The organism is Rhodococcus aetherivorans (genome assembly GCF_011058165.1).
Taxonomy (GTDB): Bacteria; Actinomycetota; Actinomycetes; order Mycobacteriales; family Mycobacteriaceae; genus Rhodococcus; species Rhodococcus aetherivorans.
This window is the reverse complement of sequence record NZ_JAALEG010000058.1, coordinates 1-41142: the sequence shown is the minus strand read 5'-3', so window position 1 is coordinate 41142 and position 41142 is coordinate 1. Positions and strand designations below refer to the sequence as shown.

The 41142-nt window shown below is 69.4% G+C and carries 51 protein-coding genes; 39 read left to right on the top strand and 12 right to left on the bottom strand.

The genetic code is table 11. The annotated features are described in order from the left end of the window. The coding region (locus G6039_RS20505) for a non-ribosomal peptide synthetase family protein (protein ID WP_164528101.1) at positions 1-4552 on the top strand (4552 nt) is incomplete at its 5' end. A gap of 103 nt (positions 4553-4655) precedes the next feature. On the opposite strand, the gene G6039_RS20500 is transcribed toward G6039_RS20505, so the two are convergent. After that, positions 4656-5741: an alpha/beta hydrolase gene (locus G6039_RS20500; protein ID WP_080688654.1), complete on the bottom strand. Its 1086-nt coding sequence runs from the start codon at positions 5739-5741 to the stop codon at positions 4656-4658. A 309-nt stretch (positions 5742-6050) separates the two neighbouring features. On the opposite strand from G6039_RS20500, the gene G6039_RS20495 reads away from it, so the two are divergent. Both G6039_RS20495 and G6039_RS20490 read left to right on the top strand, forming a co-directional pair. Further along, complete coding sequence (locus tag G6039_RS20495) at positions 6051-6290, top strand: hypothetical protein (protein WP_029544924.1); 240 nt, start codon at positions 6051-6053, stop codon at positions 6288-6290. A 130-nt stretch (positions 6291-6420) separates the two neighbouring features. After that, positions 6421-7485, top strand: coding sequence for an alpha/beta hydrolase (locus G6039_RS20490; RefSeq protein ID WP_037201032.1), 1065 nt, complete (start codon positions 6421-6423; stop codon positions 7483-7485). A gap of 99 nt (positions 7486-7584) precedes the next feature. On the opposite strand, the gene G6039_RS20485 is transcribed toward G6039_RS20490, so the two are convergent. From G6039_RS20485 to G6039_RS20465, 5 genes are all read right to left on the bottom strand, one after another. Continuing rightward, the gene (locus G6039_RS20485; protein WP_029544920.1) at positions 7585-8361 is read right to left on the bottom strand and encodes an SDR family NAD(P)-dependent oxidoreductase; all 777 of its coding nucleotides are present in this window, start codon (positions 8359-8361) and stop codon (positions 7585-7587) included. 24 nt (positions 8362-8385) lie between these two features. Then, positions 8386-9198: an ABC transporter permease gene (locus tag G6039_RS20480; protein WP_152103936.1), complete on the bottom strand. Its 813-nt coding sequence runs from the start codon at positions 9196-9198 to the stop codon at positions 8386-8388. 50 nt (positions 9199-9248) lie between these two features. Beyond that, positions 9249-10103, bottom strand: a complete 855-nt coding sequence (locus G6039_RS20475) for an ABC transporter permease (protein WP_029544916.1) — start codon at positions 10101-10103, stop codon at positions 9249-9251. Beyond that, positions 10100-11110 (bottom strand): daunorubicin resistance protein DrrA family ABC transporter ATP-binding protein, encoded by a 1011-nt coding sequence (locus tag G6039_RS20470; protein ID WP_029544914.1) that lies wholly within the window; start codon positions 11108-11110, stop codon positions 10100-10102. The genes G6039_RS20475 and G6039_RS20470 overlap by 4 nt, the downstream gene beginning before the upstream one ends. 229 nt (positions 11111-11339) lie before the next feature. Next, a complete protein-coding gene (locus G6039_RS20465; RefSeq protein WP_029544912.1) occupies positions 11340-12035 on the bottom strand; it encodes a GntR family transcriptional regulator in 696 nt (231 codons plus the stop codon). Between the two features lie 541 nt (positions 12036-12576). Here G6039_RS20465 and rpsJ point away from each other — a divergent pair. The 24 genes from rpsJ to map all read left to right on the top strand — a co-directional run bounded on the left by rpsJ (position 12577) and on the right by map (position 25323). Continuing rightward, positions 12577-12882 (top strand): 30S ribosomal protein S10, encoded by a 306-nt coding sequence (gene rpsJ, locus G6039_RS20460; RefSeq protein WP_003938093.1) that lies wholly within the window; start codon positions 12577-12579, stop codon positions 12880-12882. 45 nt (positions 12883-12927) lie between these two features. Then, positions 12928-13581: a 50S ribosomal protein L3 gene (gene rplC, locus G6039_RS20455; RefSeq protein ID WP_006947147.1), complete on the top strand. Its 654-nt coding sequence runs from the start codon at positions 12928-12930 to the stop codon at positions 13579-13581. Further along, a complete protein-coding gene (gene rplD, locus G6039_RS20450; protein WP_006947148.1) occupies positions 13578-14261 on the top strand; it encodes a 50S ribosomal protein L4 in 684 nt (227 codons plus the stop codon). The genes rplC and rplD overlap by 4 nt, the downstream gene beginning before the upstream one ends. Continuing rightward, positions 14258-14563 (top strand): 50S ribosomal protein L23, encoded by a 306-nt coding sequence (gene rplW / locus G6039_RS20445; RefSeq protein WP_003938090.1) that lies wholly within the window; start codon positions 14258-14260, stop codon positions 14561-14563. The genes rplD and rplW overlap by 4 nt, the downstream gene beginning before the upstream one ends. A 37-nt stretch (positions 14564-14600) precedes the next feature. After that, positions 14601-15434 (top strand): 50S ribosomal protein L2, encoded by an 834-nt coding sequence (rplB, locus tag G6039_RS20440; RefSeq protein WP_003938089.1) that lies wholly within the window; start codon positions 14601-14603, stop codon positions 15432-15434. 19 nt (positions 15435-15453) lie between these two features. Continuing rightward, positions 15454-15735: a 30S ribosomal protein S19 gene (rpsS, locus tag G6039_RS20435; protein WP_003938088.1), complete on the top strand. Its 282-nt coding sequence runs from the start codon at positions 15454-15456 to the stop codon at positions 15733-15735. Then, positions 15732-16157, top strand: a complete 426-nt coding sequence (gene rplV, locus G6039_RS20430; protein WP_037201025.1) for a 50S ribosomal protein L22 — start codon at positions 15732-15734, stop codon at positions 16155-16157. The genes rpsS and rplV overlap by 4 nt, the downstream gene beginning before the upstream one ends. Next, complete coding sequence (gene rpsC / locus G6039_RS20425) at positions 16157-16954, top strand: 30S ribosomal protein S3 (protein WP_003938086.1); 798 nt, start codon at positions 16157-16159, stop codon at positions 16952-16954. Before rplV ends, rpsC begins: the two co-directional genes overlap by 1 nt. Positions 16955-16957: 3 nt before the next feature. Continuing rightward, the gene (gene rplP, locus G6039_RS20420) at positions 16958-17374 is read left to right on the top strand and encodes a 50S ribosomal protein L16 (RefSeq protein ID WP_006947154.1); all 417 of its coding nucleotides are present in this window, start codon (positions 16958-16960) and stop codon (positions 17372-17374) included. Continuing rightward, positions 17374-17610, top strand: coding sequence for a 50S ribosomal protein L29 (gene rpmC / locus G6039_RS20415; RefSeq protein ID WP_003938084.1), 237 nt, complete (start codon positions 17374-17376; stop codon positions 17608-17610). The genes rplP and rpmC overlap by 1 nt, the downstream gene beginning before the upstream one ends. Further along, positions 17607-17891, top strand: a complete 285-nt coding sequence (gene rpsQ, locus G6039_RS20410; protein ID WP_026137932.1) for a 30S ribosomal protein S17 — start codon at positions 17607-17609, stop codon at positions 17889-17891. The genes rpmC and rpsQ overlap by 4 nt, the downstream gene beginning before the upstream one ends. A 206-nt stretch (positions 17892-18097) precedes the next feature. Beyond that, on the top strand, positions 18098-18466 hold the full coding sequence (rplN, locus tag G6039_RS20405; protein WP_006947156.1) for a 50S ribosomal protein L14: 369 nt from the start codon (positions 18098-18100) through the stop codon (positions 18464-18466). After that, a complete protein-coding gene (rplX, locus tag G6039_RS20400; RefSeq protein WP_006947157.1) occupies positions 18466-18783 on the top strand; it encodes a 50S ribosomal protein L24 in 318 nt (105 codons plus the stop codon). The genes rplN and rplX overlap by 1 nt, the downstream gene beginning before the upstream one ends. Position 18784: 1 nt before the next feature. Beyond that, positions 18785-19351, top strand: a complete 567-nt coding sequence (gene rplE / locus G6039_RS20395; RefSeq protein WP_006947158.1) for a 50S ribosomal protein L5 — start codon at positions 18785-18787, stop codon at positions 19349-19351. A 4-nt stretch (positions 19352-19355) separates the two neighbouring features. Next, positions 19356-19541 carry a type Z 30S ribosomal protein S14 gene (locus G6039_RS20390; RefSeq protein WP_006947159.1) on the top strand — a complete coding sequence of 62 codons (186 nt, stop codon included), beginning with the start codon at positions 19356-19358 and terminating at the stop codon, positions 19539-19541. 178 nt (positions 19542-19719) lie between these two features. Further along, positions 19720-20118, top strand: coding sequence for a 30S ribosomal protein S8 (rpsH, locus tag G6039_RS20385; RefSeq protein ID WP_017681442.1), 399 nt, complete (start codon positions 19720-19722; stop codon positions 20116-20118). A 14-nt stretch (positions 20119-20132) separates the two neighbouring features. Then, positions 20133-20672, top strand: coding sequence for a 50S ribosomal protein L6 (gene rplF / locus G6039_RS20380; protein ID WP_006947161.1), 540 nt, complete (start codon positions 20133-20135; stop codon positions 20670-20672). A 2-nt stretch (positions 20673-20674) separates the two neighbouring features. Then, a complete protein-coding gene (gene rplR, locus G6039_RS20375; RefSeq protein WP_029544906.1) occupies positions 20675-21082 on the top strand; it encodes a 50S ribosomal protein L18 in 408 nt (135 codons plus the stop codon). A gap of 31 nt (positions 21083-21113) precedes the next feature. Then, positions 21114-21764 (top strand): 30S ribosomal protein S5, encoded by a 651-nt coding sequence (rpsE, locus tag G6039_RS20370; RefSeq protein WP_006947163.1) that lies wholly within the window; start codon positions 21114-21116, stop codon positions 21762-21764. Continuing rightward, complete coding sequence (gene rpmD, locus G6039_RS20365) at positions 21764-21964, top strand: 50S ribosomal protein L30 (RefSeq protein ID WP_006947165.1); 201 nt, start codon at positions 21764-21766, stop codon at positions 21962-21964. The genes rpsE and rpmD overlap by 1 nt, the downstream gene beginning before the upstream one ends. Beyond that, the gene (gene rplO / locus G6039_RS20360; RefSeq protein WP_006947166.1) at positions 21961-22404 is read left to right on the top strand and encodes a 50S ribosomal protein L15; all 444 of its coding nucleotides are present in this window, start codon (positions 21961-21963) and stop codon (positions 22402-22404) included. The genes rpmD and rplO overlap by 4 nt, the downstream gene beginning before the upstream one ends. A gap of 247 nt (positions 22405-22651) precedes the next feature. Continuing rightward, positions 22652-23965 carry a preprotein translocase subunit SecY gene (gene secY, locus G6039_RS20355; protein ID WP_006947167.1) on the top strand — a complete coding sequence of 438 codons (1314 nt, stop codon included), beginning with the start codon at positions 22652-22654 and terminating at the stop codon, positions 23963-23965. Further along, on the top strand, positions 23962-24507 hold the full coding sequence (locus G6039_RS20350; RefSeq protein WP_006947168.1) for an adenylate kinase: 546 nt from the start codon (positions 23962-23964) through the stop codon (positions 24505-24507). Before secY ends, G6039_RS20350 begins: the two co-directional genes overlap by 4 nt. Positions 24508-24525: 18 nt before the next feature. Next, a complete protein-coding gene (map, locus tag G6039_RS20345) occupies positions 24526-25323 on the top strand; it encodes a type I methionyl aminopeptidase (RefSeq protein ID WP_006947169.1) in 798 nt (265 codons plus the stop codon). Positions 25324-25407: 84 nt separating this feature from the next. Here the strand turns inward: map and dtd are convergent, their stop codons facing one another. Continuing rightward, positions 25408-25845: a D-aminoacyl-tRNA deacylase gene (dtd, locus tag G6039_RS20340; protein ID WP_164528100.1), complete on the bottom strand. Its 438-nt coding sequence runs from the start codon at positions 25843-25845 to the stop codon at positions 25408-25410. A gap of 172 nt (positions 25846-26017) precedes the next feature. Here dtd and infA point away from each other — a divergent pair, with 172 nt between their 5' ends. The 9 genes from infA (at position 26018) to G6039_RS20295 (ending at position 31914) form a co-directional block, all read left to right on the top strand. Then, complete coding sequence (gene infA / locus G6039_RS20335; RefSeq protein WP_003886926.1) at positions 26018-26239, top strand: translation initiation factor IF-1; 222 nt, start codon at positions 26018-26020, stop codon at positions 26237-26239. Between the two features lie 91 nt (positions 26240-26330). Then, positions 26331-26444: a 50S ribosomal protein L36 gene (rpmJ, locus tag G6039_RS20330; protein ID WP_003938068.1), complete on the top strand. Its 114-nt coding sequence runs from the start codon at positions 26331-26333 to the stop codon at positions 26442-26444. A gap of 244 nt (positions 26445-26688) precedes the next feature. Next, on the top strand, positions 26689-27057 hold the full coding sequence (gene rpsM, locus G6039_RS20325; protein ID WP_003938067.1) for a 30S ribosomal protein S13: 369 nt from the start codon (positions 26689-26691) through the stop codon (positions 27055-27057). Continuing rightward, entirely contained in the window at positions 27057-27470 is a 414-nt protein-coding gene (gene rpsK, locus G6039_RS20320; RefSeq protein ID WP_003938066.1) for a 30S ribosomal protein S11, read from the top strand. Before rpsM ends, rpsK begins: the two co-directional genes overlap by 1 nt. A gap of 21 nt (positions 27471-27491) precedes the next feature. After that, on the top strand, positions 27492-28097 hold the full coding sequence (gene rpsD / locus G6039_RS20315) for a 30S ribosomal protein S4 (RefSeq protein WP_006947173.1): 606 nt from the start codon (positions 27492-27494) through the stop codon (positions 28095-28097). Between the two features lie 102 nt (positions 28098-28199). Next, positions 28200-29261 (top strand): DNA-directed RNA polymerase subunit alpha, encoded by a 1062-nt coding sequence (locus G6039_RS20310; protein ID WP_006947180.1) that lies wholly within the window; start codon positions 28200-28202, stop codon positions 29259-29261. A gap of 31 nt (positions 29262-29292) precedes the next feature. Further along, positions 29293-29865 carry a 50S ribosomal protein L17 gene (rplQ, locus tag G6039_RS20305; protein WP_029544902.1) on the top strand — a complete coding sequence of 191 codons (573 nt, stop codon included), beginning with the start codon at positions 29293-29295 and terminating at the stop codon, positions 29863-29865. A gap of 5 nt (positions 29866-29870) precedes the next feature. Continuing rightward, complete coding sequence (truA, locus tag G6039_RS20300) at positions 29871-30818, top strand: tRNA pseudouridine(38-40) synthase TruA (RefSeq protein WP_029544901.1); 948 nt, start codon at positions 29871-29873, stop codon at positions 30816-30818. 91 nt (positions 30819-30909) lie between these two features. Beyond that, positions 30910-31914 carry an alpha/beta hydrolase gene (locus G6039_RS20295; RefSeq protein ID WP_006947192.1) on the top strand — a complete coding sequence of 335 codons (1005 nt, stop codon included), beginning with the start codon at positions 30910-30912 and terminating at the stop codon, positions 31912-31914. A gap of 274 nt (positions 31915-32188) precedes the next feature. Here the strand turns inward: G6039_RS20295 and G6039_RS20290 are convergent, their stop codons facing one another. Together G6039_RS20290 and G6039_RS20285 are read right to left on the bottom strand one after the other, a co-directional pair. Next, positions 32189-32356: a hypothetical protein gene (locus tag G6039_RS20290; RefSeq protein WP_155948273.1), complete on the bottom strand. Its 168-nt coding sequence runs from the start codon at positions 32354-32356 to the stop codon at positions 32189-32191. Positions 32357-32523: 167 nt separating this feature from the next. Further along, complete coding sequence (locus G6039_RS20285; protein WP_006947196.1) at positions 32524-33666, bottom strand: acyl-CoA dehydrogenase family protein; 1143 nt, start codon at positions 33664-33666, stop codon at positions 32524-32526. 57 nt (positions 33667-33723) lie between these two features. On the opposite strand from G6039_RS20285, the gene G6039_RS20280 reads away from it, so the two are divergent. Then, complete coding sequence (locus G6039_RS20280; protein ID WP_006947198.1) at positions 33724-34305, top strand: TetR/AcrR family transcriptional regulator; 582 nt, start codon at positions 33724-33726, stop codon at positions 34303-34305. Positions 34306-34323: 18 nt separating this feature from the next. Beyond that, complete coding sequence (locus G6039_RS20275) at positions 34324-34890, top strand: NADPH-dependent FMN reductase (protein WP_029544898.1); 567 nt, start codon at positions 34324-34326, stop codon at positions 34888-34890. Between the two features lie 10 nt (positions 34891-34900). Here G6039_RS20275 and eccE read toward each other — a convergent pair whose 3' ends face one another. Then, positions 34901-36517: a type VII secretion protein EccE gene (gene eccE, locus G6039_RS20270; RefSeq protein ID WP_235194126.1), complete on the bottom strand. Its 1617-nt coding sequence runs from the start codon at positions 36515-36517 to the stop codon at positions 34901-34903. A 105-nt stretch (positions 36518-36622) separates the two neighbouring features. Between eccE and eccB the strand changes: the two genes are divergently transcribed. After that, positions 36623-38077: a type VII secretion protein EccB gene (gene eccB / locus G6039_RS20265; RefSeq protein ID WP_029544894.1), complete on the top strand. Its 1455-nt coding sequence runs from the start codon at positions 36623-36625 to the stop codon at positions 38075-38077. Here the strand turns inward: eccB and mycP are convergent. Further along, complete coding sequence (mycP, locus tag G6039_RS20260) at positions 38044-39432, bottom strand: type VII secretion-associated serine protease mycosin (protein WP_029544892.1); 1389 nt, start codon at positions 39430-39432, stop codon at positions 38044-38046. The two genes, eccB and mycP, sit on opposite strands and share 34 nt — an antisense overlap. Before the next feature lies 1 nt (position 39433). Then, entirely contained in the window at positions 39434-40918 is a 1485-nt protein-coding gene (gene eccD, locus G6039_RS20255) for a type VII secretion integral membrane protein EccD (RefSeq protein WP_029544890.1), read from the bottom strand. Positions 40919-41142 lie beyond the last annotated feature (224 nt).

Below are 41142 nucleotides of genomic sequence, written 5' to 3'. Positions count from 1 at the left end.
GGTGGTGGCGCGGATCGGGGCGGCGCTCGAGGCGTCGGTGCCGGTGCGTACGGTGTTCGAGGCGTCGACGGTGGCGGGGTTGGCGGCGCGGCTCGAGTCGCATGCCGGGTCGGGGGCGCGGGCGGCGTTGGTGGCGCGGGAGCGGCCGGAGCGGGTGCCGTTGTCGTTGGCGCAGTCGCGGATGTGGTTCCTCAACCGGTTCGACCCTGCGTCTGCGGCATACAACATCCCGATGGCGATCCGCCTCACCGGCGAACTCGACGTGACCGCGTTGGGTGACGCGCTCGATGACGTCGTCGCCCGGCACGAGGTGCTGCGCACCGTCTACCCCGAGCTCGACGGGGTCGGCGTGCAGAAGATCTGCACCCCGGAGCAGGGTCGCCTCGACCTCACGTACGACACGGTCACTGAGGACGAGATACACAACCGCGTCGCGGAATTGGTCTCCACCGGGTTCGACGTCACGGACCGCGTGCCCGTCCGCGCGGCGCTGCTGCGGCTCACCGACACCGAGCACGTGCTCGTGGTCGTGGTGCACCACATCGCCGCGGACGGGTTCTCGATGGGTCCGCTGACCCGCGACGTGATGGTGGCGTATGCGGCGCGCAGCCGCGGCGAGGCGCCGGCGTGGGCGCCGCTGCCGGTGCAGTACGCCGACTACACCCTGTGGCAGCGTGAGGTGCTCGGCGACGAGACCGACCCCGACTCGCTGCTCGCGCAGCAGTTGCGGTACTGGAAGTCGCAGCTGGCGGGCGTCCCCGAGGAACTGGATCTGCCGACCGACCGGCCACGGCCGCCGGTCGCGTCGAACCGGGGCGCGACGTTCCGGACCGAGCTGCCGTCCGCGACGCAGGAAGCGATCGCGGAACTCGCCGCCCGCCGGCAGGTCACGCCGTTCATGGTGGTGCACGCCGCGCTGGCGGTCCTACTGGGCAAGCTCTCCGGCAGCGACGACATCGTGATCGGGACGCCCGTCGCCGGACGCGGCGAGGCCGAACTCGACGACCTGGTCGGCATGTTCGTCAACACCCTGGTGCTGCGCACGCCGGTCGTCGCCGACGAGTCGTTCACCGAGCTGCTGTCCCGGGTCAGAGAGGCGGACCTCGCCGCGTTCGGCCATGCCGAGGTGCCGTTCGAGCGGCTCGTTGAGGAACTCGACATCGAGCGGTCCACGGCCCGGAACCCGCTGTTCCAGGTGGCCCTGGTGTTCCAGAACACCCCCCGGACGAGCTTCGAACTCGGCGACCTGCGCGTCGCCGGGCTCGACCCCGAAGACTCGGTCTCTCGCTTCGACCTGCAGTTCACGGTGGTCGAAAAGGTCGGTCCGCAGGGCGGTGCGGCAGGCCTCGACGTCGCGCTGACCTACGCGACCGACCTGTTCGACGAGAGCACCGTGGCCTCCTTCGCGCAGCGGTTGGTCCGCGTGGTCGACTCGGTGACCGCCGAGCCGAGCGTCGCGATCGGCGACGTCGACGTCCTCGGTGCGGACGAGCGCGCCGCGCTCCTCGCGGTTCCCGTCCTTGGTACGACCGCCCCACGCGGACCGGCGTGGACCTCGACCCTGCCCAACCTGCTCGCCGAGGCCGTCGCCAAGAACCCGAACGGCGTGGCCGTGCGGTGCGAGGGGCGGGAGTTGACCTACTGCGAACTGGACGAACGGTCCTCGCGGCTCGCTCGGGTCCTGCTCGACCGCGGGGTCGGCGCCTCGGATCTCGTCGCGATCGCGATTCCCCGCTCGATCGAGTCCGTGCTCGCCGTGTGGGCTGTGACGAAGACCGGCGCTGGCTACGTGCCCGTCGATGTGAACTACCCGGCCGATCGCGTGACCCACATGATCACCGACTCGGGTGCGGTGCTCGGTCTCACCCTGGCCGCGCACGTGCAGTCGTTGCCGGCCGCGGTCGACTGGTGGGTGCTCGACGAAGCGGACGTAGAGGCGCGCTGCGCCGAGGTGTCTGGCGCCCCGGTGACGTATGCGGACCTGCCCGCACCGATTCGGTCCGCGCAAGTCGCCTACGTGATCTACACATCGGGGTCCACGGGCCTGCCGAAGGGTGTTGCCGTCACGCACGCCGGCCTGCACAACTTCTGCGTCGAGCAGTACGAGCGGTACAGCCCGACGCTGCTGTCTCGGGTGCTGCACGTCGCCTCGCCCAGCTTCGACGCCTCGGTGCTCGAACTGCTGCTGGCGATCGCGGCGGGCTCGACGATGGTGATCGCACCGGCCTCGGTCTTCGGTGGGGCCGAGCTCGCGGAGCTGATATGCCGGGAGTCGGTCACGCACGCATTCATCACCCCGACTGTGCTCGCGTCGATGGACCCGGCGAATCTCGGGTCGCTGCAGCATCTCGTGGCGGGTGGCGAGGCCGTGCCGTCGGAGATCGTGGAACGGTGGGCGCCGGGCCGATCCCTCTACAACGGGTACGGTCCGACCGAGACCACGATCATGACGAACATCTCCGATTCCATGGCCGTGGGTGATCCGGTGACGATCGGTGCCCCCATCCGAGGCGTGCGGGAACTGGTGCTTGACAACCGATTGCGGCCCGTTCCCGTCGGCGTCGCCGGCGAACTGTACATCTCCGGCGTGCAGCTGGCGCGTGGTTATCATGAGCGGCGCGCCTTGACGTCGGCGCGGTTCGTCGCCAATCCGTACGGGGTGCCGGGAGAGCGGATGTACCGCACCGGCGACGTAGTGGCGTGGACCGCGGCCGGAGAAATCTCCTACGTGGGACGCAGCGACTTCCAGGTCAAGGTGCGCGGGCTGCGGATCGAACTCGGCGAGATCGACGCCGCGACGGCCGAGCATCCGTCGGTGGCTTTCGCAACCACGACGGCTCATCGGCGGGACGGCGCGGCCGGTGCGCAGCTGGTCGCCTACGTGCTGCCTGCCGAGGGCGCGGAGGTCGATGCGGCGGAGCTGAAGGAGTTCGTGGCGCGCGTCCTGCCGTCGCACATGGTGCCGTCGGCCTTCGTTGTGCTCGACGAGATCCCGTTGACCCCGGTGGGCAAGCTGGACCGGCGGGCGCTTCCGGAACCGGTGTTCGAGGCTCGACGGTTCCGCGTGCCGACGACCCCGATCGAACTCGCCGTCGCGGGCGTGTTCGCCGAGGTGCTAGGAGCCGAGCGAGTCGGACTCGACGACGACTTCTTCGAGCTCGGCGGTCATTCCCTGCTCGTGGTGAAGGTGGTCAACCGGCTGCGCGAACTCGTCGGTGTCGACGTGGGCGTGCAGGAGTTGTTCGACCACTCCCGGGTGGAGGATCTGGCTCGCCACCTCGACCCGGCCCGGCAGGATGTCGCGGTGGCCGGCTTCGCCGAGCACGCGCAGCTGCCCGCCGACATCACCGCAGACGGAGCGGGACCGGTGCGCACGAAGCCGGAGCGGATCCTGCTGACCGGTGCGACGGGATTCCTCGGCTCGTTCCTCGTACGAGAACTGCTCGATCGGACCGACGCGCAGATCTGGTGCCTCGTCCGGGCGGACTCCGCCGCGCACGGTCTCGAGCGGATCGAGTCCGCCATGCAGCGGTTCGGTTCGTCGCGTGACGGCGACGGCGACCGGATCGTGGCCGTCCCCGGGGATCTCGCGGAGGACCGGCTCGGACTTACAGCGGAGCAGTTCTCCGACCTCGCCGAACGCATCGATGTGATCGTGCACAACGGTGCACGCGTCAACCACATCGAAACGTACGGTCGGCTGCACCGTCCGAACGTGCTGGCGACCGAGGAACTGTTGCGGCTCGCCGCGACGGACCACCTCAAGCCGCTGCACTTCGTCTCCACCGGCTCCGTGGTTACCGACGAGGCCGCGATCGCGGCGGGCATACCGCGTGTCGCCACCGAGGACGAGTGCCTCGAGCCCGAACGGGTGGGTGGTTCGGGGTACGTGCAGTCCAAATGGGTCGGTGAGGCGATCGTGCGGATCGCCAGCAGCCGCGGCATCCCCGTCTCCGTCTACCGTCCGGGTCTCATCACCGGCGACGTGGTCACGGGCGCATGCGGCACCGACGACGCGTTCTGGAACATGGTGCGCGCGATCGTCGCGCTGAGAATGATCCCGGACGCCGCCGACGGCACCGTGTCGATGGTTCCCGTCAACTATGTCGCCCGGGCGCTGGTGCGGATCGCTCTCGATCCCGGCACGTGGGGCGGCACCTTCCATCTGGTGTCGCCGTACCGGACGGCCATGGCCGAGCTCGCGGAGCAGTTGCGGAGCCACGGATTCGAGCTGCGGCCGGTGACGGTGATGGAGTTCGGAACGGCCCTGTTCGCGACGGCGGAGTCGCTGTCGGCCTGCGGTGACGACAGCCTGATGCGGGCGATGCTGGTGTCCGGTCAGTTCGCGACGGGCCTGGCCGAAACCGAGACCTTCGCCGATGGTCGTGCGCGCGCGGTGCTCGACGGCACGGGCATCGACTGCCCGCGGGTAGACGCCGAGATTTTGCGGCGATACGTCGACTACTACAGCCGCATCGGTTTCTTCCGCGCCATCGACGACGCCGTCGTGGTCGACGACGTGCCCGCCGATGCGAGGACCGACCCGAGGTAGGGCAGCGGCGATCGGTGCACGCGCAGCAGCCGGCCGGCGGGTGACGATCCCGGCCGGCCGGCCGCTGCGCGGTAGGGGTGCCCTGTGCGGGTTTGGAAGTCGCTCAGCCCTGCAGCGCGCGGTCCAGAACCGGCCACGAATTCACGAGGTCCTCCTGCCAGTAGCCCCACGAATGCGTGCCCGTCTGGCGGAAGTTGACCGTCGCCGGGATCTGCAGCTCGCCCAGCCGGCGTGCCAGATTGTGGGTGCAGCCGTTGACGGCTGCTTCGATGACGCCGCCTACGACGATCTGATTGGCGAGCACGCCCGGGTCGCCGCCGACCCGCGGGTTGGCGAGTGTGTCGTACGGGCCGGGGATGCCGGATCCCGTCGAGAGGTACAGTTCGAGGCCGCGCAGCTTCTCGGCATTCACATAGGGATCGTTCTGCACCCAGGCCGGGTCGTCCGGCGGGCCCCACATGTTCACCGTGTCGCCGCCGCCCCACGTCTCCACCGTCAGCTCGACGAATTGCCGGCCCGCTGGATCACTGGTCTGCGCGCAGCCGCTGTAGGCTGCGACACCGCGGTAGAGGCCCGGCGCGGCGATCGGGAGCTGCAGCACCGAGGTTCCCGACGAGGACACGCCCGCGATCGCATTGACACCGCTGGCGCCCAATCCGGCGTCGATCAGCGGAGGCAGCTCCTTCGTGAGGAACGTCGTCCACTTGTTGACTCCGAGCACCGGGTCGGGGGCGCGCCAGTCGGTGTAGTAGCTCCACTTGCCAGCCATCGGGGTCACCACGTTGACGTTCTTGTCCGACAGGAATTCGACCGTGTCGGTCTGCCCGCGCCACGTTGCGCCGTCCTCACCACCGCCGGCGCCGTTGAGCAGGTACAGCGTCGGCCGCGGCACGCTCGTGTCGCTGGGGCGCAGCACGTCGAGCGGGATCTCCCGGTCCATCGAGCCGGAGTAGACGTACATGATCACCGAGCGAGCGTCGCGCACCTCGATCCGGGTGATCTTCGATCCGTTGGCCGATTCCACCGATGCGATCGGCCGGCCCTGGGCGACGACAGGGTCGGCGCCGGCGATCGGCGAGCCGAGGAGCGACACGAGCAGGGCCGCGCAGACCGGAACGACGAATCGCAGTACGAGTGCCTGCGCGCGTGGCGGCGAACCGGACTCGGCTCGGGTCTTCGATCGAAGCATGGGTCGGGAACCGCCTCTCCGTCGTATTCGATGCCTCCGAGCGGATTTTCCGGTCGGGACTCTTCCGTGTCGCTGGTACACCGGGCCGCCGGCCCGACGGACCGACGGTATCGTCGTATCCGGAAGAAATCGCGCCGATCGCCGCCTTCGTTTCACTGCTGTTGCCGCGGCGCCACCGACCGGACCGAGCATCCGCTCTATACGGGTGCATGCTGTATTCTCCTTGCGGCGCACTCGATGCGGATGACGGTGCGCTGTCGCACCCGCTCGGCCCACGGTCCTTGCGGCCACACACAGAGGAGATCTCCCATGCGTCGTACACTCGCCGCCCTGCTCGGCACGACCACGGCCGCCGCCATTGCTCTCGGCGCGGCAGGTGCCGCCCAGGCCGCCCCGATCATCGATCCGAACGCGCCGGTCGTCAGCGACATCCTGCCCGGGTTGACCACCCTCACGCCGGAGGAGCTCGCGGATCTCGTCACTCCTCCGAACTGCCCTCCCGGCAAGCTGTTCGTCCTGAACGGCGGCCAATGCTTCGCAATCGCCTGACGACGATCGACCGGAAACGACGTTCGATGGGACCCCGATGGGGTCCCATCGAGCTGTATGGGGACCGTTGCGGCACCGGTACGCGTGCAACGGCGGAACACGGAAGGTGGTAAGCGAGGGTATGCGTCGAATGAGCAAGCGTGTGGGGGTCGGCGTCGCGAGGTCTCTAGCGGTCGCGCTGACGGCGGCGACGGTGCCGCTGGCCGCCGGATGGTCAACGGCCGCGGCGGACCCCGTCCTCGACTCCGGTCGCGTGCTCGCGTCCGTCGCTGCGCCGAACGGCTCGAAGATCACCAAGGCCGAGGTCTACGACGAGGACTCGATCATCATCTGGGTGTACTCGGCGTCGATGGACCGGGAGATCCCGGTGGACGTGTGGCGGCCCGCCGACACCAGCGAGCCACGTCCCACGCTGTATCTGCTCAACGGTGCGGGCGGTGGCGAGGACGGGGGCACGTGGCGCCTGCAGACGGACGCCATTTCCTTCCTGACCGCCAAGAACATCAACGTGGTCTCTCCGCTGGCAGGCCGATTCAGCTACTACACCGACTGGAAAAACCCTGACCCGGTGCTCGGCAACAACAAGTGGACGACCTTCATCTCGGAGGAACTCCCGCCGATCATGGACGCCGCGCTCGGCGCCAACGGTGTCAACGCGATCGCCGGTCTGTCCTCGTCCGGCACATCGGTTTTCTCCCTGGCGACCGCAAAGCCCGGCCTGTTCCGCGGCATCGCCGCATACAGCGGGTGCGCGCAGACCAGCGACCCGATCGGGCAGCAGTTCGTGCGGCTGACCGTGGAAACCTGGGGTGGCGGGAAGACGGTCAACATGTGGGGACCGCCGGATGACCCGGCCTGGGCTGCGAACGACCCCTACCTGCATGCCGAGAGGCTACGGGGCTTCGAACTGTACGTCTCCAATGGCAACGGCTTGCCGGGTCGGTACGACAACGGTGACGGCCCGGCGATGAACGGCGACGCGGGCAACGTCGCGAACCAGGTCGTCGTCGGCGGGGTCATCGAGGCAGCCACCAACTACTGCACTCAAAATCTGCGCGATCGCCTTGAGGAGTTGGGGATTCCGGCGACCTTCAACTTCCGCGACAGCGGGACGCACTCGTGGGGGTACTGGGAGGACGAGCTGAAGGCGTCCTGGCCGGTTCTCGCCCGAGCGTTGCAGGTCGAGCAGGGCTGACCGGTTCCGGCCGGCGTGAGAGCGCCGGGTGGGGCCGGTATCCGGCCACTGTGGGCCCTCCCGTCCCGGAGGGCCCACAGTCGTCTCTGCCGGAGGCGCTCAGCAACGCCACACCAGACGGCGGGGCTTTAGGCGGTCGATTGTGGTGTACAGCTTGTAGCGCCATCCCGGCACGCTGACCGCCCAGCCCTTCTGGGCGTCTTGTAGACCGGTGCGCGCCACCTCGTCGGGATCGGACCACAGGGCGCCGGGTACACCCGAGGCGTCCTGGCCCGCGCGTGAGTGGAACTCGGTCTTCATATATCCCGGGCACAGAGCCTGCACGTGCACGCCGCTGCCCGTGAGCTGATGCGCCAGGCCCTCCGAGAACTTCACCACCCAGGCCTTGCCGGCCCCGTAGGCCGACTCGGGCCCGGACAGCAGCCCGGAGACGCTCGCGACGTTGATGATCGTGCCCCGGCCCGCGGCGCGCATCGGCGGCAGCGCGGCGTGGGTCAGTTCCATGACCGCCGTCACGTTGACCGCGAGTTGCGCCTGCAGCAGCTCGGGTTCCGTGTCCCAGAACACACCAGGCGTGGCGAATCCCGCGTTGTTCACCAGGACGTCGATGCCGCGCGCGAGCCGCGCGGCGACCATCATGCGTCCCTTCCCCGTGGCGAGATCGGCGACGATGAGCTCGGTCCCGGCGCCGTGCTCCGTTTCGAGCTCGGTGGCCAGGGCGCGGAGGCGGTCCTCGTCCCGCGCGACGAGCACGAGATCGTGTCCCTGGCTCGCGAGGAGCCGCGCGAAGGAGGTGCCGAGACCCGAGGTCGGGCCGGTGACGAGCGCTACCGGCCGGTCGGAACTGCGTGGTGGGTGTGCGGCTGCATCTGTCATGGCAGCCACGCTAGTGGACCGGTGTCAGCCGGTCGCCGCGGCCCGGCGATATCCGCGGATCGCCGGGTACAGGAAGATCGCGATCAGGCCGAGCGACCATGCCGTGGTCTGCAGGAGCGGCTCGAGCACCGGACCGCCAAGCGAGAGGCCCCGCATGGCGTCGACAGCGCACGACATCGGTTGATACTGCACGATTGGCTGCAGCCACGTCGGGTAGGCAAAGACCGGGACGAATCCGGAGTTGAAGAACATCAGCAGGGTGCACAGGATGGATACCAGTTCGACGAGTGGGGCGTCCCCGGAGATCGTCGCCAGGGCCGTGACCATCACCGCGAAGCCCATCCCGAACAGCACGGGCACCAGCATCATCGCCACGGCCGCCGGCAGCCCCTGGTTGAACCGGAAGCCGAGCAGCATCCCGACCGCGACGATGAGGACCGTGGTGGCGAACACGCGAACGGCCTCGGCGAGCATCCGGCCCACCAAGCCCGACGCCCGGTGCACGGGCAGGGTCCAGAACCTGCTCAGCAGCCCGCTCTTCCGTTCCAGTTTCAATCCGACGGCGCTGACGACCGACCCGAACATCGCGCCGACCAGCGCGATGAGCGGCACATTGCCGTAGATCGCGGGCTGGCCTGTTGCGGCAGACACCGAGTCGCCGAGCACGAGGCGGAACATCACCAACGTCAGCGCCGGATACAGCAGTGCCTGGATCATGGTGGCGGGGTCGCGGGACCACCGGAGCAGTAGCCGCTTGCACTGGACGAAACTGTGCTCCAGCAGCGCGCGAGCCGAACTCTCCGACCGCGCCGCGTTGGGGGAGGGAAAGTCGAACATGTGGCCCGCGTCGAACCGAGATCGGGGAACCGACTGCTCCGGTTGCTTCTTCACTGGCGCCTCATACTCGCCCAGAAGGCCAGCGGGCCGAACACCGCGAGCAGCCCGAGGCACCAGGCCGCAGCGGGAAACAACACGGACGCCGTGACGCCGCCCTCCGCCATGTCGCGCATCGCGAAGGAGAACTGGGAGATCGGTTGGTTACGCACGAACGGCCTGATCCACTCGGGGAACCCGTCCTCGGGGACGAAGCCGCACGAGAGCATACCCAGGATCAACTGCGGCAAGGTCAATGCCTGCGCCGTCGCCTCGGGGCTCTTCGACAGCGAGCCGATCGCGTCGGCCCCGAGCGACAGGGTGATGCTGATGAGCATCGCGAAGGAACAGAACAACGCGGCCTGCCAGAACCCCGCGCTGAAGCGGAAGCCGATGACGTGGCCGAACAGCAGGGCCGCCGTCAGCGACACCGCCGACCGCACCACTCCGCTCGACATGCGCGCCAGCAGGGGCACGGCGTCGACCACCGGCATCGTCTTGAGCCGGGTGCTGAACCCGTTTGCGTTCTCCATCGCCGACAACTGCGACGCCGAGATCGCTGTGAATGCCATCGCCTGCATCACGATGATCGGCATGAGGAACTGCGCGTAGTCCACCCCGCGGAGCTGCATTACGAATTTCAGCGGCAGATAGAAGCCGACCGTGAAGATTAACGGCGCGAGGATCGCGACGAGGATCTCGCCATAGCGGATCATCGTCCACACGGTGCGGCCGGTGAGCGCGAGCCACTGCTGCAATCCCGAGGGGTTCGCGCGGCGGTGCGCGCCCACCCGCTTGGCGGGCACCGAGATGGTACCGCCTTGCTGCACCCGGTTCTGCGCGACGAGACTCTTCGCGGTGACGGTCACGAGGGCGGCTCCTTCCGTTCCGAGCTCGTTCCGTCCGACGCAGGCGAGGCCGCATGTCCGGTGATGCTGAGGAAGACGTCGTCGAGGGAGGGGCGGCGCAGACCGATGTCCGCGAGCGGGATACGCGATCCGTCGAGCCGCCGCAGCGCTTCGGCAAGGGTCGCGGGCCCGTACGGCGCCGGGATCGCGACGCGGTCGGTCCCGGGGTGCTGCGCGATCTCGGCGCGCACCTCCTGGGGAACGAGGTTGCCGAGCGCGTGCACAATCCACGGCACCGCCCGCGGGTCGTCCGGTACGATCTCGCAGAAGCTTCCGCCGGTGCGCGCCTTGAGTTCGTCCGCGGTGCCCTCCGCGACCACCGTGCCCTTGTCGATGACGATGATGTTGTCGCTGAGCAGGTCCGCTTCCTCGAGGTACTGGGTGGTGAGCAGCACGGTGATGCCTTCGTTCTTCAGCGCGGCGACCAACGACCACACGCCCTGACGGCTGCGCGGGTCGAGGCCGGTCGTCGGCTCGTCGAGGAACACCACTTCCGGGCGGACCACCAGTCCGCACGCGATGTCCACCCGCCGGCGCATACCACCGGAGTAGTGGCGGACAGCCCGTTTCCCCGCCTCGACGAGGTCGAACTCGCGGAGGAGATCGTCGGCTCGTTGCCGGGCGGCCGCGATGTCCAGCCCCATCAGGCGGCCGAACAGCACGAGGTTCTCGCGACCGGTCAGCGTCTCGTCGAGCGCGGCGTACTGTCCGGTCATCATGATCGCACGGCGTACTTCCGGGGCGTTGCGTACCACGTCGTAGCCGGCGATCATCGCTCGACCCTGGGTCGGGCGCAGCAGGGTGGACAGGACCTTCACGGTGGTGGTCTTGCCGGCGCCGTTGGGGCCCAGCACGCCGAGAACAGTGCCCTTCGCCGCAGAGAAGGTGACTCCGCGAAGGGCGTGGACGTCGCCGAAGGACTTGTGCACATCCTCCACAAGTACTGCTTCGTCCTGGAATCTCAGCATCGCTCTCCGCCGTCGAAGTCGGGTCCGGAGGGGAGGCCGCTCTTCTGCTGTCGACGTGTTCGGTCGGTCGACAGGTAATCCCCTCGCATCCGCCAGATGTTACCGGCTCGGCATTCGCCCGGTCGGGATCGTGGCGGTCGTCGCAGTGTGGACAGCATGTGCGCACCGGGCGGTGCGGTCGGCCCGTGGCCGGTTCGAGCCGCACGCCGACGGCAGTTCGGCGGCTTGGTCAGTCCCAGATCCCTACCTCGTCTAGGTGCCGCACCAACCGCTCGGCACCGTCGGCGAAATGCTCGCTGGTCACCGCGCCGGCGACCGCCGCGTCGCGCCGCGACAAGGCGTCGATCAGCCGCGCGTGGGTCTGCACCGCCGTGGTGCCCCAGTCCGGATCGGACGAATAAAAGGTGACCGGTGTGTAGCGCGTGGCGTTGAGCAGGAACCACGCGAGCTTGCGGGCGTCGGCGAGGCGGTTGACGGCGCGGTGGAAAGCGAACTCGAGATCCTCGATGCGGGCACCGTCGCAGCTCTCTACCGCATCGGCGAGGCGGGTGTTGAGTTCGGTGAGTTCGACGATGTCCTGGGGAGTAACCGTCCGGGTGGCCCGTACGACAAGTTCTTCGGCGATGCGGCCCTGCAGCCAGAACAGGTCGTTGATGTCGTGCCGGCTGAGCGGAGCCACCACGTACCCTCGGTGCGGCACGAGTTCGACGAGGCCCTCTCCGCGGAGCGTCAGCAGTGCCTCGCGCACGGGAGTAACGCTCACCCCGAGTTCGGCCGCGGTCTCGTCGAGCCGGATGAAGTCGCCGGGACGCGCGCTGCCGGACATGATGAGGTTGCGTACGTGCACGGCCACGTCGTCGGACAGCTGGGGCCGTCGGCGCATGGGCGTCGAATCCGCGGAGCGGAACCGTGCGGAAGTGGTCATTTCTGCTCCTTCAGGTCGTGTGTTTCCCGTGGCGGACTCGCGATGAGGCATTATCGCGCACTTTCGGCTTCCGGTTCGAAACCCGCGGGGATGCGGCCGGCTGTTCGGCTGCGCCGGTCGGACCTGGAGTTGAGAATCGTGATTCGCTCCTGCATACTGGTCAGGTTGCCTTGACCGGGTCACGGTTTTCCGCGGCTCGGAACGAGATCGAGTGACAGTCGCGGATCGAGCCTGACGGCCTGGTCGCGGCCACATGCAAGACGGAAGCAGTACCTCCCTGTACCCGTACGGGTGCATCCGGCAGGTCGATCCGTGGTGTCGAGCGTTGGTTCGACGCCGCGGAGCGAGCAGTAGGGCGACACGCCCGACCGCGTGTGCCGGAGAACAATGACAGATGAACAGCGGCATGCGGATCGGGTGCGCCCGGTCACGAAGTGTGAAGAGTGCTGTTCGCCGTCGCCGTTCGGGTGGAACTGTGCAGACGAGGTGGTTCCCGACTCGTTCGGGTACTACGAAACGCGGCAAGAAAAGGACACTAAGCGTGGCGGGACAAAAGATCCGCATCAGGCTCAAGGCCTATGACCATGAGGCGATCGACGCATCTGCGCGCAAGATCGTCGAGACGGTGACCCGCACGGGCGCCCGCGTGGTCGGCCCGGTGCCGTTGCCCACCGAAAAGAACGTGTACTGCGTCATCCGCTCGCCGCACAAGTACAAGGACTCGCGCGAGCACTTCGAGATGCGGACTCACAAGCGGCTGATCGACATCCTCGACCCGACGCCCAAGACCGTCGACGCGCTCATGCGCATCGACCTCCCGGCGAGCGTCGACGTCAACATTCAGTGACTTTCGAGACCAGCGAGCTTGTAGAAGACGCAGCGGAGACAACACATGACTAACCAGATCAAGGGAATCCTGGGCACCAAGCTCGGCATGACCCAGGTCTTCGACGAGAACAACCGGGTCGTTCCGGTCACCGTCGTCAAGGCCGGACCGAACGTGGTCACCCAGATCCGCACCGAGGAGCGCGACGGCTACAGCGCCGTGCAGCTCGCCTACGGTGCGATCGACCCGCGCAAGGTCACCAAGCCGGTCGCCGGCCAGTTCGCCAAGGCGGGTGTCACCCCTCGCCGCCACATCGTCGAGCTTCGCGTCGACGACACCGAGGGCTTCGAGATCGGCCAGGAACTGACCGCCGAGGTCTTCGAGGACGGCGCATTCGTCGACGTCACCGGCACCTCCAAGGGCAAGGGCTTCGCCGGCACCATGAAGCGCCACGGCTTCGCCGGCCAGGGCGCCTCGCACGGTGCGCAGGCTGTGCACCGTCGTCCGGGCTCCATCGGTGGCTGCGCCACCCCGGGCCGCGTGTTCAAGGGAACCCGCATGTCCGGGCGCATGGGTAGCGACCGCATCACGACGCAGAACCTCTCGGTCCACAAGGTGGACGCCGAGAACGGCCTGCTGCTGATCAAGGGTGCGATCCCGGGCCGCAAGGGCGGCGTCGTGATCGTCAAGACCGCAGTGAAGGGTGGTGCACGGGCATGACCAGCACCGAGACCGCAACCAAGCTGACGCTCGACGTCAAGGCCCCCGGCGGCCAGACCAACGGCACCGTCGATCTCCCCGCCGAGATCTTCGACGCCCCCGCGAACATCGCGCTGCTCCACCAGGTGGTTGTCGCGCAGCTCGCCGCGGCTCGCCAGGGCACGCACGCCACCAAGACCCGCGGCGAGGTCCGCGGCGGTGGCCGGAAGCCGTACCGCCAGAAGGGCACCGGCCGCGCCCGCCAGGGTTCGACCCGCGCGCCGCAGTTCGCCGGCGGTGGCACCGTGCACGGCCCGCAGCCGCGCGACTACAGCCAGCGCACCCCCAAGAAGATGAAGGCCGCCGCCCTCCGCGGTGCCCTCTCCGACCGGGCCCGCAACGAGCGCATCCACGTGATCACCGAGCTCGTGGCCGGACAGACGCCGTCGACCAAGGGCGCGCGCACCTTCCTCGCGGAGCTGACCGATCGCAGGAACCTGCTCCTCGTCGTCGGCCGTGAGGATCTCGCGGCGTGGAAGAGCGTGCAGAACCTGCAGAACGTGCACGCGATCGCTCCGGACCAGCTGAACACCTACGACGTGCTCTACAGCGACGACGTCGTGTTCAGCGTCGAGGCGCTCGACACGTTCATCCACGGGCCGGCCGAGTCCGCCCAGGCAGAGAAGGAGGAGAGCAAGTGAGCACGATCGCGGATCCGCGCGACATCCTGCTGGCTCCGGTCATCTCCGAGAAGTCCTACGGGCTGATGGAGGAAGGCACCTACACCTTCCTGGTGCACCCGGACTCGAACAAGACGCAGATCAAGATTGCCGTCGAGAAGGTCTTCGGCGTCAAGGTGACCAGCGTCAACACCGCCAACCGTCAGGGCAAGCGCAAGCGGACCCGGTTCGGTTACGGCAAGCGCAAGGACACCAAGCGCGCGCTCGTGACCCTGTCGGCCGACAGCAAGCCCATCGAGATCTTCGGAGGGCCGGTCGCGTAGGCGGCCGGGTCTCGAGAGATAGAGGACGAGAAGACTCATGGCAATTCGTAAGTACAAGCCGACAACCCCGGGTCGGCGCGGCGCGAGTGTCTCGGACTTCGCCGAGATCACCCGCTCGACGCCCGAGAAGTCGCTGGTTCGCCCGCTGCACGGCCGCGGTGGTCGCAACGCGCACGGCCGCATCACCACCCGTCACAAGGGTGGCGGACACAAGCGTGCCTACCGCCTGATCGACTTCCGCCGCAACGACAAGGACGGCATCCCGGCCAAGGTCGCTCACATCGAGTACGACCCCAACCGCACCGCCCGCATCGCGCTGCTGCACTACGTGGACGGCGAGAAGCGCTACATCATCGCCCCCAAGGGCCTGGTGCAGGGCGCCCCGGTCGAGTCCGGCCCGCAGGCCGACATCAAGCCCGGCAACAACCTGCCGCTGCGCAACATCCCGACCGGTACCACCATCCACGCGGTGGAACTGCGTCCGGGCGGCGGCGCCAAGATGGCCCGCTCCGCCGGCGCCAGCATCCAGCTGCTCGGTAAGGAAGGCACCTACGCCACCCTGCGTATGCCCTCCGGTGAGATCCGTCGCGTCGACGTGCGCTGCCGCGCCACCGTCGGCGAGGTCGGCAACGCCGAGCAGTCGAACATCAACTGGGGCAAGGCCGGCCGCATGCGCTGGAAGGGCAAGCGCCCGACCGTCCGTGGTGTGGTCATGAACCCGGTCGACCACCCGCACGGCGGTGGTGAGGGCAAGACCTCGGGTGGTCGCCACCCGGTCAGCCCGTGGGGCAAGCCCGAGGGCCGCACCCGCAAGAACAAGGCGTCCGACAAGCTCATCGTCCGTCGTCGCCGTACCGGCAAGAAGCGCTAGTCAAGGAGGGAGTTAGAGAATGCCACGCAGCCTCAAGAAGGGCCCGTTCGTCGACGACCACCTCCTGGCGAAGGTCGATACGCAGAACGAAAAGGGCACCAAGCAGGTCATCAAGACCTGGTCGCGCCGTTCCACCATTCTGCCCGACTTCATCGGTCACACGTTCGCCGTCCACGACGGTCGCAAGCACGTGCCGGTGTTCGTCTCGGAGTCGATGGTCGGCCACAAGCTCGGCGAGTTCGCGCCGACCCGTACGTTCAAGGGCCACATCAAGGACGACCGGAAGAGCAAGCGCCGATGAGCAACGCGAAGAGCTCGGCACAGCTGAGCACCGAAACACCCGCAAACAGCGCTCGGGCTGTTGCGCGCCACGTGCGCGTGACCCCGATGAAGGCGCGCCGCGTCGTCGACATCGTCCGGGGCAAGTCCGTGGACGAGGCTCTGTCGATCCTGAAGTTCGCACCGCAGGCCGCGGCCGAGCCGGTCGCCAAGGTGATCGCGAGCGCCGCCGCGAACGCGCAGAACAACCTCGACCTCGACCCGAGCACGCTTGTCGTCGCGACGGCGTACGTCGACGAGGGCGCGACCCTCAAGCGGTTCCAGCCGCGCGCCCAGGGCCGTGCATTCCGCATCCGCAAGCGGACGAGCCACATCACCGTGATCGTCGAGAGCAAGGCGCCTGCGTCTGCTGGAAACCGTAACCGCCGGAAGGGAGCTCAGTAGTGGGCCAGAAGATCAACCCGCACGGCTTCCGTCTGGGCATCACCACCGACTGGAAGTCGCGCTGGTACGCCGACAAGCAGTACGCGGAGTACGTGAAGGAAGACGTCGCGATCCGCAAGTTCCTGGCCACCGGCCTCGAGCGTGCCGGCATCGCCAAGGTCGAGATCGAGCGCACCCGCGACCGTGTGCGTGTGGACATCCACACCGCGCGTCCGGGCATCGTCATCGGCCGCCGCGGCGCCGAGGCCGATCGCATCCGCGCCGAGCTCGAGAAGCTGACCGGCAAGCAGGTTCAGCTGAACATCCTCGAGGTCAAGAACGCCGAGTCCGAGGCTCAGCTGGTGGCGCAGGGCGTCGCCGAGCAGCTCTCGAACCGCGTCGCGTTCCGTCGCGCCATGCGCAAGGCCATCCAGTCGGCCATGCGCCAGCCCAACGTCAAGGGCATCCGGGTGCAGTGCTCGGGCCGCCTCGGCGGCGCCGAGATGTCCCGCTCGGAGTTCTACCGCGAGGGCCGGGTCCCGCTGCACACGCTGCGCGCGGACATCGACTACGGCCTGTACGAGGCGAAGACCACCTTCGGCCGCATCGGCGTGAAGGTCTGGATCTACAAGGGCGACATCGTCGGTGGCCGTCGTGAGCTGGCCGCTGCGGCCGCCGCCCCGGCCGACCGCCCCCGTCGCGAGCGTCCGAGCCGTCCCCGTCGCTCCGGTGCCTCGGGCACCACCGCGACGAGCACCGACGCCGGCCGCGCCGCCTCCGCCGATGCACCCGCTCCGACCGAGAATCAGGAGGGCTGACGCATGTTGATCCCACGGCGGGTCAAGCACCGCAAGCAGCACCACCCGAGCCGCTCGGGTGCCGCCAAGGGTGGGACCCAGGTGACCTTCGGTGACTACGGCATCCAGGCTCTCGAGCCGGCCTACATCACCAACCGGCAGATCGAGTCCGCTCGTATCGCCATGACCCGGCACATCAAGCGTGGCGGCAAGATCTGGATCAACATCTTCCCGGATCGCCCCCTCACCAAGAAGCCGGCCGAGACCCGCATGGGTTCCGGTAAGGGCTCGCCCGAGTGGTGGGTCGCGAACGTCAAGCCCGGACGGGTGATGTTCGAGATGAGCTACCCGAACGAGGAGATTGCCCGCGAGGCCCTTCGGCGCGCGATGCACAAGCTCCCGTGCAAGTGCAGGATCGTGACGAGGGAGGAGCAGTTCTGATGGCTACCGGAACCCCCGCCACAGAGCTCCGCGAGCTGACCGAGGAAGAGCTGGTCACCAAGCTCCGCGAAGCGAAGGAAGAGCTGTTCAACCTTCGTTTCCAGATGGCCACCGGCCAGCTGGACAACAACCGCCGGCTGCGCGTCGTGCGCAACGAGATCGCTCGCATCTACACGGTGCTGCGTGAGCGCGAGCTCGGCCTGGCCTCCGGCCCGGATGCGGGTGACGCGGCATGAGTGAGGAAAAGGCAGTGACCCAGAAGGAAGAGCGCGCCAGCCGCAAGGTCCGCATCGGCTACGTCGTCTCCGACAAGATGGAGAAGACGATCGTGGTCGAGCTCGAGGACCGGGTGAAGCACCCGCTGTACGGCAAGATCATCCGCCGTACGACCAAGGTGAAGGCGCACGACGAGAACGGCGTGGCCGGCATCGGCGACCGCGTGCAGCTGATGGAGACCCGTCCGCTGTCCGCGACCAAGCGGTGGCGTCTGGTCGAGGTGCTCGAGAAGGCCAAGTAAGGCCTCCTCCACCCCCCGCCGCGGGGGTGACGAAGGGACCCAGTACGATGGTGGGGTTGTCTCGAGCGGCCTGCTTCAGGCAGCGCCGGGACAGCCCCACCTTCGTGGGTACGGACCGTGCACGTCGGGTCGGAAATCCGCCGTGCAGACAGAAAAGGGTGCGCGCACCCGGATCTGTCGAATTCAGCCAGGTCAAGGAGAAGTAAGTGATCCAGCAGGAGTCGCGACTGCGCGTCGCCGACAACACGGGTGCCAAGGAGATTCTCTGCATCCGCGTTCTCGGTGGCTCGTCCCGTCGCTACGCCGGTATCGGTGACATCATCGTCGCCACCGTGAAGGACGCGATCCCCGGTGGCAACGTCAAGCGTGGTGACGTCGTCAAGGCTGTCGTCGTGCGCACCTCCAAGGAGCGCCGCCGGCCGGACGGCTCGTACATCAAGTTCGACGAGAACGCCGCCGTCATCATCAAGGGTGACAACGACCCGCGCGGCACCCGCATCTTCGGCCCCGTCGGCCGTGAGCTGCGCGACAAGCGGTTCATGAAGATCGTCTCGCTCGCTCCGGAGGTGCTGTGATGAAGGTGCACAAGGGCGACACCGTGCTCGTCATCTCGGGCAAGGACAAGGGTGCCAAGGGCAAGGTCATCGCGGCCTACCCGAAGGAGAACCGGGTCCTCGTCGAGGGCGTGAACCGGATCAAGAAGCACACGGCGGTCTCGGCCAACGAGCGCGGCGCCTCCTCCGGGGGCATCGTGACGCAGGAGGCCCCGATCCACGTTTCCAACGTCGCTGTCATCGACTCGGACGGCAACCCCACCCGGGTGGGCTACCGGACCGACGAGGAAACCGGCAAGCGCGTTCGGATTTCCCGGAAGAACGGGAAGGACATCTGACATGACCACCACCGAGAACAAGACCGCACCGCGTCTGAAGACCCGGTACCGCGAGGAGATCCGCGACGCGCTGAACGCGGAGTTCGACTACGCGAACGTCATGCAGATCCCCGGCGTCGTGAAGGTCGTCGTCAACATGGGTGTCGGTGACGCCGCCCGCGATGCGAAGCTGATCAACGGCGCCGTCGCCGACCTGGCCCTGATCACCGGCCAGAAGCCGGAGATCCGCAAGGCCCGCAAGTCGATCGCGCAGTTCAAGCTCCGTGAGGGCATGCCGATCGGTGCGCGCGTCACGCTGCGCGGCGACCGCATGTGGGAGTTCCTGGACCGCCTGGTCTCCATCGCGCTGCCCCGTATCCGGGACTTCCGTGGCCTCAACGGCAACCAGTTCGACGGCAACGGCAACTACACGTTCGGCCTGAACGAGCAGTCGATGTTCCACGAGATCGACGTGGACAAGATCGATCGTCCGCGCGGCATGGACATCACCGTCGTCACGACCGCCACCAACAACGAAGAAGGCCGTGCCCTGCTGAAGCACCTCGGCTTCCCGTTCAAGGAGAACTGAGCCCATGGCTAAGAAGGCACTGGTCAACAAGGCCAACAAGAAGCCGAAGTTCGCGGTGCGCGCCTACACCCGCTGCCAGCGTTGCGGGCGCCCTCACGCGGTGTTCCGCAAGTTCGGCCTCTGCCGCGTCTGCCTCCGTGAGATGGCACACCGCGGTGAGCTTCCCGGAGTTCACAAGAGCTCCTGGTGACGTGAACGGTGGGTGACCGCAGGGTCGCCCACCGTCACTACTGTCAGGGGCCGGTCGCATCCGCGTCCGGTCCGCATGAAACCAAGTTCGTCGTAGGCCCACGGCCGGCGCACCGGTGATTCGTCACCACTGCCGGTGTTGCATGGGAACCGCAACGAGAAAGGTGAACAGGTCAGCCATGACCATGACCGACCCCATCGCAGACTTCTTGACGCGTCTGCGCAACGCCAACACGGCGTACCACGACGAGGTGAAGCTTCCCCACTCGAAGATCAAGGCGAACATCGCCGAGATCCTCAAGCGTGAGGGCTACATCGCCGACTTCCGCACCGAGGATGCCGAGGTGGGCAAGACCCTCGTCGTCGACCTCAAGTACGGCCCTTCCCGTGAGCGCAGCCTCGCCGGTGTGCGCCGCGTGTCGAAGCCCGGCCTGCGCGTGTACGCGAAATCCACCAACCTGCCCAAGGTCCTGGGCGGCCTCGGCGTGGCGATCATCTCCACGTCCTCCGGCCTGCTCACCGATCGCCAGGCGGCCAAGCAGGGAGTGGGCGGGGAAGTCCTCGCCTACGTCTGGTAAGGGAGGCCACCACAATGTCGCGTATTGGAAAGCTTCCGGTCACCGTCCCCTCGGGTGTCGAGGTGACCATCGACGGCCAGGACGTCGCAGTGAAGGGCCCCAAGGGCAACCTCTCGCTGACCATCGCCGAGCCGATCACCATCGCCAAGGGTGAGGACGGCGCGCTCAACGTGAGCCGTCCGAACGACGAGCGCCGCAGCCGTGCGCTGCACGGCCTGTCGCGCACCCTCGTGCAGAACCTCATCGACGGTGTCACCCAGGGGTACACCACGAAGATGGAGATCCACGGCGTCGGTTACCGCGTCGCGCTCAAGGGCAAGGACCTCGAGTTCTCGCTCGGCTACAGCCACCCGGTCCCGATCGAGGCCCCCGAGGGCATCACGTTCGCGGTCGAGTCGCCGACGAAGTTCTCGATCTCGGGCATCGACAAGCAGAAGGTCGGCCAGATCGCGGCCAACATCCGCCGGCTGCGCAAGTCCGACCCGTACAAGGGCAAGGGCATCCGCTACGAGGGCGAGCAGGTGCGCCGCAAGGTCGGAAAGACGGGTAAGTGATCATGAGCCAGACCGAGAACCAGAAGGCCAAGCGGATTCCGCTCGGCAAGGACGCGTCCACCCGGCGTCGGCTGTCGAAGCAGCGTCGGCACTTCCGTCTGCGCAAGAAGGTCGCCGGCACCGCCGAGCGTCCCCGTCTCGTCGTGAACCGGTCCTCGCGCCACATCCACGCCCAGCTGGTGGACGACCTGACGGGCACCACCCTGGCGGCGGCCTCGACCGTCGAGCCGGACGTGCGTGCGGTCGAGGGCGACAAGAAGGCGCGCGGCGCCAAGGTCGGTCAGCTGCTCGCCGAGCGTGCCAAGGCTGCCGGCGTGGAGGCCGTGGTCTTCGACCGCGGCGGCCACACCTACAGCGGCCGGATCGCGGCCCTCGCAGACGCGGCTCGCGAAAGCGGGTTGAAGTTCTGATGACCATCTCTTCGAACGGAAGGAACGCCTGATGCCGGGACGTCAGCGGCGTGACGGCGGCAACGGCCCCGCCGGACAGAATGGCCCCAACACCGGGGACCAGCGTGGTGGTCGCGACCGCCGCGATCGTGACTCGCGTGGCGGCGGTGCCGCCGAGAAGTCGAACTACATCGAGCGTGTCGTCTCGATCAACCGTGTGTCGAAGGTCGTCAAGGGCGGCCGTCGCTTCAGCTTCACCGCGCTGGTGATCGTGGGCGACGGCAACGGCCTGGTCGGCGTCGGCTACGGCAAGGCCAAGGAAGTTCCCGCGGCCATCCAGAAGGGTGTCGAGGAAGCGCGCAAGGGCTTCTTCCGCGTCCCGCTCATCGGCTCCACCGTCACCCACCCGGTGCAGGGTGAGGCCGCGGCGGGTGTCGTCATGCTGCGTCCGGCCTCGCCGGGTACCGGTGTGATCGCCGGTGGCGCGGTGCGTGCCGTGCTCGAATGCGCGGGCATCCACGACATCCTGTCGAAGTCGCTCGGTAGCGACAACGCCATCAACGTCGTGCACGCCACCGTGGCCGCCCTCAAGCAGCTGCAGCGCCCCGAGGAAGTCGCGGCTCGCCGCGGTCTGCCCCTCGAGGACGTCGCACCTGCGGGCATGCTGCGCGCCCGGGCACAGGCTGCTGGGAGCGTGAAGTAATGGCAGAGCTGAAGATCACGCAGGTCAAGAGCACCATCGGCGCCAAGTCGAACCAGCGCGACAGCCTGCGCACCCTCGGTCTGCGGAAGATCCGCCAGTCCGTGGTCCGCGAGGACAACGCGCAGAACCGCGGCTTGATCAACGTGGTGCGTCACCTCGTCGTTGTCGAGGAAGTCACTGCTGAGGAGGCCTCCAAGTGACCATCAAGCTGCACCACCTGCGCCCGGCCCCGGGCGCGAAGACGGACAAGACCCGCGTCGGCCGCGGTGAGGGTTCGAAGGGCAAGACCGCCGGTCGCGGTACGAAGGGCACCAAGGCGCGCAAGAACGTCTCGGCGGCCTTCGAGGGTGGCCAGATGCCGCTGCACATGCGGCTGCCGAAGCTCAAGGGCTTCAAGAACGCCTTCCGCACCGAATACCAGGTCGTCAATGTCGGCGACATCGCCCGCCTGTTCCCCGAGGGTGGCCAGGTCGGCGTCGACGAGCTCGTCGCCAAGGGCGCGGTTCGCAAGAACCAGCTCGTGAAGGTCCTCGGCGAGGGCGAGCTCACGGTTGCCGTGCAGGTGACCGCGAACAAGTTCTCCGGTTCCGCCAAGGAGAAGATCGCCGCTGCCGGCGGCACCGCGACCGAACTGGCCTGACCGGTTCGCTCGTGCGTGACGCACAGCTCGAGAACGGCCGCACTGCAGCACGTCCCGCAGTGCGGCCGTTCGGCGTTCGCACCCCACCGCATGCCGCGCGGCGGAGCACATCCGCCGCGCGTGCGAGCCGCCCCGGACCGGCGCCACGGCACCGGTCCGGGGCGCGCTGCTAGAGTTCAAGAGTTGTCGACCGTCGGACCCCGCGCGTCGATCCACAGTCTCCCGTTTCGCCCTGCCAGGAGGATCTTTGCTTTCCGCCTTCGTCTCGGCCCTCAGGACCCCGGACCTGAGGCGGAAGATCCTCGTCGCGCTCGGGTTGGTGGCCCTGTACCGCCTCGGCGCGACGTTGCCGTCTCCGGGCGTCGACTACGGCAATGTGCGCGCCTGCATCGATCAGCTCAGCGGCGGCGACTCCGCCGGGATCTACTCGCTGATCAATCTGTTCTCCGGTGGCGCGCTGCTACAGCTGTCGGTGTTCGCGATCGGCATCATGCCGTTCATCACCGCGAGCATCATCGTCCAGCTGCTGACGGTGGTCATTCCTCGATTCGAGGAACTCCGCAAGGAGGGCCAGGCCGGCCAGGCCAAGATGACGCAGTACACGCGGTACCTCGCGGTGGCGCTCGCCGTGCTGCAGTCCACCGGCATCGTCGCCCTCGCGGCCCGTGGTCAGCTGCTGCAGGGCTGTACCGAACCGATCCTGGCCGACGACAGCATCTTCGGCATGGTCGTGATCGTGCTGGTCATGACGGCCGGTGCGGCACTCGTCATGTGGTTCGGTGAGCTCATCACCGAGCGCGGCGTCGGCAACGGCATGTCGATCCTGATCTTCTCCGGCATCGCCTCGCGGCTGCCGGCCGAGGGCCGCACCATCCTCGAGTCCCGCGGTGGCCTGGTCTTCGCCATCGTCCTCGTCGTCGCGCTGGTGGTCATCACCGGCGTGGTGTTCGTCGAGCAGGGCCAGCGCCGGATCCCGGTGCAGTACGCCAAGCGCATGGTGGGCCGGCGCATGTACGGCGGTTCCTCGACCTACCTGCCCCTGAAGGTCAACCAGGCCGGCATCATCCCGGTGATCTTCGCGTCGTCGTTGCTGTACCTGCCGAACCTCATCGCCCAGCTGACCGGAGCCACCTCGGCCACCGACCCGAGCTGGTGGCAGCGGATCATCAACGAATACCTGGTGAATCCGAACAACCCCGTTTACATCGCGATCTACTTCTCGCTGATCGTCTTCTTCGTCTTCTTCTACGTCGCCATCACCTTCAACCCGGAGGAACGGGCCGACGAGATGAAGAAGTACGGCGGATTCATCCCCGGCATCCGGCCGGGACGCCCCACTGCCGAGTACCTCAGCTACGTCCTCAACCGCATCACGGTTCCAGGTTCGCTGTACCTGGGTCTCATCGCGACGCTGCCCAACTTCTTCCTCTCGGGAAGCCAGACCGCCACCAGCATCTTCGGCGGCGCCGCGGTGCTCATTCTCGTCAGTGTCGCGCTGGACACTGTCAAGCAGATCGAAAGTCAACTCATGCAGCGCAACTACGAAGGGTTCCTCAAGTGAGACTTGTACTCCTCGGTCCGCCCGGTGCCGGCAAGGGCACGCAGGCCGCCATCCTGTCGGAGAAGCTCGGCGTCCCCGCAATCTCCACCGGGGATCTGTTCCGGGCCAACATCGGGCAGGGCACCCCGCTCGGCCTCGAAGCCAAGAAGTACATCGACGCCGGGGAGCTCGTGCCCGCCGAGATCACCAACAACATGGTGCGCGCCCGCCTCGCCGAGCCCGACGCCGCCAACGGCTTCCTGCTCGACGGCTTCCCCCGCAGCGTGGAGCAGGCTCGCGAACTCGAGGCCATCCTGAAGGATCTCGACACCCAACTCGACGGGGTCCTGTCCTTCGACATCGACGAGGACGTGGTGGTGGAGCGGATGCTCGCCCGCGGCCGCGCCGACGACACCGAGGACGTCATCCGCAACCGGCTCCGGGTCTACCGCGAGGAGACCGCGCCGCTGCTCGACTACTACGCCGATTCGCTCGTCACGGTCGACGCCGTCGGCGAGGTCGACGAGATCAACGCGCGCGCCCTCGCGGCCCTCGGCAAGTAAGGACGCAGGAGCAAGAAGATGGGTTTCGGGCGCAAGCGCAAGGTGGTTCCGTTCCGCACCGCCGGCGAACTCGATGCGATGGCGGCGGCGGGTGCCGTCGTCGGCGCCGCTCTCGTGGCGGTACGGAAGGCGGCGAAGCCGGGCGTGAGCACCCTGGAACTGGACCAGGTGGCGGAGGCGGTCATCCGCGACGCGGGGGCCGTCCCCTCCTTCCTGGGCTACCACGGGTTCACCGGCTCGATCTGTTCGTCGGTGAACGACCGCGTGGTGCACGGCATCCCCTCGGCGACGGAGATCCTCGCCGAGGGCGATCTCGTGTCGATCGACTGCGGCGCGATTCTCGACGGCTGGCACGGCGACTCGGCGTGGACCTTCGGAGTCGGTGAGCTCTCCGCCGCCGACGCCGACCTCAGCGATGCGACGCGGCTGTCGATGGAGGCGGGGATAGCGGCGATGCTGCCGGACAACCGGCTCACCGACGTCTCGCACGCCATCGAGCTGGGTACCCGCGCCGCGGAGTCGGCGCACGGCCGGAGCTACGGCATCGTCGACGGCTACGGCGGCCACGCCATCGGCCGCGAGATGCACATGGACCCGTTCCTGCCGAACGAGGGCGCGCCCGGCAAGGGCCCCCGTCTCGTGGTGGGATCGGTGCTCGCCATCGAGCCGATGCTGACCCTCGGCACCTACGAGACCGAGGTGCTCGGCGACAAGTGGACCGTCGTCACGACCGACGGCAGCCGCGCCGCGCACTGGGAGCACACCGTCGCGGTGACCGAGGACGGTCCGCGCATCCTGACCCCGCGCCCGGAGTAGCGGCGGTGGCGGCGAGCGAATGTATCGCTCGCTGCCGTGAAGGAGCTGAACGATACATTCGCTCGGGCCGCGGGCGCCGCCGGTTCACGCCTCGAGCAGGAGGGTGACCGGGCCGTCGTTCACCAGGCTCACCTCCATGTGCTCCCCGAAGACGCCGGTCTGCACGTCGGCGCCCAGGCCGCGCAGCGCCGTCGTGAACTCGTCCACCAGGGGTTCGGCCACCGCGCGTGGCGCGGCCGCCGACCACGACGGACGGCGGCCCCTGCGGGTGTCGGCCATGAGCGTGAACTGGCTGACGACGAGGATCGGTGCGGCCAGATCGGACGCGGACTTCTCGTCCTCGAGGATCCGCAACGTCCACACCTTCCGGGCGAGCGTGGCGGCCTTCGCCGCGTCGTCGTCGTGGGTCACGCCGACGAGCACGAGCAGCCCGTGACCGCCGGCCCGGGGCGAGATGCGGGCGACCTCGCGCCCGTCGACCGCGACCGCGGCACCCGTCACCCGCTGAACCAACGCCCGCACGGCCGTCCTCCTCGCATCTCGGCATTTGGCCCCGGTGGGAAAGTTCCCGTAACATAGATCGATGGTGCGCCCTGCGCGCCGGCCCGCGGTTGTCCGCAGGCCGGTCACGTCGAGCGTCACGGTAACGGAAACCGATGCAACCACACGCCGAACAACACGGATCGCGGAGGATATGGCCAAGAAAGACGGAGCCATCGAGGTCGAGGGTCGCGTGATCGAGCCGCTGCCCAATGCGATGTTTCGCATTGAGCTCGAGAACGGTCACAAGGTCCTGGCTCACATCAGCGGCAAGATGCGTCAGCACTACATTCGCATCCTGCCCGAGGACCGGGTTGTCGTGGAGCTCTCGCCCTACGACCTGTCGCGTGGGCGCATCGTCTACCGCTACAAGTAAGAGCTTCCCCGGCCGCACGGTCGGGGAGAACCATGTCTGCGGCATGCCTCGTGCTCTGCCGCAGGCGTACACACAGGAGATCAGACGCACCGTGAAGGTTCAGCCGAGCGTCAAGAAGATCTGCGAGAAGTGCAAGGTGATCCGCCGTAACGGCCGGGTCATGGTGATCTGCGAGAACCTGCGCCACAAGCAGCGCCAGGGCTAGACCACCCGCTCTTCGAAAGATCGGCTTGGCAACAAGCTAGAGAAGACCTTCCAGCACCAGTCGTTCGGTCACGATTCCCGATTCGTCGGGGAGCCGCGCGATATACCCCCGGTTCGGAGGCCGGGGCCCCACTGTGTTTCGGACTACCGGCGTTCCGGCTTCGGCCGGGCCGCGGGACCACACAGTTTCACGACGCAGGGGACGGGCTGGGAGCAGACCTCCGCACACCGAATAGGAATGCCACATGGCACGTCTCGCAGGTGTCGATCTTCCCCGCGAAAAGCGGATGGAGATCGCACTGACCTACATCTACGGCATCGGCCGTACCCGCTCGAAGGAGATCCTCGAGGCCACCGGCGTGAGCCCGGATCTGCGCAGCAAGGACCTCTCCGACGAGGATCTCGCCAAGCTGCGCGAGTTCATCGAGGAGACCTACAAGGTCGAGGGTGACCTCCGCCGCGAGGTCCAGGCGGACATCCGTCGCAAGATCGAGATCGGCTGCTACCAGGGCCTGCGACACCGTCGTGGTCTGCCCGTGCGTGGACAGCGCACCAAGACCAACGCCCGCACCCGCAAGGGTCCGAAGCGCACCGTCGCAGGAAAGAAGAAGTAATGCCTCCCAAGTCACGCAGCACCGGTCCGAAGAAGACCCAGAAGGCGCGCCGCAGGGACAAGAAGAACGTCCCGCACGGTGCCGCTCACATCAAGAGCACCTTCAACAACACGATCGTGTCCATCACGGACCCGAACGGCAACGTCATCTCCTGGGCGTCCTCCGGCCACGTCGGCTTCAAGGGTTCGCGCAAGTCGACCCCGTTCGCCGCGCAGCTCGCCGCCGAGAACGCTGCCCGCAAGGCGCAGGAGCACGGTGTCAAGAAGGTCGACGTCTTCGTGAAGGGCCCGGGCTCGGGCCGCGAGACGGCGATCCGCTCCCTCCAGGCCGCGGGCCTCGAGGTCGGCACCATCTCCGACGTCACCCCCCAGCCGCACAACGGCTGCCGTCCGCCCAAGCGGCGTCGCGTCTAACGGGAAAGGAAGGTTTGAATCATGGCTCGCTATACCGGTCCCGTTACCCGTAAGTCGCGTCGTCTGCGCGTCGACCTCGTCGGAGGCGACCAGGCGTTCGAGCGTCGCCCCTACCCGCCCGGCCAGCACGGCCGCGCGCGGATCAAGGAGAGCGAATACCTGCTCCAGCTGCAGGAGAAGCAGAAGGCCCGCTTCTCCTACGGCGTGATGGAGAAGCAGTTCCGTCGTTACTACGAGGAGGCCGCCGGCCGGCCCGGCAAGACCGGTGAGGTCCTGCTGGTCATCCTCGAGTCGCGTCTGGACAACGTCGTCTACCGTGCCGGTCTCGCCCGGACCCGCCGTCAGGCCCGCCAGCTGGTGAGCCACGGCCACTTCCTGGTGAACGGCAAGAAGGTCGACATCCCGAGCTACCGCGTCTCGCAGTACGACATCATCGACGTCCGCGAGAAGTCGCTGGGCACGCTGCCCTTCCAGGTGGCCCGTGAGACCCAGGGTGACCGCCCGATCCCGGGTTGGCTGCAGGTCGTCGGCCCGCGTCTGCGGGTGCTGGTCCACCAGCTCCCCGAGCGCGCGCAGATCGACATCCCGCTGCAGGAACAGCTGATCGTCGAGTACTACTCGAAGTAAGGCGCTTCGCGCCGTGGTGTCCTTCCGGTCCTCCCGAGGTCCGGGGGGACACCACACCCCGACCAGGGCGTCATATGGCGGACGCCCACAAGGAGGCACTCCATGCTCATCTCGCAGCGACCCACCCTCAGCGAAGAGGTCATCGCCGACGACCGCTCGAAGTTCGTCATCGAACCCCTCGAGCCCGGTTTCGGGTACACCCTCGGCAACTCGCTTCGTCGCACCCTGCTGTCCTCGATTCCGGGCGCGGCCGTCACCAGCATTCGCATCGACGGCGTGCTCCACGAGTTCACCACGGTCCCCGGGGTCAAGGAGGATGTCACCGACATCATCCTGAACCTCAAGGGCCTCGTGGTCAGCTCGGAAGAGGACGAGCCGGTCACCATGTACGTCCGCAAGCAGGGCCCCGGCACCGTGACCGCGGGCGACATCGTGCCCCCGGCCGGTGTCACCGTCCACAACCCGGACCTGCACATCGCCACCCTGAACGACAAGGGCAAGCTGGAGATCGAGCTCGTCGTCGAGCGCGGCCGCGGCTACGTCCCCGCTGTTCAGAACAAGGCATCCGGCGCCGAGATCGGCCGCATCCCGGTCGACTCGATCTATTCGCCGGTGCTCAAGGTGACCTACAAGGTGGAGGCGACCCGCGTCGAGCAGCGCACCGACTTCGATCGGTTGATTCTCGACGTGGAGACCAAGAACTCGATCACCGCGCGGGACGCGCTCGCCTCGGCGGGCAAGACCCTGGTGGAGCTCTTCGGTCTGGCCCGTGAGCTGAACGTCGAAGCAGAAGGCATCGAGATCGGTCCCTCGCCCGCCGAGGCCGACCACATCGCCTCCTTCGGACTCCCCATCGAGGACCTCGACCTGACGGTCCGGTCCTACAACTGCCTCAAGCGCGAGGGTGTGCACACCGTCGGTGAGCTCGTGGCACGCACGGAGTCCGATCTGCTCGACATCCGCAACTTCGGTCAGAAGTCCATCGACGAGGTGAAGGTCAAGCTGCACTCGCTCGGCCTCTCCCTCAAGGACAGCCCCGCGTCCTTCGACCCGAGCACCGTCGCCGGCTACGACGCCGCGACCGGTACCTGGAGCGACACGGACGCCGGTTCCTTCGGCGACGCCGAGGGGAACGAGGACTACGCCGAGACCGAGCAGCTGTAGCAGCTCACGGTCCGTTACTAGGAGATTCATCATGCCCAAGCCCAAGAAGGGTGCCCGCTTCGGCGGGTCGGCCTCGCACCAGAAGGCGCTGATGGCCAACCTGGCCACCGCGCTCTTCGAGCACGGCCGCATCACCACCACCGAGGCCAAGGCCAAGGCCCTGCGGCCCTACGCCGAGAAGCTCGTCACGCACGCGAAGGCCGGCACGCTGGCCAACCGTCGTGAGGTGCTGAAGGTCATCCGCAACAAGGACGTCGTCCACACGCTGTTCGCGGAGATCGGCCCGTTCTACGAGGACCGCAACGGCGGCTACACCCGCATCGTCAAGACGATGCCGCGCAAGGGTGACAACGCTCCCATGGCGATCATCGAGCTCGTCAAGGAGAAGACGGTCACGTCCGAGGCCGACCGCGCCCGGCGCGTCGCCGCCTCGCAGAGCGCGCCGGCCACCGAGGCCCCGGCCGAGGAGAATGTGGTCGAGGCCGTCGAGGCCGACGCCACCGACGCGCAGGTCGAGAACGCGGACGCCGTCGTCGACGCGATCGAGGACGAGAACGCCACCGCGGCCGACGCCAAGGACGCCGACGAGGCCAAGAAGGACTAGTCCACTTGGTTTCGGCATCCGCTGAAGCGAACGAGCCCGTCGCCCCCCACGGGGGCGGCGGGCCCGTTGCTTTCGAGAACCCTTCCGCCGCCGCCGTGGACACCACCCGGCTGCGGCTCGACATCGCCTACGACGGCACCGACTTCTCCGGCTGGGCGCGTCAGCCCGGACGGCGGACGGTGTGCGGGGAGATCGAGGAGAAGCTCGGTGCGATCGTGCGCGCGCCGGTGCAGCTCACCGTCGCCGGCCGCACCGACGCCGGGGTGCACGCCTCCGGTCAGGTCGCGCACGTCGACGTCCCCACCGCCGCGATTCCGGACGACCTCGTCCGCCTGGTGCGCCGTCTCGCCCGGTTCCTGCCCCGCGACGTCCGCATCACCGGCATCTCCGTCGCCCCGCCGCACTTCGACGCCCGCTTCTCGGCGATCCGCCGGCACTACGAGTACCGGCTCACCACCGCCGTGTACGGGGCGGACCCCCTGCGGGCCCGCGACACCGTCGCCTGGCCCAAGCCGGTGGACGTCGACGCGATGCGCGCGGCGTCGACCTCGCTGCTGGGCCTGCACGACTTCGCGGCCTTCTGCAAGCGGCGCGACGGGGCGACGACGGTCCGCGAACTGCAGCGCTTCGACTGGACGGTGTCCGGCGGTCGCGCGGCGGGCGCCGGTCCGGACGTCGGCGTGATCCTCACCGCGCACGTGAGCGCGGACGCGTTCTGCTGGTCGATGGTGCGCAGCCTCGTCGGCGCGGCGCTGGCCGTGGGGGAGGGGCGGCGCAGTGTCGAATGGATGACCGCACTGCTCGACGAACGGGAGCGTGCCGCGGCGGTGGCCGTGGCCCCGGCGCACGGGCTCAGTCTCGTCGGCGTCGACTATCCCGCCGACGACGACCTCGCGGCGCGCAACGCGGCCACCCGCGAGATGCGCGGGCCCATCAGCCCCGGCTGCTGCTGACCTGCGGCCGGGCCGGCCGGTGATATGTTCCGACGAGCACGTCCCCCGGCCGGCCCGGCCGGGGGATCGGCGTGTGAGAGGGAGGCACCCATTGCTGGACTTGCCCGCGATCCGGCGACGGGGTGCGACGGTGGCGGTGGCACTGCTCGCCGCGACGTCGCTGCTGACGGCACCGGCGCTCGCCCAGCCGGCTGCGGATGCGGACCCGGCCGGTGCCTACGTCGATCACGTGGAGGAGCGGACCGCGCGCGACTGGGTGCTGCACGTGTACTCGCCGTCCATGGACCGGGTGATCCCGGTCGAGGTGATCCGGCCCGCGGACACCTCCGCGGCGCGACCGACGTTCTACCTGCTCAACGGCGCCGGTGGGGGTGAGGACGCCGCCAACTGGCGGGACCAGACGGACGTCCGCGAGTTCTTCGACGGCAAGAACGTCAACGTCGTCACTCCCGTGGGCGGCGCCTTCGCGTACTACACGGACTGGATCCGCGACGACCCGAAGCTCGGCCGGCACCGGTGGGCGACGTTCCTGACGTCGGAGTTGCCGCCGGTCGTCGACGCGGTGCTGGGCGCCGACGGCCGCAACGCCGTCGCGGGGATGTCGATGTCGGGCAGCTCGGTGCTGGCCCTCGCCCAGCAGTCGCCGGGGCTGTACGAGGCGGTGGCGTCCTACAGCGGGTGTGCACAGACGAGCAGCGACCCGGGGCGCAGCTACGTGGAGGCCGTCGTCACCCTCGGCGGCGGCGACGTCGAGAACATGTGGGGGCCGATCGGCGGACCGGGGTGGATCGCCAACGATGCGGCGCTGAACGCGGAGAAGTTGCGCGGCACGACGCTGTACATCTCGTCCGGCGGCGGTCTGCCCGGCCCGCACGAGGCGGCGTTGGGCGGGCAGGTGGATCCGGTCGACCTGGTCGTCCTCGGATCCATCGAGGCGGCCACGGCCCAGTGCACCGAGCGGCTGCGGCGGACCTTCGACGAACTCGGGATCGAGGCGACCTTCAGCACGGGCGCGCAGGGCACGCACTCGTGGGGTTACTGGCAGGACGCGCTGCACGAGTCCTGGCCGATCCTCGCGGAGGCGATCGGCGCGTAGCGCGGCCCGGCACGCGTGACGGAAACAGCAAGGGGGCGAGGTCGGATGACCTCGCCCCCTTCGCTACGCGTCGAGGCGTCTCTCAGATCAGCCAGCTGAGGAAGGAGAGCACGTGGTCGATCAGGGAGCCGAGCGAGCCGAGCAGCATGGGAATTACCTCCGATGTCGATGTACAAATCCTGGACGTACGTCCAACAAGATCTAAGTACAGGCTGTCCGCTTTGCCCAGAAAATGTGACGCAGGATACCGAGGGGAACGGCGAGGGGTCGGAGGTCAGTCCGCGATCATCCGGAGCAGCGCCGCCACCGCGCGGAACGGCAGCGACAGGAGCCGCAGGAACAGGACGCCGAGCTCGGCGAGTGTCGCCACCGTGTCCGCGGCGTCGGCCGCCCACTCCATCCGGTCCGCGGCTCTGCGGCCACGCCTACGGCGTCTGTCCACCGGCGCACGGTAGCAGGTGGTTCGCGAAATCTGACAGGAGGATGTTTCAGATTCCACGGCAGGAGTTATCCGGGCGGTGTCGGGGTGCGCGAGCCGCCGGGGAGGACGGCCGCGCGCCCCGACGCCGCCGGGAGTGCGCGCCCCGGGGCTGCCGGGAGTTCACACCGTCAGCCGGCCAGGTGCCGCGCGATGACCAGCCGCTGGATCTGGTTCGTGCCCTCGAAGATCTGGGTGATCTTCGCGTCCCGCATGAAACGTTCGACGGGGAAGTCGCGGGTGTAGCCGTAGCCGCCGAGCACCTGCACGGCGTCGGTGGTCACCTTCATCGCCGCATCGGTCGCGACGAGCTTGGCGACCGACGCCTGCCGCGAGTAGGGCAGGCCGGCATCCTTGCGGCGCGCGGCGTCGATGTACGTCGCGCGGGCCGAGTCCACCGCGGCGGCCATGTCGGCGAGGACGAACCCGAGTCCCTGGTGGTCGATGATCTTCTTGCCGAACGCCTTGCGCTCCTTGGCGTATGCGGTGGCCTCGTCGAGCGCGGCCTGCGCGAGACCCACCGCGACGGCCGCGATGCCGAGCCGGCCCGAGTCGAGCGCGCTGAACGCGATCGGCAGGCCCTGGCCCTCGGCGCCGATGCGGCGCTCGCCGGGCACGAACGCGTCGTCGTAGTGGGCGGTGGTGGTCGGGATGGCGTGCAGACCCATCTTCTCCTCGGGCTTACCGAAGCTCAGGCCCTCGGTTCCGGCCGGCACGAGGAAGCAGGAGATGCCCTTCGAGCCGGCGTCGGAGGTCCGGGCGAACAGCGTGTAGAAGTCTGCCTTGCCGCCGTTGGTGATCCACGCCTTCGATCCGGAGATCCGGTAGCCGCCGTCCACGGCCGTCGCGCGGCAGGCCAGGGCCGCGGCATCGGACCCGGCCTGCGGCTCGGAGAGGCTGTAGGCGCCGATCGTGTCGCCGCCGAGCATGTCCGGCAGCCACTTGTTCTTCTGCTCGTCGGTGCCGTGGGTGGCCAGCGCGAAGCACGACAGCCCGTGCACGCTCACCGCGACGGCAACCGCCGCCCAGCGGGCGCCGAGCTCCTCGAGCACCTGCAGGTACACCTCGTACGGCTGGTTGCCGCCGCCGAATTCCTCCGGGTACGGCAGGCTCAGCAACCCCGCCGCGCCGAGGGCCGGGAAGACCCCCTCGGGGAACGTCTCGGTGCGCTCGTGTTCGACGACCCGCGGGGCGAGAACCTTGTCCGCGACGTCGCGGGTCAGTTCGATGAGGTCGTAGGCCTCGGGGGTGGGCAGCAGGCGCTCGACAGGCACGGCAGACTCCTCGATCGGAAATAGTACTGAGAACGATACTGCAGTACTGTATGAAGTATGACAAGAGCGGGGATCCGACGCGGCACGGCACGTCAGGCGCAGCTGTTCGACCAGCTCGTCGCCCTGTTCCTCGCCGCGGGCTTCGCCCACTTCACCCTCGACGACATCGCCGCCCGCCTGCACTGCTCGAAGTCGACGCTCTACACCCTCGCCGAGAGCAAGGACCGCCTCGTCCGCGCGGCCACCGTGCACTTCTTCCGTGGCGCCACCGAACGCGTCGAGGCCGAACTCGACGGCCACACCGGCGCCGCCGACCGCATCCGCGCCTACCTCGAAGCCGTCGGCCGGCAACTCGAACCCGCCTCCGCGCAGTTCATGGAGGACATGGCCGCCGCCCCCACCGCCCGCGAGGTCTACGAACGCAACACCCGCCTCGCCGCCGAACGCGTCCGCGACCTCATCGCCGACGGCGTCGCCGCCGGCGAACTGCGCGACGTGCACGCCGCGTTCGTCGCCGACGTCGTCGCGGCTGTCATGGTCCGCATCCAGCAGCGCCACGTCGCCGAGGCCACCGGCCTGCCGGACGCCCAGGCCTACCGCGAACTCGCCGCCCTCCTGACCCACGGCCTCACCGCCTGAGCCGCCTACCATCGGCCCATGGACGCCGAAGCCCCGATTCGTCTCGAGATCGTCGTCGCCAGCGTGCGCGCCGGACGGATCGCCCCCGTCGTCGCCGACTGGTTCGCCGCCACCGCACGGCAGCGCCCCGAGTTCGACGTCGGCGTGCTCGACCTCGCCGACACCCCGCTGCCGCAGGATCTCTCCGGCGGCCCTGAGGCCGAGGCGTTCACCCGGCGGATCGAGGCGGCCGACGCATTCGCCGTCGTCACCTCCGAGTACAACCACGGGTACCCGGCCGCCCTCAAGACCGCCATCGACACCGTCAAACGCGAATGGCGCACCAAGCCGATCGGATTCGTCTCCTACGGCGGGCTCTCCGGCGGATTGCGCGCCGTCGAGCAACTCCGGCAGGTCGTCGTCGAGGTGCACATGGTCCCGGTCCGCGAATCGGTCAGCTTCCACCGCGTCAAGCACGCCTTCGCCGCCGACGGCACCACCACCGACGGCGCCGCGATCGACGCCGCGCAGCGCATGTTGAACCAGCTCGCCTGGTGGGCGCGGACCGTGCGCGCCGGGCGGGCCGCCCAGCCCTACCCCGGCTGAGGGACCCGGCTCAGCGTGCGGGCGCCGGCTGCGCGGCACGCGGACGGCCGATGTACGCGGCCTCGGCGTCGATGCTCACCAACGACAGCGACAGCCGTCGGCCACCCACCGCCAGCACCACCCGATCGCCGGCCGCTCCGGGCTGCAGGATCGACACGTCCGGGCGCTCGCGCGGCCACCGATCCGGGTGTGCGTGCACGTGGATCGCGGTCGTCCCGGCCGGGACCGTCGCCGGCCGCACGCCGTCGTACACGATCGTGTCGAAGCCCCGATCGTCGCCGGCCAACCGCAACCGGTCCGGACCCGCCGCGGCCAGCAGGGGACGCCAGGCCAGGGCGCGATCGGTGTGGATCACCACGCGGGCGCCCGTCGCCACCGCCCGGAACACCACCTGCTGCGCCAGATACAGCTCCCCGGCGACATACACGGTGCGCACCCCCCGGCCGGTCAGGCGGACGGACACGGCCGCACCGGACTCGTCCGCGCCGAGCAGCTGCCCGCATCCCGTCACCGGCAGCGCCAGGGCGTCGACGTCGGCGAGGTGCATGGTGCGCAGCGGGATCAGATCCTCGAGCCCCACCGCGGCCGTCGGGATCGACGCCAGCAACCCGTCCAGTTCGCGGCTCCACAGCCGTCGGGTGCCCGGCATCCGGATCCTCGGCTCGGGCGTGCGGCTCGTGCCGCGCACCGACGCTCCCACCCGCACGGCTCCCGGCTCGGCGCCGGGGCGCAGCCGAACCGCGATCGTCGCCGACGACAGTGACTCGGACCAGACCCGGGTCATGATCGCCCGGTCGAGGTGCCCCGGCTCCACCACCGCGGCGCGACTGTAGCCGCCGGGAAGCCGTACTGCGCCCCGATCCTCCTCGAGCAACGCCGGATCCGCGCACCCGGCGACGGACTCCACCGCCCCGGCGATCTCTCCCGCGCCGAGGATCCTCGCGGTGTGATGCTGCTCCGCCAACGCGCGCACGACGCGCCGCGCCGCGGCGGTCACCGCGCGCGCCGCGCCCTCCGAGCCGCCGCCACGGCGGGCCACCGCGGCCGGGCAGGCGACGGAGCCGAACCGCAGCGCGAGCCACACGGTGCGCGTCGCGGCGGCGGGCAGCGGCCCGATCAGGCGCTCGTACGCCGCACCGGCGGCGGTCTCGTCGCACACCCGGCTGCCGTGCACGATGACGTCGATTCCGTCGAGGCCGACGTCGTGCGTGGCGAGGCACGCGGCGATCGCGGCCAGCGGAAGCCGGCGCAGCGGTTCGGCCCGATCTCGTGTCAGCCGGGTGAGCTCGCCGGCCGTCGGTACCAGCTCGACCACCGCCACGACGGCGGTGCCGTCCCAGCACACCCCGACCGGTCGATCGTCGCCCGCCGCGACGTCGACGATCACCGGGCCGGACCGCAGCGAACGGCGCCGGAACCGCCACCACAGCCGCCCCCATTCGACGGCGTCGAGTCCGTGGACAGGCACCGCCACCGCCAGCGCGGCCAGTACCGCCACGGTCACCGCAGCGGGAAGCGGAGCGCCCGTCGCCGCCGCCGTCGTCGCGCCGATCACCGCCGCGCACTGCGCCCGCACCACCGTCACCACGCAGCGGCGCCGCGGCCGCCGGAAGATCCCATCCTGCACGACGATTCCCCCGTTCCCACCCGAGCGACGGCCCGGCCCCCCCGACGTTCCCGGGCGGAACTGTACTGTGTTGCGGCGGAGGGGGCGTCGTACGGGGGAGGATCGATGGGAGCGCAGCCGACCACGCGCTGGCAGGTCAACGGCTACCGATTTCTGGTGCGCCGCATGGAACATGCACTGGTGCGGCGAGACGTGCGGATGATCCACGACCCGATGCGGTCGCAGTCGCGTGCCCTGGCGGTGGGCGCCGTCCTCGCCTGTGTCGGCCTCGCCGGCTGTGCCGCGCTCGCTCTGCTCCGCCCGCAGGACAGGATCGGTGACGCGGCGATTGTGGTGGGACGCGATTCCGGCGCGATGCTGGTCGCGATCGACGGCGCCTTCCATCCGGTACTCAACCTGGCCTCCGCCCGTTTGGTGCTCGGGCGGCCCGAGGCCCCCGCCGTCGTTGCCGACGGCGAATTCGAAACCCGGCCCCGGGGGCCCCTCGTCGGTATCCCCGGTGCGCCGTCCGCGCTGGCACACGTCGCGGCACCGCTGCCGTGGACGGTGTGCGACACCGTGACGACCGACGGAAGTCGTTCCGTCACAACGACCGTCACCGGGGGAGAGCCGGCCTACGGCGAGCGCGTGCGGCCTCTCGCCGACGACGAGGCCCTGCTCGTCGCGGCCGACGGCAGGCACCATCTGGTCTACCGCGGCTCCCGCGCCGAGGTGGATCTGGCGGACCAGGCGCTCACCCGCGTCCTCGGCATCGATGCCGGCATGGCACGTCCCGTCGGACCGGGCCTGCTCGCCGCGATCCCGGAGGTGCCGCGGCTCGAGGCCCCGCGGATCCCCGGTGCTGGCGGCGAACCCGGCTATCCGATCGGATCGCTGACCGTCGGTTCGGTGGTCCGCGTCGCGGTGCCCGACGGGAAGAGGTTCTACGTCGTGCTGCGCGACGGCGTGCAGGAGGTGTCCGAGGCGACAGCGCAGATCGTCCACTTCACCGACTCGCAGGGCGCCGCGGAGATCCCGGCCGTCGCGCCGGACGTGCTGCGCGACGCTCCGACCGTGCGGGGTCTCGCGGTGGACACCTTTCCCGCCACCGTGCCCACCGTCATCGATGCCCGCGACCGTCCCGTCGCCTGCCTGACGTGGACCCCGGGGGTCGGCGCGGCCGAACGGTCGCGGTCCGTCGTCGAGGTGTCGGCGGGGTCCGCGCTGCCGCTGCCCGACGGCGCGGTGCCCGTGTCCCTGGCCCAGGCGGACGGCGCCGGGCCCGAGGCCGACAGCGCCTACCTCGCGCCCGGCCGGGGGGCGTTCGTGCAGACCACCTCCGTCGCGCCGGACAGTGCGCGGCGCGGCGCCCTCTTCTACGTGGCCGACACCGGCGTGCGCTACGGGATCGTCGACGCGGAAGCCGCGACCGCCCTGGGATTCTCCGAACCGGTGCCCGCGCCGTGGCAGATCGTCGAACTGTTCGCGCCGGGTCCTGCACTCGGGCGGGCGGAGGCACTCGTCGCCCACGACGGTGTCGCGCCGGATCACGACCCGGCGCCGGTCGGCGCCGGCCGCTGACGACGGCGCCGCAGCGGCGCGGTCGCCGACGCCGCCACCCCCAGGACCGCGAGCACCACCGCCGCCACGACGACCGCGACGTCCCTGGGCCGGTGATCCGGCGGCGTCCGCGGTATCGGCGCCGCGACGGCCACCGAGGCCGGCTCCTGCGGACGCCGCTCCCTCGGCGGGGCGGTCACCGCCGCGACGGGGTCGATCACGCCGTGGCCCACCCGCGGATTCCAGCCCTCCGCCGGTGCGTGCGCCGTGGCCTCGATCCGCATCGCCACGGCGCGGGCATCGAGGTGCGGAAACCGCGCCCGTACCAGCGCGACGGTCGCGGCCACCAGCGGCGCGGCGAAGCTCGTGCCGGACACCGGCACCGGGCCCTCGGCTCCCCGGTAGGCGTCGACGAGGCCATCGGCGGTGGGATGCAGGGAAACCACCCCGCTGCCGGGCGCGGCGACGTCCACCCACGGCCCCGGCAGGCTGTAGCTCGACGGTGACCCGTCCGGCTCGACCGAGCCGACCGTGAGTACGTAGTCGTCGTACCAGGCCGGCGAGGCCACGGTCGTGACCGCGCGCCACGGATCGTCTCCCGGCCGGAGAGGATCGAGCCCCTGCGGGTTCGACCCCTGGCAGCGGTCCTCCACGTTGCCGGCTGCGGCCACGACGACGGCGTCCTTCACCTCGGTCGCGTACCGCACCGCCGCCCCGAGTTCGGGGTCGTCGAGGCCCTCCGCGGCCGGCGCGCAGGCGACCTCGGAGATGTTGATGACGGTGGCGCCGAGGTCCGCGGCGCGGCGCACCGCCATCGCCATCGTGCGCACGTTGCCGTAGCCGGGCGACGTACGCGCATCGTGGTCGGCGGGATCCGACCGTCGCGCCGAGAAGTGGCGGCTGGACTGGCGCACGGTGAGGATCCGCGCATCCGGGGCGCCACCGGCGAACCCCGACCCGGGGACCGGCTGCGCCGCGACGAGCCCCGCCACCAGGGTCCCATGGGCGTCGCAGTCCTGCGTCCCATCGCCCGAGGAGACATAGTCGCCCCCCGGTACCAACCCGGGCAGCCGCGCATTGCGGCCCACCCCGGTGTCGATCACCGCCACGAGCTGCCCCGCCCCGCGACTCAGCGGCCACACGGCCGGAAAGTTCAGCACGCGCTGTGGTTCCGGGATCGAGGCGCTGTCGCCGGCGACGTCGACCGTGGTACACGGCGAACGCTGCCCGGTGTCGTCGACGGGCCCGGGTTCCCCGGGCGGGGGCAGGCGCCCGGCATCGACGGGCGGAGGTTCCGCCGCGGCGGACGGGGCCGTTCCGAAGGACGAGGCCGTCAGCACCAGGGCGACGACAACGAGGCGTGCGCCGCGGGCCACGTCAGAACCCGCGGACGGCGGCGTAGAGCCCGGTGACCCAGCAGGCCAACGGCACGATCGTCGCGATCACCGCGTACTCGACCACTTCGGCGGCGCGGCGCTGCACCGGCGTGAACGATCGTCGCGGCGCGACCACGCCGAACACCAGCGCTGCGGTCGCGACGGCAAGGGCGAGGGCGAACACGACGACGGGCGGCGCGGATCCGCCGACCGCGGCCGCGCCGAGCAGGCCCACCGGCACGGTTGCGCCGCCTGCCACCAGCAACGTCGCCTGGCGCGCATCGGTGTAGGTGCGGCCGCGCAGCATGATCACCGCCGCCGCGGCGACGGCGAGGGCGGTGCCGGGCAAGCGGAGACCGTCGCCGGACAGCGGCGCCGCGGCACACCATGCGCCCGCGACGACGAGAACGGCTCCCGCACCGATCAGCCCGGTGAGGTGGTCGCGTGCCCGCGCGGCGGCCGCCGCCAGCTCGCTGGGATCGGGCAGTGACCGGTCCCCGCCGTCCGGGGAGTCCGGTCCGTCCCTGCCGTCTTCGGTCTGCGGCGCGGGGGTCCCGGTCCCGGTCCCGGGACCGGGCACCGGCGGCAACGGCAGGTCGGCGAATTTCATGGCGAGGCGGGGTGCGAATGTCACCGTCAGCAGGGCCGTGACGACGACACCGGCGCCGACCGCGGAGGCGGAGATCCCGGTCGAGGCGGCGACGAGAAATGCGGCCGCGGCGGTCGCGGCGACGGCGGCGACCGCGGCGAAGGGCGCCCTTCCGACGGCGGTCAGCAGCAGGACCAGGGTCGCCACCGCCCCCGACAGGACCGCCCCGAGCATGGGGTGCGCCGGTCCGAAAGAGCCGGGCACCACGAGAATTCCGGTGGCGAAGGCGGCCGGGACCGCGCAGGCGCACAGGAGCGCCGCGGTGCGGTGGTCGTCGCGGGCCCGCCCGAGCAGGATCCCGGCGAGCAGGAGCAGGGCGGCGAGCGCGGCGCAGCCGGCACCGGCGGCCGTCCGGCCGTCCGGGGAGGCAAGTCGCAGCAGGGCCCCCACCCCGACGACCGTCGCGGACAGGGCGACGACCGCCGCGACCGCGGCCGCCGCACGCGGCGACCAGCGGCCCGCGCCGGCCTCGTCCGCCGTCGCGACGCTGTGGGTCACGTCGTCGAACAGCGGGGGTGGCGCAGGTGCCGACGCGTGCTCGAGCACCAGCAGGTCCCCGTCCCGGACGCCGTGCTCGTGCAGGCTCAGCGCGGCGGCGAGACGCGACGATCCGAGACGGGCCAGCGCCCACGCCTCGGGCTCGACCCGCTCGGAGGAGGCGTCGAAGTCGTTGTGGGACCGGTGGGCGGTGATGAGATCGACGACCCCCGGCACGAGCAGCGCGACAGGGACGTCCGCGGGTAACGCGAGGTCGACCTGTGTGTGCTGGGCCAGCACGGTCACGCGGCAGAGTTCGGGCGCGCCGATCCGCCCCGGTTCGGTGTGCGCAGCCGTCATCGTCCATCCCCCCGTCGTCCCCCGACCGTGCTGCGGTCCGGGCCGGGCTCGCCCGCCCGGTGTCGCCCGGACCTCGCGGAGACGATACGACATCGCTTCGCGCAGGCCGTCTTCGCGCCCGCCTGCGTGCCGATGTCGCAGGGGTGCGTTACCCTTCGTCGACCGTGGGGGGACGGCCGTCGTGAGGACGGCCGGCACGGTGCGGGTCGGGGGTGGGGTGTGAG

What these genes read in the sequence shown, in the direction of transcription:
- G6039_RS20480 (WP_152103936.1), bottom strand. Translation starts at nt 9,198, where the DNA reads ATGTTCGACTTTCCCTCCCCCAACGCGGCGCGGTCGGAGAGTTCGGCT.
- G6039_RS20465 (WP_029544912.1), bottom strand. Translation starts at nt 12,035, where the DNA reads ATGACCACTTCCGCACGGTTCCGCTCCGCGGATTCGACGCCCATGCGC.
- G6039_RS20310 (WP_006947180.1), top strand. Translation starts at nt 28,200, where the DNA reads ATGCTCATCTCGCAGCGACCCACCCTCAGCGAAGAGGTCATCGCCGAC.
- rplP (WP_006947154.1), top strand. Translation starts at nt 16,958, where the DNA reads ATGTTGATCCCACGGCGGGTCAAGCACCGCAAGCAGCACCACCCGAGC.
- eccD (WP_029544890.1), bottom strand. Translation starts at nt 40,918, where the DNA reads ATGACGGCTGCGCACACCGAACCGGGGCGGATCGGCGCGCCCGAACTC.
- G6039_RS20495 (WP_029544924.1), top strand. Translation starts at nt 6,051, where the DNA reads ATGCGTCGTACACTCGCCGCCCTGCTCGGCACGACCACGGCCGCCGCC.
- G6039_RS20470 (WP_029544914.1), bottom strand. Translation starts at nt 11,110, where the DNA reads ATGCTGAGATTCCAGGACGAAGCAGTACTTGTGGAGGATGTGCACAAG.
- eccB (WP_029544894.1), top strand. Translation starts at nt 36,623, where the DNA reads ATGGGAGCGCAGCCGACCACGCGCTGGCAGGTCAACGGCTACCGATTT.
- rpsK (WP_003938066.1), top strand. Translation starts at nt 27,057, where the DNA reads ATGCCTCCCAAGTCACGCAGCACCGGTCCGAAGAAGACCCAGAAGGCG.
- rpsS (WP_003938088.1), top strand. Translation starts at nt 15,454, where the DNA reads ATGCCACGCAGCCTCAAGAAGGGCCCGTTCGTCGACGACCACCTCCTG.
- rplR (WP_029544906.1), top strand. Translation starts at nt 20,675, where the DNA reads ATGAGCCAGACCGAGAACCAGAAGGCCAAGCGGATTCCGCTCGGCAAG.
- G6039_RS20500 (WP_080688654.1), bottom strand. Translation starts at nt 5,741, where the DNA reads ATGCTTCGATCGAAGACCCGAGCCGAGTCCGGTTCGCCGCCACGCGCG.
- rplE (WP_006947158.1), top strand. Translation starts at nt 18,785, where the DNA reads ATGACCACCACCGAGAACAAGACCGCACCGCGTCTGAAGACCCGGTAC.
- rpsH (WP_017681442.1), top strand. Translation starts at nt 19,720, where the DNA reads ATGACCATGACCGACCCCATCGCAGACTTCTTGACGCGTCTGCGCAAC.
- G6039_RS20390 (WP_006947159.1), top strand. Translation starts at nt 19,356, where the DNA reads ATGGCTAAGAAGGCACTGGTCAACAAGGCCAACAAGAAGCCGAAGTTC.
- G6039_RS20485 (WP_029544920.1), bottom strand. Translation starts at nt 8,361, where the DNA reads ATGACAGATGCAGCCGCACACCCACCACGCAGTTCCGACCGGCCGGTA.
- rplD (WP_006947148.1), top strand. Translation starts at nt 13,578, where the DNA reads ATGACCAGCACCGAGACCGCAACCAAGCTGACGCTCGACGTCAAGGCC.
- rpmD (WP_006947165.1), top strand. Translation starts at nt 21,764, where the DNA reads ATGGCAGAGCTGAAGATCACGCAGGTCAAGAGCACCATCGGCGCCAAG.
- rplF (WP_006947161.1), top strand. Translation starts at nt 20,133, where the DNA reads ATGTCGCGTATTGGAAAGCTTCCGGTCACCGTCCCCTCGGGTGTCGAG.
- rpsD (WP_006947173.1), top strand. Translation starts at nt 27,492, where the DNA reads ATGGCTCGCTATACCGGTCCCGTTACCCGTAAGTCGCGTCGTCTGCGC.
- rpsE (WP_006947163.1), top strand. Translation starts at nt 21,114, where the DNA reads ATGCCGGGACGTCAGCGGCGTGACGGCGGCAACGGCCCCGCCGGACAG.
- rpsQ (WP_026137932.1), top strand. Translation starts at nt 17,607, where the DNA reads ATGAGTGAGGAAAAGGCAGTGACCCAGAAGGAAGAGCGCGCCAGCCGC.
- rpmC (WP_003938084.1), top strand. Translation starts at nt 17,374, where the DNA reads ATGGCTACCGGAACCCCCGCCACAGAGCTCCGCGAGCTGACCGAGGAA.
- G6039_RS20490 (WP_037201032.1), top strand. Translation starts at nt 6,421, where the DNA reads ATGAGCAAGCGTGTGGGGGTCGGCGTCGCGAGGTCTCTAGCGGTCGCG.
- rpsM (WP_003938067.1), top strand. Translation starts at nt 26,689, where the DNA reads ATGGCACGTCTCGCAGGTGTCGATCTTCCCCGCGAAAAGCGGATGGAG.
- rplC (WP_006947147.1), top strand. Translation starts at nt 12,928, where the DNA reads ATGACTAACCAGATCAAGGGAATCCTGGGCACCAAGCTCGGCATGACC.
- G6039_RS20275 (WP_029544898.1), top strand. Translation starts at nt 34,324, where the DNA reads ATGGACGCCGAAGCCCCGATTCGTCTCGAGATCGTCGTCGCCAGCGTG.
- infA (WP_003886926.1), top strand. Translation starts at nt 26,018, where the DNA reads ATGGCCAAGAAAGACGGAGCCATCGAGGTCGAGGGTCGCGTGATCGAG.
- rplQ (WP_029544902.1), top strand. Translation starts at nt 29,293, where the DNA reads ATGCCCAAGCCCAAGAAGGGTGCCCGCTTCGGCGGGTCGGCCTCGCAC.
- rplV (WP_037201025.1), top strand. Translation starts at nt 15,732, where the DNA reads ATGAGCAACGCGAAGAGCTCGGCACAGCTGAGCACCGAAACACCCGCA.
- map (WP_006947169.1), top strand. Translation starts at nt 24,526, where the DNA reads ATGGGTTTCGGGCGCAAGCGCAAGGTGGTTCCGTTCCGCACCGCCGGC.
- rplX (WP_006947157.1), top strand. Translation starts at nt 18,466, where the DNA reads ATGAAGGTGCACAAGGGCGACACCGTGCTCGTCATCTCGGGCAAGGAC.
- rplB (WP_003938089.1), top strand. Translation starts at nt 14,601, where the DNA reads ATGGCAATTCGTAAGTACAAGCCGACAACCCCGGGTCGGCGCGGCGCG.
- G6039_RS20280 (WP_006947198.1), top strand. Translation starts at nt 33,724, where the DNA reads ATGACAAGAGCGGGGATCCGACGCGGCACGGCACGTCAGGCGCAGCTG.